This window comes from Nocardioides thalensis, assembly GCF_013410655.1.
In the GTDB taxonomy this organism is placed as follows: Bacteria; Actinomycetota; Actinomycetes; order Propionibacteriales; family Nocardioidaceae; genus Nocardioides; species Nocardioides thalensis.
This window is the reverse complement of sequence record NZ_JACCFP010000001.1, coordinates 3893933-3949428: the sequence shown is the minus strand read 5'-3', so window position 1 is coordinate 3949428 and position 55496 is coordinate 3893933. Positions and strand designations below refer to the sequence as shown.

Sequence of the window (55496 nt, the reverse complement as noted above, 5' to 3'; positions counted from 1 at the left end):
AGCCGGCGTACGAGCTCGTCGGTGAGCGAGGACTTGCCCGACCCGCCGGTGCCGGTGATGCCGAGCACGGGTACGCCGGAGGCGACCGCTGCGGCGCGCAGGCGCTCGAGCTGGTCGGCGGGGACCGAGCCCGACTCGGCGCCCGAGATCGCGCGGGCGAGCGCCGCGCGGTCGCCCGCGAGCACCTCGTCGGCGGTGACGGCCCGCTGCGCCCAGACGTCGACGTCGCACTCGGCGACGACCGTGTTGACCATGCCGGGCAGGCCGAGCCGCTGGCCGTCCTCGGGGGAGAAGATCTTCACGCCGGACCTGGCGAGCCGGTCGATCTCGTCGTGGACGATCACGCCGCCCCCACCGCCGACGACCTTGACGTGGCCGGCGCCGCGCTCGCGCAGTCGCTCGACGAGGTACTCGAAGTACTCGACGTGGCCGCCCTGGTAGGACGACACGGCGACGCCCTGGACGTCCTCCTCGATCGCGGCCTCGACGATCTCGGCGACCGAGCGGTTGTGCCCGAGGTGGACCACCTCGCAGCCCTGGCTCTGGAAGATCCGCCGCATGATGTTGATCGCGGCGTCGTGCCCGTCGAAGAGGCTCGACGCCGTGACGATGCGGACCGGGTGCTCCGGGCGGTGCAGGGCGGTCATGGTGCTCCCCTCTCGCGCGACGGCGCGATTAGTTGGACGTCCGAGGAAATACTAGGACATCCGATCAAATTCGCTGACATCCGCCCCGCCCGTCTCGACTCGCGCACCTAGACTCAGCGCCCATGACGAGCAGTGCTCCCTTGCCGTTCGACCCCATCGACAGGGCGGGCGAGCTGTGGGCCGAGCGCATCGGCGACGACTCCGCGATGCGCCTGGCCACCTCGATCATGCGCGTGCAGCAGCTGTTGCTCGCCGACTTCGACCGGGTGCTCAAGCCGTTCGGCATCACCTTCGCTCGGTACGAGGTGCTCGTGCTGCTGTCGTTCAGCAGCACCGGACAGCTGGCCCTGAGCAAGATCGGCGAGCGGCTGATGGTCCACCCGACCTCGGTGACCAACGCGATCGACCGGCTCGTCGACGCCGGGCTCGTGCAGCGCACGGTCGACGTGGCGGACCGCCGCCGGGTGCTCGCGTCGCTGACCGACGAGGGGGAGCGGGTGCTCAAGGAGGCCACCGCGGCGCTCAACGGCATCGACTTCGGCCTCGGCGCGCTCGACGAGGCCGAGCGCGAGCAGGCCTACGCGATCCTGCGGACGGTGCGCGCCCGCGACTTCACCGACTGACGGCCTCGGCCAGCCGGTCCACCAGTACGTCGGCGGTGCGCTCCACCATCGCCAGCACCTCCGCGAAGCCCTCGTCGCCGCCGTAGTAGGGATCGGGCACCTCGGCTCCCGGGGTCGCGGGGTCGAACTCGCCGTACAGCCGCACCCGCTCGGAATCAGCGCCCCCCGGGGCGAGCGCCCGCAGGTCGCTGAGGTTCTGCCCGTCCATCGCCAGCAGCACGTCGCAGTCGTCGAGCCAGGAGGCGACGACCTGTTGCGCGCGGTGGGCGCTGCCGTCGTAGCCCGCCGCGTGCAGCGTGGCGGCCGCGCGCCGGTCCATCGGTCCGCCGACGTGCCAGTCGCCGGTGCCGGAGCTGACCACCTCGACCCGGTCGTCGAGGCCGGCGGCGGCGACCCGGTCGGCGAGCACCACGTGGGCCATCGGCGATCGGCAGATGTTGCCCAGGCAGACGAGCGCGATCTTGTAGGAGCCGGGCTCCCGCGGGGGCGGCAGCTGCGGCGTGCCAGCGGTGGCCGCTTCGCGGCCTGCTCCCTCACTCGCGGCCAGCGCTTCGAGCTCGTTCCTCGCTGCCGCTTCGCGGCTTGCTCTCTCGCTCGCGCTCAACGCTTCGAGCTCGTTCCTCGCTCGGCGCCGGCGCTCGCTCGGTCGCCACGGCGCTGCCGCTCGCTCGGTCGCATCACTCGTCGTCTCCCACGCCCACGAGCGCGTCGAGGATCCAGGTCGTGATGCTGATGACCAGCGCGCCGCCGACCGCCGTCCAGAAGCCCTCGACGTGGAAGCCGAGGTCGAACAGGTCGGCCACCCACTCGGTGAAGAAGAGCAGCAGCGCGTTGAGCACCAGCAGGAAGAACCCCAGCGTCACCAGGATGAACGGGATCGACAAGACGGTGAGCACCGGCTTGACCCAGGCGGTGACGGCCCACGAGATCAGCGCGACCACCAACAGCGGGAGGATCTTCTCCTCGAGCTCGCGCTGGCCGCTGTCGGGCCCGTCGAACCAGATGCCGTCGAAGATCTGGGCGGCGAGCGCGACGGCCGCGGCGGTGATGAACAGGCGGGCGATGAGGGCGATCAGGGCAGGTCTCCTAGGTCAGCTCGAGCGCTTCGATGATCTCGTCCTCGGCGTCGTCGATGTGACGGCGGAGGAACTCGTAGGCGCCGTCGTCGCCGTCGATGCGGCCGGCCTCGAGCAGCCGGACCAGGCCCTCGTGGGAGTCGGCCTGGTCGTGGGCGTTGCGGCGGATCCGGTCGACCTGCGCGAGCGCGAGCCGCAGCTCGTCCATCAGCGTCTCGGCCATCTGCACCAGCCGCGGGCTGCCGGTGAGCTCGACGAGCGAGACGTGAAACGCCAGGTGCTTGTCGTTGAGCTCCTCGTAGGACCCGCCCTCACGCACCGCGGAGGTGTAGTCGACCAGCGTCGCCCGCACGCGGTCACGTCGTACGTCGTCCGCGTCCCCCCACGCGCGCACGCCGGCGCCCTCGAGCACCCAGCGTGCGCGGCACACGTCGCGCACCGAGTCGGCCTGGGGTGTGGCCACGCTGACCCCCCGGTGCGGCTCGCGGGTCGCCAGGCCCTCGGCGACGAGCACGGTCAGCGCCTCGCGGACCGTCGGCCGCGAGACGCCGAGCGACTCGGCCAGCGCGATCTCGCGCAGCGGCGTCCCGCTCTCGAGCTCGCCCTCGAAGACCGCCCGCCGCAGCTCGGCCGCCACCCGCTCGACGGTCGAGGCGTGCTCGACGCTGAGCCCGGTGAAGTCGGGCGTCGTCGTGGGGGTCATGGCCTTCATTGTGCCCCGTCTTGCTCAGGACAGACGCATGCCTCATACTCCGGTTTGTCAGATTGTCAGACAAGAACGATGGGGAGGGCCGATGGACGCGCGCACGCTCGAGTGGGGCCGGCACTACGCGATGGTCGAGCCCTCGCAATTCCGGATCGACTATGCGATCAACCCGTTCATGGACACCGCCGTGCAGCCCGACCCCGCCCGCGCCGCCGCGCAGTGGGAGGAGCTGGTCGCGACCCTGCGCGGGCTCGGCGCCGACGTCGACGTGATCCCGGCCCGGCCGGACTCGCCCGACATGGTCTACGCGATGAACCTCGGCTTCGCCGTGCGCCGCCCGGAGTGGTCGGTCGACCGCACCGTCGTGCTCTCGCACATGCGCTACCCGCAGCGCCGCCACGAGACGCTGTCCGCGCTCCAGTGGTTCGAGTCGCACGGGCACGGCGCGTCGTACATCGGGCGCGACGGCGTCGGGGCCCACTTCGAGGCGGGTGACGCGTTCCCGTGGCGCGGCGAGCTCGTCGTCGGCTACGGGCCGCGCACCGAGGAGCTCGCGCTCAAGCATCTCGCGACCGACCTCGGCGTCGTGGTGCGCGGGCTGCGGATCACCCACCCCGGGATGTATCACCTCGACCTGGCGTTCTGCCCGCTCGACGAGACCCGCGCCCTCGTGTGCCCGGCCGCCCTCGACCCGGCCTCGGCCGAGGAGCTGCTCGCGCTCGTGCCCGAGCCGATCGTCATCACCGAGGAGGAGGCGCTGTCGACGTTCTGCGCCAACTCCGTCGTCGTCGGCCGCACGATCGTGATGCCGGCGTGCCCCGACCGGGTGCGCGGCCTCCTGGAGGCCGCCGGCTTCACCGTCGTGCTGGTCGACGTCTCCGAGTTCCACCTCGGCGGCGGCTCCGTGCGCTGCCTGACCAACCCGCTCGACATCACGCTCGGCCGCGACCTCGAGCAGGTCCCCGGCGGTCGCGTCGTCCTCCCGCCCGTGGAGGACCCGGCGCCGGCTGCATAGGCTCCCACCATGGGTCCCCAGCCGTTGCCGCAGGTCGCGGCGCTGCCGCCGTACGTCCCCGGCAAGCCGCCGACGCCCCGACCGGGCCTGCGGACCTACAAGATCAGCTCCAACGAGAACCCCTACCCGCCGCTGCCCGGGGTGCTCGAGACCGCGCAGGCCGCGGCCGCGGAGATGAACCGCTACCCCGACATGGGGTGCTCGGAGCTGTACGGCGAGCTGTCGTCGCGACTCGGCGTCGCCGAGGACGAGCTCGCCGCGGGCGCCGGCTCGGTCGCGCTGATCTTCCACTTGCTGGCCGCATTCAGTGGCCCGGGCGACGAGGTCGTCCACGCCTGGCGGTCGTTCGAGGCCTACCCGATCGCCGTCGCGGCGGCCGGGGCGACCGGCATCGAGGTGCCGCTCGCGCCGGGCGCCCGGCACGACCTCGAGGCGATGGCGGCCGCGATTACCGAGCGCACCAAGGTCGTGCTGCTGTGCACGCCCAACAACCCCACCGGTGCGGCGCTCAGCCACGCCGAGGTCGCGGCGTTCGTCGAGCGGGTGCCCTCCGACGTGCTTCTCGTCGTCGACGAGGCCTACCGCGAGTTCGTGCGGATGGACGACCCCGTCGACGGCCTCGCCCTCCGCCGGGCGCACGACAACGTGGTGCTGCTGCGCACCTTCTCCAAGGCCTACGGCCTGGCCGGCCTCCGCGTCGGGTACGCCGTCGCCCACCCCGTCGTCGCGGCAGCGGTGCGCGCGATCGCGATCCCGTTCGGGGTCTCGACGATCGCCCAGGCCGCGGCCATCGCGTCGCTCCAGGCCGAGGACATGCTGCTGGAGCGGGTCGAGGGGATCGTCGCCGAGCGGGAGCGGCTGGTGCAAGGGGCCGCTGCCGCCGGCTGGACCATCCCCGACCCGCAGGGCAACTTCGTGTGGCTCGAGCCCGCCGACCTGCCGGGCTTCCTGGCCGCCGGCGAGGAGGAGGGCCTCTCGCTGCGCCCCTTCGCCGACGAGGGCATCCGGGTGACCGTCGCCGAGTCGGAGGCCACCAACCGGCTGCTCGCCCTGCTCGAGCGGATCCCGCCGCCCGCCTGACGGCGTCGTCGTGCCGCCGCTACCCTGCTCGCAGCCACATCGACGACGGCCACCCGATCGGAGACGCAGATGAGCTACCCGCCGCCTCCCCCGCCCAGCGGTCCGCCGCAGGGTCCCGGTCCCCAGGGCTGGCCGCAGCAGTCGCCGCCGCCGTACCAGCCGCAGCCCGAGCCGACGATCTCGTTCAACGCCCCGGGCGAGCCGCCCCCGCCGGGCGGCCCCTGGACGCCCGGTCCGGTGCCGCCGCCGTCGGGCGGTGGCGGGGGCAAGGGCCTGCTGATCGCGCTGGTCGTGGTCGGCGTCATCGCGCTGATCGCGATCGTCGCGGGCGGGGCGTTCCTCCTGATGGGCGACGACGACGAGGACGACGGCGGCAGCGACGACACCGCGTCGGAGACGACCGACGCGCCGACCGACGACGCCAGCGAGCCGACCGACGAGTCGACCGCGGGCGAACCGACCGACATGCCCTCGGTGCCGACGGACATGCCGACCGAGTTCTCGGACCTCCCGAGCGACCTCTTCTCCGACCTCCCCACCGAGTTCAGCGACTTCCCGACCGACCCGGAGGAGCTGGAGGAGTACTTCGAGACGTTCCTCGACGATCTCTCCGACCTGACCGAGGCGCCGTAGGGCGTTGTCGCAGCAGTCCACGCCCCGGGTGCCGCGGGCGGTCCTGATCGCGCTCGCGGTCGTCGGTGCGCTCGTCGTCGTCGTGCTCGGCGCGGTCGGCCTGACGATGCTGCGGTCCGACGAGCCGGGGCCGGACCGACCGATCACGGAGGTCACCCCCGACGTGCCCGACCCGGCGGACGCCGTCGACGACCTCCTCGACGCGGCGGCCGACGACGACTGCGGCGCGGCGAAGGACGTCGCCTCGCCCCTCCTCGTCGATGCCGGCGTCTGCACCTCGCGGCCGTGGCGGCTGGTCGCGAGGCAGGAGGCCACGCCGTACGTCGGCTCCGCCGTCCTCCGCGGCGGACAGGCCACCGTCGAGGCGGCGCTCGTCGTGGACGTGCCCGACTCGCCGCGCGAGCGCACGTCCCACCTGACCTTCCGGCTGTACCTGGACGAGGGGGAGTGGCTGATCGGGTCCTACCGTGACGGCGTCCTCGCGGCCGCCCCGCCGGCCGCGGTGCTCGACAGCTTCTTCCGCGCGGTCTTCGACGGTCAGTGCGACCTCGCGACGACCTACGCCACCGAGGCCTACCTCGACGCGCAGGGGGAGTGCATGGCCACCGCGTTCGACCCCGAGGACCTCGCGAAGGTCACCTACGAGTTCGGCGAGCCCCGGATCACCGGCGAAGGTCGCGAGCGGCGGGCCGTCGTACCGGTGACCCTCACCAACGGCGACGACGTCAGCGCGGGCGACTGGGAGCTCGCCGTGCGGCAGGGCGAGTGGCGGGTGGACCGGCTCCCCGGCTGAGCCTCGGTGCTGAGCCGTCGCCGGCCGTTGGGTCGCGCGTGCGATGATGCGCGCGCCCGGACAAGACACTGAGGAGCCCTCCATGAGCAACATCCCCGCCGGTTGGTACGACGACGGCCAGGGCGGCCAGCGCTGGTGGGACGGCACCCAGTGGACCGAGCACACCCAGCCCGGCCCGGCGGCGCCCGCCGCGCCCGAGTCGCCGGCTCGGCCGACGGCGCCGCAGTCGCCGGCCGCTGACATGCCGACGCAGATCGCGCCCAACCGCGCCGCCGACCTCGGCGGCGGATCGCCGCAGCAGTCGCCCTACGGCGGGACGCCGTCGCAGCCGGCGTACGGCGGAGGCGCGGCGCCCGCCCAGCCGGCACAGCTGGCGCAGTCGCCGTACGGCGCACCTGCGCAGCAGCCCCCGGCCCAGCAGCCCTACGGCGCCCCGGCAGGTGGCTACGGGCCTCCGGCCGGCGGCGGCTACGGCGCCCCGCAGTACGGCGCCCCGCCGTCCTCCGGCGGCGGCAACAAGAAGCTGCTGCTGCTGATCGGCGGCGGCCTCGCTGCGGTGGTGCTCGTCGTCATCTTCATCGCCGTGCTCCTCGCCGTCCTCGGCGGCGGCGGCCCGAAGGGTGTCGCGGAGGACTATCTCGAGGCCTCGGCCGACGGCGACATCCAGAAGGTCTGCGAGCTCTCGTCGGCGAGCAGCCAGAAGGCGATCTTCGACGAGAGCGGTGTCGACAGCTGCGGCGACGTCGAGGACGCCTTCAACGAGCAGGCCGCGGAGGGCCAGTCCATCGACGAGTTCTACGAGGACATCGAGGTGGACTACGAGGTGGGAGAGGCGAAGGAGGACGGCGACAAGGCGACCGTCGACTACACCTTCTCCATGGAGTACACCGGAGACGAGGAAGGCGCCGCCGAGTTCATCAACCAGGACGACGCCAAGGGCGAGCTGACCCTCGTCAAGGAGGACGGCGACTGGAAGGTCGACGAGGACACCGGCGGGATGATCAACTGACCGCAGGCCCCGCATGAGATCGGCGACCGCCGGACTGCTCGTCCTCGTTGCGACGCTGCTCACGCCCCTGGGCGTCACGGCGTGGTGGCTGGGGTCGACGGTGGACGACACCGACGCCTACGTCGACACGGTCGCACCGCTCGCCGACGACCCGGAGCTGCGCGACCGGCTCGCGGAGGCGGTCGGCGACGCCGTGTCCTCGTCGCTCGACGAGGACCTGCCGCTCGGGCTGCCCGCCGGCTTCGACGGCATGATCGACGAGGCAGCGCGGCAGGTGACGGCCAACGAGGAGTTCCCGAGGTTCTGGCGCGACGCCAACCGCGCCACCCACCGGGAGTTCCTCGCGATCGTCGAGGACGACGCGCCCGCCGACGGCTGGCTGCTGGTCGACCTCGGCCCGCTCATGCTGGCCGTCTACGCGGAGCTCGAGGCCGACGGCGTGCCGGTCGCGATGCTGCCCGACCCGCGCCTGGTGGTCCCGGTCGCGCCCGAGTCCGAGCTCGCCGAGCACCGCGACGCCTATCAGCTGCTCGACGCCGTCTCCGGCTGGCTCCCCGTCCTCTGGGCGGCGCTGGTCCTGCTGGCGGCCGCCGTCGCGCGCGGCCTCCGCGGACGGCTCGTCACCCTCGGCCTGGCGGCGCTCGGCCTCGCCCTCGGTGCGGTCCTCGTCCGGCTCGCCGCCGGCCCGGTCTCTGACGTGGCGCTCGAGAGCGTCGACCCCGGGCGGCGCGGGCTCGCCGACCTGATCGCCGAGGTCATGGTCGACCGGCTCGAGTCCACCTCGGTCCTGGTCGCCGCCGTGGCTGCAGTTGCCGGCCTGGTCCTCGTCATCGGTGCCGCGCTCGCCGGCCGCCGCCGCGCGGCGCCGTACCCCGCCGCCTACTGACTCCCTCATCCCTGCGGACGGTCTTGCGCCATTACGGGTTTGCGGGGGCCCGCGCGGGCCTAACCTCCCAGCCATGAGCAACCAGTTCCCGCCGCCGGGCCAGCCCGGAGAGCAGCCGCCGACGCAGATCGCAGGCGGCACCCCGCAGGCCCCGCAGCCGGGACAGCCGCAGCCGGGCTACCCGCAGCAGCCGCCGCAGCAGGGCTACCCCCAGCCGCCGGCGCAGCCGCCGTACCCCGGTCAGCCCGCCCAGCCCGGTCAGCCGTACGGCGCCGCGCCGGGCGGGGGCTACCCGCCGCCCCCGGGCGGGCCCGGTGGCTATCCCGCGCCGCCGACCGGCGGCGGTGGCGGCAAGAAGGGCCTGCTCATCGGCGGCATCATCGTCGTGGTGCTGCTGCTCGTCGGTGTCGGCGTCGGCGGGTTCTTCCTGCTGAGCGGCGACGACGAGGACGACACGAAGGCGACCGACGACACCTCGCAGAGCGCGGAGCCGACCGAGGACGAGAGCTCCGAGCCCACCGACGTCGAGACCACGCCGACGGAGACCACGCCGACCGAGACGACGCCGACCGAGCCGGAGACCTCGCCCACCGAGACCACACCGACCGCGCCGACCGAGGACCCGAAGATCACCGCGCAGGCCTACCTCGACTCACTCGTCACGGGCAACTGCCTGGCCGTGGAGGGCCTGTCGACGCCCGAGTGGTTCAAGAGCGAGTACCGCACCCAGCAGGGCTGCCAGAAGAAGGCCGGCGACGCCGAGATGTCCGGCGCTCAGTACAAGTGGGACCCGCCGACCGACAACGGCGACGGGTCGAAGACGATGCTCGCCGCGGTCACCGCGCCCGACGGCACGAAGTTCACCGCGAGCTGGAACCTGGTCGCCTCGCCCGACGGCACCACCTGGCTGGTCGACTTCTTCTTCCTGATCTGACGAGCGAGCGTCTGGTCCCGCGTCGCTAGTCTCGAAGGATGGCCGAGGCGACGCAGGACCAGACCCCGACGTACGTCGAGAAGGGCAAGGCCTTCGACCGGGACATGAACTACATCCCGGACCGGATCACCAAGGACGGGCGCACGCCCGAGCACGGGCCGACCGACGTGCAGCTCTGGCCGGTCGAGCCGGGCCGCTACCGGCTGGTCGCGGCGAAGGCCTGCCCGTGGGCCAACCGCTCGATCATCGTGCGCAACCTGCTCGGTCTCGAGGACGTGATCTCCCTCGGGATGCCGGGCCCGACCCACGACCGGCGCAGCTGGACGTTCGACCTCGACCCCGGCGGCCGCGACCCGGTGCTCGGCATCGAGCGGCTCCAGGAGGCCTACTTCAAGCGGTTCCCCGACTATCCCCGGGGCATCACGGTGCCCGCGATCGTCGAGGAGTCGACCGGTCAGGTCGTCACCAACGACTTCCCCTGGATCACCCACGACCTGTTCCACGAGTGGCGCGACTTCCACAAGGAGGGCGCGCCCGACCTCTGGCCCGCCCACTTGCGCGAGGAGATGGACGCGGTCAACAAGCGGGTCTTCACCGAGGTCAACAACGGCGTCTACCGCTGCGGGTTCGCCGGGTCGCAGGAGGCGTACGACGCGGCGTACGACCGGCTCTTCACCGCGCTGGACTGGCTGGAGGAGCGGCTCGCCGACCGGCGCTACCTGATGGGCGACGCGCTGACCGAGGCCGACGTACGCCTCTTCACGACACTGGCGCGCTTCGACGCGGTCTACCACGGCCACTTCAAGTGCAACCGCAACAAGCTCACCGAGATGCCGGTGCTGTGGGGCTACGCGCGCGACCTCTACCAGACGCCGGGCTTCGGCGAGACGATCGACTTCGACCGGATCAAGGCGCACTACTACGTGGTGCACACCGACATCAACCCGTCCGGGATCATCCCGAAGGGTCCCGAGCCGGAGGTCTGGCTGCAGCCGCACGGCCGCGGGTAGTACGGTTTCGACACCCGACGATGTGCGCTGGATCACGTCACACCACCCCCGTGGCGGGCCGGCTCCATCGACCACCTGAACCGGTGCCGGGCAACCCCCGACGTGCCGGCGACGCAAGGAAGTGGTGCCTCCATGAACGACCTCTTCGAGAGCTCGCTCCCGGCCGACGACCTCGAGCTCGTCCAGCTCCTGACTCCCGAGGGCGAGCGCATCCGGCATCCGGAGTTCGACGTCGACTTCTCGCCGGAGCAGCTGCGCGGCTTCTACCGCGACATGGTGCTGACCCGGCGCATCGACGTCGAGGCCACGGCCCTCCAGCGACACGGCGAGCTCGGCCTGTGGGCACAGCTGCTCGGGCAGGAGGCCGCGCAGGTCGGTGCGGCGCGGGCACTCCGGCCGCAGGACTACGTCTTCCCGACCTACCGCGAGCACGCGGTCGCGTGGTGCCGCGGGGTCGACCCCGTGCAGCTGCTCCGCCTCTTCCGCGGCGTCGACCAGGGCACCTGGGACCCCAACGAGCACAACTTCCACCTCTACACGATCGTGATCGGCGCGCAGACCCTGCACGCCACCGGCTACGCGATGGGTGTGCAGCGCGACGGCGCCGTCGGCACCGGTGATCCCGAGCGCGACACCGCGGTGGTCGCCCACTTCGGCGACGGCGCCTCGTCGCAGGGCGACGTCAACGAGGCGTTCGTGTTCGCGGCCTCCTACAACGCGCCCGTCGTGTTCTTCTGCCAGAACAACCAGTGGGCGATCTCCGAGCCGATCGAACGGCAGTCGCGGATCCCGCTCTACCGCCGGGCCTCCGGCTTCGGGTTCCCCGGCGTGCGGGTCGACGGCAACGACGTGCTGGCGACGTACGCCGTCACCCAGGCCGCCCTCCAGCGCGCCCGCGACGGGCAGGGCCCCACGCTCGTCGAGGCCTACACCTACCGGATGGGCGCCCACACCACGACCGACGACCCCACCCGCTACCGGCTGATCGAGGAGGTCGAGCACTGGAAGCTCAAGGACCCGATCGCGCGGGTCGAGGCCTACATCCGGCGCAACGGGCTCGCCGACGACGACTTCTTCGCGGGCGTCGCCCAGGAGGCCGAGGAGCTCGGTGAGCACCTGCGCGCGGCGTGCCACGCGCTCCCCGACCCCTCACCGCTGTCGATCTTCGACCAGGTCTACGCCGAGCAGACACCCGAGCTGGCCGCGCAGAAGGCGGGCTACGCCGCCTTCCTCGACTCCTTTGTGGAGGTCGAGGAGGCCGGCCACGGCCGTCACGAGACCCGGGAGGTGGCCCGATGAGCCAGCTGACCCTCGCGAAGGCGCTCAACGCCGGCCTCCGGCGCGCGATGGAGGACGACGACAAGGTCGTCGTGATGGGCGAGGACGTCGGGCGTCTCGGCGGCGTCTTCCGCATCACCGACGGCCTGCAGAAGGACTTCGGCGAGGACCGGGTCATCGACACCCCGCTCGCCGAGTCCGGCATCGTCGGCACGGCGGTCGGCCTGGCCCTGCGCGGCTACCGGCCGGTCGTCGAGATCCAGTTCGACGGCTTCGTCTACCCCGCCTACGACCAGATCGTCTGCCAGGTCGCCAAGATGCACTTCCGCAGCCAGGGCCGGATCCGGGTGCCGATCGTCATCCGCATCCCCTACGGCGGCGGCATCGGCGCGGTCGAGCACCACAGCGAGTCGCCGGAGGCGCAGTTCGCGCACACCCCCGGCCTGAAGGTCGTCACCTGCTCCAACCCCGTCGACGGCTACTGGATGATCCAGCAGGCCATCGCCAGCGACGACCCGGTGGTCTTCCTCGAGCCGAAGCGGCAGTACCACGCGACCAAGGCCGAGGTCGACACCACGCGCACGCCCGACCCACTGTTCCGGTCGCGCGTCGTACGGGCCGGCGGCGACCTCACGCTGGTCGGCTACGGCCCGACCGTCTCGACCTGCCTCGACGCCGCGTCGGTCGCCGCCGAGGAGGGTCGGTCGCTCGAGGTCATCGACCTGCGCACCCTCTCGCCGCTCGACATCGGCCCGGTGCTGGAGTCCGTACGGCGCACCGGCCGCGCCGTCGTCGTGCACGAGGCGCACGTCAACCTCGGCATGGGCGCGGAGGTGTCGGCGCGGGTGACCGAGGAGTGCTTCTACTCCCTCGAGGCCCCCGTGCTCCGGGTCGGCGGGTTCGACACGCCGTACCCGCCCGCGCGGGTGGAGGAGTCGTTCCTCCCCGACCTCGACCGGGTGCTGGACGCCGTCGACCGCTCGCTCGCGTACTGAGGAGGAACCAGGCTGATGCCCGAGTACAAGCTGCCCGACGTCGGCGAGGGCCTGACCGAGGCCGAGATCGTCTCCTGGAAGGTCGAGGTCGGCGACGTCGTCAAGGTCAACGACGTCGTGGTCGAGATCGAGACCGCCAAGTCCATCGTGGAGCTGCCGTCGCCGTACGCCGGCCCGGTCACCGCGATCCTCGTCGCCGAGGGCGAGACCGTCCCCGTCGGCACCCCCATCATCGCCATCGGTGAGCCGAGCCCGACGAACGGGCAGGGTTCGGGGGACGAACCGGCAGGGTTGGCGGACCGAACCGGCACGGTTGGTGACCCGATCGACACGAACATCCCGCCGGAGGGCCAGGCGACGCTCGTCGGCTACGGCCCCAAGGAGAGCGTGCTCAAGCGGCGACCTCGACGGTTCGCGACACCCGAGATCGCGACCCGGGCGCAGGCGCAGGCGTCGTTCATCCCGGGTGCGGCCTCGCCGCTCGCGGAGGCGGAGGACGTGCCCGCGCGCGACGTACGGGTGCTGGCCAAGCCGCCGGTGCGCAAGCTCGCCAAGGACCTCGGCGTCGACCTCGCGACCATCACCGGCAGTGGGCCGGAGGGCACGGTCACGCGGCAGGACGTGGAGGCCGCGGCACCCCGAACCTCGACGGCTCGAACCCCGAACCCTGCCAGTTCGACCCCCGAAGTGCGCCCGTTCGCGGGTTCGGGTGAGCGGGAGACGCGGGAGCCCATCAAGGGCGTCCGCAAGATGATGGCGGCCGCGATGGTCGAGTCCGCGTTCACCGCGCCCCACGTGACCGAGTGGGTGACGGTCGACGCGACCGCCACCGTCGAGCTCGTCGAGCGGCTGAAGAAGCGGCCCGAGCTCCGCGACGTGAAGGTGTCGCCGCTGCTCGTCGTCGCCCGCGCCTCGATCCTCGCGCTGCGCCGCTCGCCGCTGGTCAACTCCACGTGGGACGAGGCGGCCGGCGAGGTCGTCGTGAAGCACTACGTCAACCTCGGCATCGCCGCCGCGACCCCGCGCGGGCTCGTCGTACCCAACGTCAAGGACGCCCAGGCGCTCGACCTGGCCGGGCTCGCGAGCGAGCTCGAGCAGCTGACCGCGACCGCCAAGGCCGGCCGCACCCAGCCCGCCGACACCGCCGGCGGCACGTTCACGATCACCAACGTGGGCGTCTTCGGCGTCGACGGCGGCACCCCGATCATCAACCCGGGGGAGTCGGCGATCCTGTGCATGGGCGCGATCAAGCCGCAGCCGTGGGTGGTGGGCGACGCCGTCGTGCCGCGCCAGGTGATGACGCTGTCGCTGTCGTTCGACCACCGCCACATCGACGGCGCCACGGGGTCGCGGTTCCTGGCCGACGTCGCGGGCATGGTCCACGACCCCGCAACCTCGATGTTGTTCTGACCACCTAGCGGGGTAGACACTGCCTCGTGCCCCCGAACCCACCCTCCGGACCGGGACCCGCACCCGGTTCGCTGCGGCCGGGCGACCGGGTCGGTCCCTACCTGCTCGTCCGCCAGATCGGCAAGGGCGGGATGGGCATCGTGTTCGAGGCCGTCGACGGCGTGCTCGACCGGCGGGTGGCGCTGAAGATCATCTCGCCGCACCTGGCGGGAGACCCAGGCTTCCGCGCGCGGTTCACGCGCGAGGCGCAGGCCCAGGCGTCGCTGGACTCCCCGCACGTCGTCACCGTGTTCGCCCACGGCGAGGTCGCCGGTGCGCTCTACATCGCCAGCCAGCTGATCCCGGACGGCGACCTCGGCCAGATGGTCCGGCGGCAGGGTGCGCCGCCGCCCGGGATCGCGCTCGACCTGATCGCCCAGATCGCCGACGGGCTTGCCGACGCCCACGCGATGGGGCTGGTGCACCGCGACATCAAGCCCGCCAACGTGCTGCTCCGGATCCGCGGCGAGAAGGTGTCGGCCTACCTCGCCGACTTCGGGATCGCGCGCCGCGTCGACTCGACCGGGATGACCACCGACGGCACCGCCGTGGGCACGCCGAGTTACATGGCGCCCGAGCTGCACACCGGCGGCACCGCAGGACCCGCGAGCGACGTGTACTCGCTCGGCTGCCTGCTGTGGGCGGCGCTGTGCGGACAGGCTCCCTACGTCGGCACGTCGGACTACCAGATCGTCACGGCGCACGTGTCGCAGCCGGTCCCGCAGATCGTCGAGACCGGCACCTTCGAGCGCGAGGTCAACCGGATCCTGCGCACCGCGATGGCCAAGAGCCCGGGTGACCGCTACGCGTCGGCGGGCTCGCTGCGCGACGACCTGCGGTCGGTGCTGCGCACGTCCGCGCCATCGTCGGCGCGGGTGCTCCCGCAGTCCGGCTCCGGTACGGCGATGCGGCCCGCCGTCGACCAGTCGCCGGCCCCGCCCTCGAGCCCGGCGCCACCGACCGCCACCGGCTACTCCGCAGCGCACCAGCCCACCGCGGGCGCCCACCACTTCTTCACGCCATCGCCCGCCCCGCCCGCGCGGCGGCGTACCGGCCTGATCGTGGGCGCGGTCGCCGCCGTGGTCCTCGTCATCGGCGGCGGAGCCGCGGCCGCGCTGGTCCTCGACGACGACGGTGGCGAAGGAGGCGGGGGCGGCCGGACGACGGCGCCGGTCACCGAGTCGACCGACGCCGACGGCCTCACGCCCGACGAGCGGACCGCGGTGCAGAACATCGCCGAGGGACTCGCCGCGGAGGGCGACGTCGAGGCGGCCGAGGCCGAGTGCGTGGCCCGTGGCCTGGTCCGGGAGCACGGGCTCGACGGCCTGATCGACGCCGGGCTGATCAACGAGGACCTCGAGATCGTGGAGACCACCAGCACCGAGATCGACCCGGGCATCTGGACCGACATCATCTCGATCGGGGTGTCCTGCATCCTCGACCCGACCCCGACGGAGTAGGCGCCGGGTCAGTCGCGCGGTGGCGTCTTCGTGCCGAGGAGCCACGCGTCGAAGAACTCGGTGAGCTCCTCGCCGGTGCGCTCCTCGACCCAGGCCAGATACTCCTCGCGGTCGGCCGAGCCGTTCTCCTGGCTCTCCGGCCACGCCCGCACCACGTCGAAGAACGCCTCGTCGCCGATCCGCTCCCGGAGCTCGTGCCACATCAGCGCCGGCCCGTAGTAGATGTTGCCGCTGCCGAACCGTTCGGGATGGTAGTCGGCCGGCGGCCCGGCGTGGTCGCGCTCGAACACCTCGAACTCGGCCCACCGGTCCATCAGCTCGCCGACCTCGATGCCCTCCTCCTCGGCCTCCCACATCCCCTGGAGGTACATCGTCATGCCCTCGTTCATCCAGACGTCGCTCCAGTCCGACGGCGTCACCGTGTCGCCGTACCAGTGGTGCGCCAGCTCGTGGACGACGACCGCCTTCGACGTGGCGTACTCGCTGTCGCCGAGGGTGACCATCGTCTGGGTCTCCATGCCGCTCTCGCCGTCGACGACGACGATCCCGAAGGTGTCGAACGGGTAGGGACCGAGGATCTCCTCCAGCCACGTCATCGCCTCGGGCGCGTAGACGGTGTCGCCCATCGCCTGCGGGTCACCGGTCGGCCCCCAGAGCGTGATCGGGACTCCGCTGTCCGACTCGAGCTCGGTCACGGTGAAGTCGTCGAACGCGACGGTCGTCAGGTACGACGCCGCGGGCTCGGCGAGGTGCCACGTCGTCGTGCGCAGGCCGTCGGCGGTCGTGGTCGAGGTCAGCTCGCCGTTGGCCACGCCCGACCAGGGGGCGGGGACGGTGAGCGTGAAGTCGTAGAGCGCCTTGTCGGCCGGCTGGTCGTTCACGGCGTACCAGGTGAACGCGCCGTAGGGCTCCTGGAACGTGAACGCCTCACCCTCGTCGGTGGTGGTCCACCCGACCCCGCCGGCGAAGTCGGGCCGGTCGGTCGGCGCCGGCCACGGCTCCGGGCTCCCGGCGTAGGCGATCTCGACGACGTACGTCGACCCGGCGGTGACGGCGTGCTCGACGATCAGGTCCTTCGACTCCTGCGTGTGGGCCGCCTCGTCGCCGTCGACGCTGAGCGCGGAGACCTCGAGCGCATCCGCGAGGTCGAGCCGGAAGGAGTCCGCGTCGGCGGTGGCGCGGAACGTCAGCTTCTCCGATGCCTCGAGGCGTGCGGCGTCGGGGTCCCAGGCGAGGTCGAGGTCATAGTGGAGCGCGTCGACCAGCGGGTCGCCGACCTCGGGATAGACGGAGTCCTCGCGGGGCTCGCTGACCGCGATCGCCAGGTCCCGCGGCACGTCGCCGTCGGCACGTCCTGTGCTCTGGGGCGCGCTCGGCGCGGCGCTCGACGTGTCCGGCGCGGAGGGCCCTTCCCAGGGTCCTGCCTCGCCGCCGCCCCCGCTGCACGCGCTCAGCGAGAGCGCCGCGGTGACGGCGAGGACGGCCCGGGCCGGAAGTCGTTGCATGAATGGTTCCTATCCGACGTGACCCAGCGGCGTACATCTCGTTAGACCCGTCACATCACATGATCGGGACTTCCGTCCCTACCGAGCATCGTTGCCGGTAATATCCCGCTCGACCCAGTCTCGTGGCCCGCGTCTCTAGGGGGAGCTGCCGGGACGAGCGAAACAGATGTGTGCCTCCCTCCAAAGGAGTTCCCCGAAATGCGTAAGCTCGCTGCGCTGCTGGCCCTGGCCGTAGCGATGACCACCGTCCTCGTGACGGTGAGCGTCGCCCCGGCCTCCGCCGAGAAGCGTCCCACCAAGTACGGCATGTCCGCCTACGGCTTCGGTGCCCGCGTCAAGGGTGGCGACCTGCCGGTCGGCTCCGGGCCGATCGCCGAGTCCGTCATCGCCTGCAACAACATCGCCGGCATCACCCGCTCCAACGCGACCGCCTCGGTCGAGGTCCCCGGCCTCGGCACCATCGAGGGTGTCGAGACCACGACCTGGACCCGCAAGCGCGGCAAGGCCGTCCACTCCTACGCGCGTCACCGCATCGCCGACGTGCAGCTGCTCGAGGCCGGCGGGGCGATCATCGCGCTGACGGGCGTCGAGGCGTGGGCCCACACCTGGGCCGACGCGGCCGGCAAGTTCCACGCCGAGACCAAGCAGAAGGTCCTCGGCCTGAAGCTGACGCTCCCGGGCCAGGACCCGATCGAGCTCGACCTCCCCGAGGTCGGCGAGCCGATCAAGATCCCCGGTGTCGGCAGCGTGACCCTGGGTGCCGGCGTCACCCGCCAGAACGAGAAGGGTGCCAAGGCGAAGTCCACCGGCATCGCGGTGCACCTCGCGGCCACCAACAGCCGCGTGATCCTGGCTCGTGCCTCGACCAAGATCGGCAAGGCCGACCTGGGCGTCTTCGGCGGGATCGCGTACGGCGTCTCCGCCGACATCCTCGGCGACGTCGTCGGCGTCGGCCGCATCCCGCAGGTCTTCATGCCCTGCGACGGCACCGACGGCGAGGTCATCGAGAAGGACGTCCTCCAGGTCGACCTGCCGGCGCTCGCGTCGGTCGGCGCGGTCTCCGTGCGGCAGAAGGCCCAGGCCTTCAAGAACAAGGCCTCCGGCTACGAGATGGCCGAGGTCGCCGACATCTCCCTCCTCAACGGCATGATCGAGATCTCCGGCATCTCCGCCCGCGCCTACGTGCGGCGTGAGCGGGGCAAGAAGAAGGTCATCCGCGACTCGACGGGCACCAACGTGCTGACCCTGACGGTCGACGGCGAGCCGACCCCGATCCCGCTCGAGGGTCTGGAGATCCCCGGTCTGCTGAAGATCGAGGAGGGCATCGAGCGCAAGCTCAAGGGTGGCCTCGAGGTCACCGCCCTGCGGCTGACGCTGCTCGACGGCACCGGCGCCACGATCAACCTGGGCGTCGCCCGGATGCGCGTGGGCCAGCTGCCCCCGCTGCGCTGATCGCGCAGTAGCTCGACCAACGAGAGGGCCGTTCCCGTCCGGGGACGGTCCTCTCGGACTTTTTGCGGGTGGTCGGCTTCGCACAGGTGAGGCGAGCGTCACCCGCCACGGAAGTTACCAACGGGTAGTATTCGGCGAGCCGGCCTGTACGGCGCCCGCGGCCCGTGATCTAAGGCTTGCCTGATCGCGGCTCAACGGCGCCGGGACCCTAGGCTCGGCCAGAAGCAACAGGTCCCCGCGGGCGTGCTCGGAGCGCGCCCTCATCGATGAGGAGACACTGGAAATGGTGCAGACCGTCGCGATCGTGGTGTCGCTCGCCCTCACCGCCGTCACCCTGGTGGTGGTCGCGTGGGCCGTGAGGTCGATGCTCGGCGTCATCCGCAAGGGCCAGGCGGCCCCGGGCCGGACCGGCAACCCGGCCGGCCGGACCGTCACCATGCTCAAGGAGACGTTCGGTCACACCCGGATGCTCCAGTGGACCTGGGTCGGCGCCCTCCACTGGTTCGCCTTCGCGGCCTTCCTCTTCCTCTCGACGGCCGTCGGCGCGGCGTACTTCCAGCTCTTCGACGCGGAGTGGACGCTCCCCGTGGTCGGCGAGCTGTTCGTCTACGAGTGGCTGGCCGAGGTGCTCGGCCTCTTCGGTGCCCTCGGCATCATCCCGCTGATCGTCTACCGGCTCACCCACCTGCCGTCCCAGCAGGGCCGCGCGAGCCGGTTCTTCGGGTCGACGATGTGGCAGGCGTTCTTCGTCGAGGCGATGGTGCTCCTCGAGAGCGCGGCGATCCTCTTCATCCGAGGCGCGGAGTACAACTTGGCCAAGGCGCACGGCGGCGAGATCGCCGACCACGCCACCGGCTTCCACTTCCCGATCTCGCAGTTCTTCGGCGGTCTCTACCCGACCGGCCACGACTCGATCGGGACCCTCGAAAACATCATCTTCGTCATCGCCGCGATCAAGATCGTCTCCGCGATGGCCTGGCTGCTCGTCGTCGCCACCAACCTGACCATGGGCGTGGCGTGGCACCGGTTCACCGCGTGGTTCAACATCTGGTTCAAGCGCGAGGACGACGGCAGCACGGCGCTGGGCGCCGTCAAGCCGCTCACCTCGAACGGCAAGCCGATCACGCTCGACGACATCGACGACCTCGACGAGGACTCCGTCCTCGGCGCCGGGTCCATCTGGGACTTCTCCTGGAAGGACATCCTCGACTTCACCACCTGCACCGAGTGCGGTCGCTGCCAGTCGCAGTGCCCCGCTTGGCACACCGACAAGCCGCTCTCGCCGAAGCTGATGATGATGGCGATGCGCGAGCAGGCGTACGTCGCCGCGAACGGCGATGGCGCCGCCGACCGCGCGCTCGTGGGCGCGGTGGAGCGCAACGACGACGGCGAGCCGGTCGAGTGGTTCTACATGCCCGAGGGCGGCGAGTTCGTCGTCGACGAGGACGCCCTGTGGGCGTGCACCAACTGCGGCGCCTGCGTGCAGCAGTGCCCGGTCGACATCGAGCACGTCGACCACTTCGTCGACATGCGCCGCTACCAGGTGCTGGTCGAGTCCAACTTCCCCTCCGAGCTCAACGGCCTCTTCAAGGGGCTCGAGAACAAGGGCAACCCCTGGAACATGTCGCCCACCGCGCGCATGGACTGGGCGAAGGACCTGCCGTTCGACGTCAAGGTCGTCGGTGACGACATCGAGGACCTCGACTCGGTCGACTGGCTGTTCTGGGTCGGCTGCGCCGGCGCCTACGAGGACCGCGCGAAGAAGACCACGCGCGCCGTGGCCGAGTTGCTCGACATCGCCGGCGTCTCCTTCGGCGTGCTCGGCAACGGCGAGACCTGCACGGGCGACTCCGCCCGCCGGGCCGGCAACGAGTTCGTCTTCCAGGGCCTGGCCCAGCAGAACGTGGAGACGTTCAAGGAGTACAAGGTCAAGAAGGTCGTCTCGACCTGCGCCCACTGCTTCAACACCCTCAAGAACGAGTACAAGGAGTTCGGTATCGAGCTGGAGGTGGTCCACCACACCCAGCTGCTGAACCGCCTCGTGCGCGAGGGCAAGCTGACGACGGTCAAGTCCGGCGCCGGCGCGCACAAGCGCTCGATCACCTACCACGACCCGTGCTTCCTGGGCCGCCACAACAAGGTCTACACCCCGCCGCGCGAGCTCCTCGAGATCCTCCCCGGCGCGCAGTACAAGGAGATGGAGCGCAGCAACGAGCGCTCGTTCTGCTGCGGCGCAGGCGGTGCCCGGATGTGGATGGAGGAGACCATCGGTGAGCGGATCAACATCAACCGCACCACCGAGGCCGTCGGCACCGGCGCCGACCAGATCGCCGTCGGCTGCCCCTTCTGCCGGGTCATGCTGGCCGACGGCCTGACCAAGCTGCAGGCCGACGGTGTTGCCCGCGAGGAGGTCGAGGTCCTCGACGTCGCCCAGATGCTGCTCGCGTCCGTGAAGGGCGAGCAGGCCACCAAGATGGCGCCCGGCGAGGGTGCGCCGGCTACGGCCGAGCCCGCTGGTGACCCTCTCAAGAAGTCGTTCGTCGACCCGAAGGCCGCGATCGAGGCCCGCGCAGCGGGTACGGCGGTCGAGGTCCTCGAGAAGCCCGTCGCGGAGCCGAAGGCGAAGAAGAACGGCAAGGCCAAGAAGAGCGCGAAGTCCGACGGCGACGTGGGCATCTCGATCTTCTCGGACTCCGACCACGACGCCCCTGCTGCGAAGGCATCCGCGCCGTCGCCGTCGCCGGCCCCGGCCGCGACCGGGGAGACGGCGGCCGCCGAGGGCGGCAGCTCGCTGTTCGGGGACGCGCCGGCTGCGGACGCCCCGGCGGAGTCGACGTCGGGCGGGTCGCTGTTCGGCGACGCCCCGGCCGCGGACGCGCCGGCGGAGTCGAAGTCGGGTGGGTCGCTGTTCGATGACGCCCCGGCAGCGGATACGCCGGCCGAGTCGAAGTCCGGCGGGTCGCTGTTCGACACCCCGGCGCCTGCCGAGGAGAAGCCTGCTGAGGAGAGCAAGCCCGCCTCGGGTGGCTCGCTCTTCGACGTCGGTGGCGACAGCGGCGGATCGCTGTTCGACACTCCCGCCCCCGCGGCGGAGGAGAAGCCGGCCGAGGCCAAGGCGGAGCCTGCGAAGGCAGAGCCGACGAAGGCGGAGCCTGCGAAGGCAGAGCCCGCGAAGGCCGCGCCCGCACCTGCGAGCGAAGTCCCGTCGGGCGGGTCGCTGTTCGACATCGCCGCGTCCGAGAGCGCGCCGGAGAGCGCGGCGGCGGCTCCCGCGCCGGCCGAGTCCGACGCCCGCGCCGAGGAGGCCGCGGCGGTCGACGAGTCCCCCGAGGCTGCGGCTCCGGCCGCACCCCCTGCGTCGCCGGCCGCGGCGCCGGCTGCCGAGATCCCGTCGGGCGGCTCGCTGTTCGACATCGCCGCGCCGGACGAGCCGACCACCGCCAACGAGGCGACGCCGGAGTCCGCTCCGGCCTCCGAGTCGGCAGCCGCGCACAGCGTGGAGCCGACCATGGAGGCAGCAGAGGCCGCGGCGGAGCCCGCAGAGGCGACCGCTGCTGAGGAGGCGGCCACCGAGGACGAGCCGGCCGAGCCTGAGCAGGCTGCAGCGGATGAGTCGACGGCCGAGGCTGCGACGCCGGCCTCGTCGGACGGCGAGACCAACGAGCCGCGCACCGACGTGGACATCAACAAGTCGGGCTCGCTCTTCGATCTCTGACAGGCTCTTCGGACACAACGCGGAGGATCCGTTCAACCAGGTTGAACGGATCCTCCGCGTTGTTCACGCGCTCGACAACCGCCGCCGTCCGCAGCGCGTGCAACCCCCATGAGGCGCATCGCCGTGGCAGCAGCGGGGCTCGGGCTGCTGCTGCTCGGCGGGTGTGCTTCGGAGCGCGCTATCCCGGCCGCGGTGCCGCCTCCGCGCCCCGAGGGTGGGCGGTCATCGGCGCCAGGAGCGCCCGTCGCGGTGCCGGACGTGATCGGGCTGCGTGGGCGTGACGCGCGGGACGCGATCCGGGAGAGCGGGCTGACGCCCGTACGCCACCCGAGCCTGATGTCGGCGTGCACGCCGCGTGGTGTCTATGCCCAGCGCCCCGACGCGGGAGAGACCGTGGGGGCGGGCGAGCGGGTCGTCGTCGAGGTCAACACCGGCAGTCATGGCGAGTGCGGCTTGCGGCTGTCCCCGACCGAGCCGCACCTGACGGCGGTTGCCGAGCAGTTCGTGGCGTTCGCCCGCGGGCTCGGGAGCCCGCCTCTGGCCAGCCGCGTGGAGCTCTACCTCGGGAACAGGATCGTCGAGACCCGCGACGCCGAAGACCTGGCCGACCACCGTCACTGGCGCGTGTGCCGGCCGTTCTATGCCGCACGGACCTGTCCGTTCTCGGCAGCCGACACCGTCGGCGCCTGGCCGGGACGCCTCGCGTTCACAGGTGCGCCGGCGCAGCACCCATGCGCGCACCCAGGAGCCCCGCCGCGTGCATGGGCAGGCCTCCAGCGAGTGACGATCACCCCGACGAGGGACTCTCGTGTGTCGACTACTGGGCCGTCGAGCTCTACGTCGACGCCGACGATCGCATCGCCGCTGCCAACCTCGGCTGGGCCGAACCCTGAAACAGCCGGCAAACCCCTCGCCCCGCCCACCACCCGCGGGATAGAACTGACCGCGTGACCGACGACCTCGCGCAGCTCGCCGACGACTACCAGCGCTTCCGCTACCGCCAGAACCCCCTGTGGGCGCACATGTCGGGGGAGTACTCGGTGGCGGGCGCCTACACCGACGTCAGTCGTGCCGCCGAGGATGCGGCGATCGCGGAGGCGCGCGACTTCGCCGAGCGTGCCGAGGCGATCGACGAGAGCGGCCTCGACGAGCAGGAGCGGCTGTCGCGCGCGATGCTCTCCTGGGACGCGCGCTCGACGGCGGAGGTGGCCGAGCTCCACAGCGCCGACTACGGCGCCAACCCGATCTTCGGGGCCCAGACGTCGCTCGGGATGTACGTCCCGAAGCTGTCGCTGCCCACGCCCGAGGTCGCCGAAGCGATGGTCGACAAGCTGGCAGGCATCGCGACGTACTTCACCGACCTCGCCGAGCGCCACCGCGACGGCGTCGCGAGTGGTCGTACGCCGGCCGCGTTCGCGGTCGCCGACACCATCAAGCAGCTCGACGACTGGCTGGCCGAGCCGCTCGCCGACGACCGGCTGCTGGCGATCGGCTCCACGCCGGACGGCATCGACCGCGACGCGCTCGTCGGCCGGATGCGCGACGTCGTCGAGGAGCAGGTCAGGCCGGCGCTCGCGACGTACCGCCACGTCCTCAGCGACGAGGTCATGCACCACGCCCGCGAGGACGAGAACGTCGGCCTGGTGCACCTTCCGGGCGGCGAGGAGGCCTACCGGACGCTCGCGCGGTTCTACACGACCACCGAGATGAGCCCGCAGGAGATCCACGAGATCGGGCTCGACCAGGTCGCCTCGCTGGCGGAGGAGTACGCCGAGCTCGGGCCCGACGTCGTGGGCAGCGCCGACGTGGCGACGATCCTCGCGGCGCTCCGCGACGACCCCGCGCTCCACCACACCGATCCCGACGAGATCGTTGCGGACTCCAAGGCCGCGATGGACAAGGCCAAGGCGGTCATGGGCGACTGGTTCGGCCGGCTGCCGAAGTCCGACTGCGACGTCGAGGCGACGACCAGCGGCGCGGTGGCCTATTACTTCCGGCCGGCGATGGACGGCAGCCGCGGCGGCGTCTTCTTCATGAACGTGAGCGACCCCGAGGGCTGGGGGCGCTACCAGATCGAGGCGACCGCCTACCACGAGGGGATCCCCGGCCACCACCTCCAGATCGCCATCGCGCAGGAGCTCGAGGACCTGCCCGACTTCCGCAAGACCGCGTTCTGCGTCGCCTACAGCGAAGGCTGGGGCCTCTACACCGAGCGGCTCGCCGACGAGATGGGCCTCTACACGACGCCGATGGACCGGATCGGCATGCTCGCCGCGGACTCGATGCGCGCATGCCGCCTGGTCGTCGACACCGGCATGCACGCGATGGGCTGGAGCCGTCAGCAGGCGGTCGACTACCTGGTCGCCAACTCGCCGCTTCCGCTCTCGCACGCGATCGCCGAGATCGACCGCTACGCCGTCACGCCCGGTCAGGCGCTGTCCTACATGATCGGCCGGCTCGAGATCCTGCGGATCCGCGAGGCGGCCCAGCAGCGCCAGGGCGACCGGTTCGACATCAAGGCGTTCCACGACGCGGTCCTCGACTCGGGCGCGCTCCCACTCGGTCTGCTCGCCAGCCACGTGGAGTCGCGGCTCCCCTGACCTTCCGGAGTCGTAGGAGTGAGAGTGACCTATAGACCACGCTGACTCCTACGACCTCGCGGCCGGAACCGATCCGGCCTCCAGGCGGTCTGGAGGGTGATGGACTTCAGCACGTACGTCGCCCAGCGCCGCACCGGCTTGGTGCGGACCGCGGTGCTGCTCGGCTGCCCGCGTGTCGACGCGGAGGACGTCGTGCAGGCGGCGCTGCTGAAGTGCTACCGCTCGTGGCGGAAGGTCAGCCGGGCCGACCACCCGGACGCCTACGTGCACCGGGTGCTCGTCAACACGCTGCACGACGCCCGCCGTCGCCGCTGGAACGGCGAGCTGCCGACCGACGCGCTGCCGGAGGAAGGTGCCGCCCTGGACGAGGCATGGGCGAGCGGCATCGCCGTACGGCGTGCGCTCGCGCTGATGAAGACCGAACAGCGAGAAGTGCTGGTCCTGCGCTTAGCGCCCGACTTCGCCGACCGGGTGCGCCACTTCGCGCCGGGGTTCAGCCTCCCGTGGAACGACGAGCCCGAGCGACGCGACGGATGGAGCGGGTGCTCCGGACTCGGCTTTCCCAGCTGCGCGATCGACCCCGTCGCCACCATCGCCCGCTATCGGGGGCGCGTTGTCCCGTCCGTGGGCCCGGTCCACGTGCCCCGCGGGGGAGGACGTCGCCTCCGAGTTTCCGGACGCGGACGTCGTGCGCCTTACCGAGCCGGAGCCCGCGACCTGTCGCGACGCATGGGCGGTCGAGCTTTGGATCGACGGGAACGGCGAGATCTACGCCGTCCGACAGATCGGCGTAGCAATCTGACATCACAACGCCATTGACATGACGTCATCATGACGTCATAGTGATGCACATGGACATCACGCCCTACGTCGACAGCATCCGCCGCGACCTGCTCGCAGCGGCGGAGGGTGCCGGCCCGGAGGCCCGCGAGGCCGCCGAGCGACTCGGCTACGCGCTCGACCCGTCCGTCCGGCTCGCGCTGATGGAGGCGATCAGCCAGGCGGCCGCCGAGATCACCGCGTCCATGCCGAGCGGCGGCGTCGACGTACGTCTGTCGGGGCGCGACCTGGACTTCGTCGTCGATGCCGGTACGCCGGCCGCGGCCTCCGGTCCGGTCCCGCCCGTGCCGCCGGCCCCGCCGGCGCCTCCCGCCGCGCCGGCGGCGCCGGGCGAGGAGGAGGGCCTGGCCCGGATCACGCTCCGGATGCCCGAGTCGGTGAAGGCCAAGGCGGAGGAGGCCGCGGGCCGCGTCGGTCAGTCCCTCAACACCTGGCTCGTCAACCTGGTCCGCGGCGCGACCAACGACGACGCGATCCACATCGACGTCGACCTGTCGAGCATCCCGTTCGGCGGCGACTTTCCCTTCGGCAACAAGCGCGGCAACCGCCGCATGACCGGCTGGCTCTGAGCCGCCCGACACAGGAGACCCCATGTCCGAGTACGCCTTCAGCACCCCCGAGCCGATCGAGCTCTTCGTCGAGAACAGCTCCGGGTCGATCGCCATCACCGCCGCCGACGTCACCGAGAGCAAGGTCCTCGTCGCCGGCAAGCGCGCCGACGAGGTCACGGTGACGCAGGACGGTCACCAGATCTCCGTCATCGCGCCGAAGTGGCGCGCGTCCGGCATCTTCAGCGGCGACCAGTCGCTCGTCATGACCATCACGGTGCCGACCCGCAGCCGGGTCGACGTCAAGAGCGGCAGTGCCGACGTCGTCGCCACCGGACTCGTCGGCGGCGCCCGGGTCAAGTGCGGCTCCGGCGACGTCCGGTTCGAGCGGCTGGCGGAGGTCGGCGTGATCGACACCGGCTCGGGCGACGTCGACATCGCCGACGCCGCCGAGGAGCTGCGCGTGCGCAGCGGCTCCGGCGACGTCCACCTCGGCGAGGTGCGCGCGACCGCCGCCGTGTCCACGGGCTCGGGTGACGTGGTCATCGAGCACAGCCTCGGCTCGGTGGTCGTCAAGACCGGCTCGGGCGACCTCGAGATCGCCGACGCCGAGGGCGACGTCGCGATGAAGACCGGGTCGGGCGACACCGTCATCCGCGCCGCCCGCCGTGGTCGCATCACCAGCAAGGGTGCCTCCGGCAGCGTCCGGATCGGCATCCCCGCCGGCACCCCGGTCTGGACCGACGTCACCACGGTCACCGGCCGGCTGACCTCCTCGATCGAGGGTGTCGGGCAGCCGGAGCCGGGCGCCGACCACGTCGAGCTGCGGGCGTCGACGGTGTCTGGAGACGTGGTGCTCGCGGCCATCTGACCGGCCGCCGACAGCCGCCGACAGCCCGGGCCGATGTCGGTGCTCGGTGCTTGAGTAAGAGCACAAGCCAACAGGTCCACGAAGACGCAGCAGGCACCCTCGGGAGGAGGAAATCACGATGATCGAGCCGACGACCGAGCTCCGGGTCCGTCAGGAGATCGCCGAGCGCATCGACCGTGCCAGCCGCCAGCGGGTCGCGTCGCGGGCCAAGTCCGCGCGAAGGGCGCGCCGCGACAGCTGGCCCAGCAGCTGAGCGGCACCCGCCGCCCGGCGTGACCGCGGTTAGGGTCCCCTCGTTGAGAACACGTTCCAGCGAGGAGTTCCCACGATGAGCCACCTGCTCCGGCGCGCCCTCGGCGCAACCGCGATCACCGCCGCACTCGCGGCCGGCTCGGCGGGTCTCCCCGTCCCGACCTCCGCCGCGGGCGCCGTACCCCCAGCGGCTCCGGCGCGCACCGCGCCCGCGGCCGGCGACTGGGAGCCGCGACCCGAGCAGTACCCCGGGACCGTGACCCGCAGGGACCTGCCGATCGTCATGGACGACGGCGTCACCCTGCGCGGCGACCTGGTGCTCCCGGCCGACGCCGACGGTGTGGCCATCGACCGGAAGTTCCCGGTGATCGTCACGATCACCGCCTACAACAAGGCCGTCCTCGCGGGCGGCGGCGAGGCGGTGCTCGGCGGCGGGGCCGACTACCTGGTCAAGCGGGGCTACGCCCAGCTCACCGTCGACGCCCGCGGCACGGGCAGCTCCAACGGGGTGTGGGAGGCGTTCAGCGCGCGGGAGAACAAGGACGCCGGCGCCATCGTGCAGTGGGCCCACGAGCAGCCGTGGAGCAACGGCAAGGTCGGCATGACGGGCGCGTCCTACAAGGGCATCAGCCAGCTCTTTGCGGCCGGCCACCACCCGGACGGCCTCAAGGCGATCTTCCCGCAGGTGCCGTCGGCCGACGTCTACCGCGACGTCGTCGCCTCCGGTGGCCAGATCGACGTCGGCTTCATCCCGCTCTGGATGGGCCTGGTCACCGCGACCGGCGTGATCCCACCGGCGTACGCCGGCAGCGATCCTGACAACGCCTTCCAGATGCTGTTCGACCGGCTCACGACCGGCACGACGTTCACGCTGCCGCTGATGCTCCAGGCGATCCTCGGCGGTGAGCCGGCGTACGACGGGCCGTTCTACCGCGAGCGCTCGCCGATCGAGTACCTCGACGACGTGACCGTGCCGACGTTCCTCGTCGGCGGGCAGTACGACCTCTTCCAGCGCGGGACGCCCTTGGTGTTCGAGCGCCTCCAGCGCAACGGTGCGCCGGTCAAGATGATCGTCGGCCCCTGGGACCACCTCGAGGGCTCGTCGGGCGCCGACGTCGGCGACGCCGGCTACGGCTCCCTTCAGGAGCTGCAGCTGCGGTGGTTCGACAAGTGGATCAAGGGTCGCGACACCGACCTCGACGAGATCCCACCGGTCAGCTACTACGAGCAGGGCTCGGACCGCTGGGTGCGCACCAAGCGATGGATCGCGGGCGACCTGTCCGCGCGGTCCTACGCACTCTCCGGCAAGGCCGGCATGGGTGGAGCGGCGGGCGTGCTGCGTCGCACCGACCCGAAGGCGGGGGAGTCGCTGCTGGTGCCGCTGCCGGTCTCCGGCCTGTGCACGCGCTCGGCCAACCAGTGGACCGCCGGGGTGATGAACGGCTTCCTCGGCTCCAACCCGTGCTTCGAGAACAACGCGCTCAACGACCTCTCCGGCCTGACCTTCGAGACCGCGCCGGTCAAGCGGGCCGTCCGGTTCCAGGGACCGCTCAACGCGCGGCTCTACGTCTCCACGGCCGGTGGCGACGGCATGCTCTCCGTGGCGATCGAGGACGTCGCGCCGGACGGAACCGTCCACCGGATCACCGGCGGCTGGCAGACGATCGCGCACCGCAAGCTGATCCGGTCGAAGTCGCGCTACCTCGACGGCGAGCTGATCCAGGCGTTCCACCCGTTCACCCGCGAGGCCAAGGCCAGGCTCGCCGCCGGCCAGGTCGCGCCGGTCGACGTCGAGATCTTCCCGACCGGCGCGGTGATCCGTCCCGGTCACCGGCTGCGGATCGCGATCCAGGGCTACGACGTGCCGCACCTGCTCCCGCCGCTGCCCGACCTGGTCGGGCAGGCGCTCCCGATCACCCTCCACACCGGTCCGAAGCACCCCTCCCGGATCACCCTCCCCGTGCGCTGACCCGTCGAACGGGCCCGGTTGGCGGGTCGAACGGGCACGGTTGGCGGGTCGAACCGGCACGGTTGGCGAACTCGACAACTAGAACGCGTTCTAGTTGGATGTCCGGCATGGGAACGTACGTCGTCAGCGGCGCCGCCTCGGGGATCGGGGCGGCCGTCGTCCGCCGGCTGACGTCCGACGGGCACGAGGTCATCGGCATCGACCTGCGCGGGAGCGACATCGACGCCGACCTGTCGACGCCCGGCGGGCGCGCGGCCGCCGTACAGGCTGTGAACGAGCGCGCCGCCACTGGCCTGGCCGGAGTCGTGCCGTGCGCGGGGCTCGGGCCGGTGACCGGCCTCGACCCGGCGGTGATGGTCTCGGTCAACTACTTCGGCGCGGTCGACCTGGTCGACGGGCTGCGGCCGCTCATGTCGGACGGCTCCGCGGTCGTCTTCCTCTCGTCCAACTCCGTCACCGCCCAGCCCGGCTGGGCCGCCGACGTCGCCAGCGCCTGCCTCAGGGGCGACGAGGCCGCCGCCCGCACGTCGGCCGAGGCGAGCGAGCCCGTCCACGTCTACCCGGCGACCAAGGCGGCCGTGGCCTACTGGGCGCGTCGCGAGGGCGTGAAGGCCGAGTGGGGCGGCGCAGGCATCCGCCTCAACGCCGTCGCGCCCGGGCTCATCGAGACGCCGATGTCGGACCAGATGAAGGCCGACCCCAAGCTCGGCGCGTTCGTGAAGGCCTACCCGTCGGCGATCGGCCGCGGTGGCCGCGCCGACGAGGTCGCCGAGCTGATCGCGTTCCTGCTGTCGCCGGCCGCGAGCCTGCTCGTCGGATCGGTGGTGTACGCCGACGGCGGCACGGACGCGATGCTGAAGCCGATCGCGCCGGTCGGCACCGACGTACCGAAGATCGCTGTCGCGCTCATGGACAAGGTCTCCAGCGGCGTCGCAGTGGTGAAGGGCCTCCGCCGGCGGAGCTGACGGCTCGCGCCGCCAACCGTGCCGGTTCGGCCAACCAACCGTGCCCGTTCGTCACGCCAACCCTGCCCGTTCGGCGCGCCAACCGTGCCGGTTCGGCGGGCTCAGGAGCGCATGGCGACGCCCTCGCGCCAGTAGCCCATGAAGGCGACCTGCTTGCGGTCGATGCCGAGCTCGTTGACCAGCTGGCGGCGCAGGCCGGTGACGACCTTGGACTCGCCGGCGATCCACGCGTAGAGGCCGGCGTACGGCGTGCCGGAGTCGGGGATCACGGTCGACTCGGCGACCTCCTCGCCGGAGGAGGAGTGGACCGGCGTCTCCCACAGGTCGGGGTCGATGTCCTCGTCGCTGACGGCGGGCGGCGCCGCCGCGGCGCCGGTCAGGTAGGCGATCGCGGCGGCGTGAAGGCTGGCGCCGCGGGGCGAGCCCTCACGCGGCAGCCAGGTGAGCTCGACGCCCTCGGGCTTGGTCACGTCGCGCTGGATGTCGTCTGAGGTCGGCACCTCGAGGAAGGCCGCGCCCTCCGCGTCGGCCGGCAGGTCGCGCAGCACGCCGCGGATCGCGGGCACGGCGGTCTCGTCGCCGACGATGAGCAGACGGCTCGCCGTACCGGGCGCCCACTCGATGCCGCCGTACTCGTGCCCGCGCCGCGGTGCCAGCAGCACCAGCCGGTCGCCCGCCTGCGCGCGCTGCGCCCAGGCGTTGCCCTTGCCCGCGTCGTCGGCGTGCTCGGCCTCGTGGACTACGATGTCGACGACGAGCCGCGTGTCCTCGCCCTCGCCGAGCACGTCGCGCACCGTGTAGGTGCGCATCGAGCCGCGTTCGTCCTCGGGGATCTGCAGCCACGTGGCCCACCAGGAGTCGTCCATGCCCTCGAACGACGGCAGGTTGCCCGCCGCGTTGGGGAAGACCAGCTTGATCCGCTGGTCGTAGATCTTGCCGGGGACGCCGAACTCCGCGAGGCAGTCGCCGCCCAGCTCGATCCGGACGTACGACGGCGAGACGCGCTCGACCGACCGGACCTCGACCTGGTCGAGGATCATGGGCAGGCTGGCGACGTACTCGTTCTGCGTGGCGGTCATGCCGGTAAGGCTAACCTAACTTCGCAGGGCGCGCCCGCCCGGCCGTCAGATCTCGGTGCGGTGGAAGTTCAGGTAGGAGCGCGACGGGGTCGGGCCGCGCTGGCCCTGGTAGCGCGAGCCGTACTTCTCCGCGCCGTACGGGTGCTCGCTCGGCGAGGTCAGGCGGAAGAAGCAGAACTGGCCGATCTTCATGCCCGGGTAGAGCTTGATCGGCAGCGTCGCGACGTTGGCGAGCTCGAGCGTCACGTGCCCGGAGAACCCGGGGTCCACGAATCCGGCGGTCGCGTGCGTCAGCAGCCCGAGCCGGCCGAGCGACGACTTGCCCTCGACGCGCGCGGCGATGTCGTCGGGCAGCGAGACGACCTCGTACGTCGAGCCGAGCACGAACTCGCCGGGGTGCAGGATGAACGGCTCGTCGCCGTCGGGCTCGACCATCCGGGTGAGGTCGGACTGGTCGGCGGCCGGGTCGATGTGCGGGTACTTGTGGTTCTCGAAGACCCGGAAGAACCGGTCGAGACGCACGTCGATCGAGGACGGCTGCAGCATCGCGGGGTCCCACGGCTCCATCTGGATCCGGCCGTGGTCGATCTCGGTGAGGATGTCGCGGTCGCTCAGCAGCACGCACGCACCCTACCGATTCGGGATCGGGTGGGCGGGTCCGTCCGGTGTGGGGCTGCGGCGCACAATGTCTGTCGTGACTTTCCAGAGGTACGTCGCGCTCGGCGACTCGTTCACCGAGGGCATCGGTGACCACGACCCGTCGCGCCCCAACGGCTGCCGCGGCTGGGCCGACCGGTTCGCCGAGGTGCTGGCCGCCAGTGACCCGGCGTTCGGCTACGCCAACCTCGCGATCCGCGGCCGCAAGCTGCCGGAGATCATCGCCGAGCAGCTCGAGCCCGCCCTCGCGCTGCGGCCGGACCTGGTGACGATCCACGGCGGCGGCAACGACGTGCTGCGGCCGAAGGTCGACATCGATGCGCTCGCGGCGTCGTACGACGAGGCGGTCGGCCGGCTCGCCGCCTCGGGCGCGAAGGTCGTGATGTTCACGATCGCCGACCCCGGGCTCAACCCGGTGATCAAGATGATCCGCGGCCGCACCGCCATCTTCAACGAGTGGGTGCGCGAGATCGCCGACCGGCACGGTGCGACCGTCGTCGACATGTGGCGGATGCGCGGCTGGAAGGTCTCCGAGGTCATGGACGACGACCGCCTCCACCTCAACGCCGTCGGCCACCAGGCGATCGCGATCGCGGTGCTCGACGCGCTCGGCATCGAGCACCCGCTGGAGGAGCTCGAGCCGGCCGCCACGCCGGTGCTCACCCGGCGGGAGCAGCGCCACGCCGACCTCAGCTGGGCCCGCACCCACCTGGTGCCGTGGGTCCACCGCCGGGTCACCGGCCGGTCGTCGGGCGACGGGGTGGAGCCGAAGCGGCCCACCCTCAGCCCCATCGGGTAGCATCCTCCACGCCTCGCCCAGCGGGGCCTGCGGGCGTAGCTCAGTTGGTAGAGCGCGACCTTCCCAAGGTCGATGTCGCGAGTTCGAGTCTCGTCGCCCGCTCACTGGATCGGCCGAGCGTGTCGTCATCGACCGCGCGCCCGGGGACTCCGCAAGCTCCGCCCCGGGCTTCACGATCGATGCGGCTTCGCCGCCGACGACACGCTGCCGGCCCGCAGTCGAGGCAGTCTCGGTGCCGGCCTCGCTGGCGGCAAGACGCTTCGCCGGCGCCTGTTCGGACTCGCCTGCTCGGATCCTGCTCGCGTCAGGCACCTGTCGCATGAACCGTCTGGTACACCGACGAGAGGAACTGCGATGAAGTACGAGGTGGAGGGCACGACCGCGGCAGCGCCGGACGCGCTGTGGGCGGTGCTCAGCGACGTCGAGCGGTGGCCCGAGTGGATCGAGGTCTACGAAGAGGTACGGCGCACCGACGACGGCCCGCTGCGGGTCGGGAGCCGGGCGCGGGTCAAGCAGCGGGGCCTGGCCGCCGGCGAGTGGGTCGTCACCGCGCTGGTCGAGGGCGAGTCGTTCGTGTGGGAGAACCGCCAGCCGGGCGTGCGGACGATCGGTCGACACGCGGTCAGCGCCGCGGACGGAGGCGGGCCCGCCTCGCCCTGGGTGTCGAGCAGTCCGGCCTCCTCGCGGGCCTGCTCGGCGTGCTCCTCGGCGGCCGGATCCGGAGCTACGTCGACATGGAGTGCCGCGACCTCACCGCAGCGGCGGCCGCGAGCCGGTGACCGAGCGAGCGGCGACCGGCCGCGACGCCCTGCTGGCGCAGGCGATCGACCACTTCGCCCGCAACGGCGTCGTCGACACCAGCCTGCGCGCGCTGGCACAGGCGATCGGCACCAGCCACCGGATGCTGATCTACCACTTCGGCTCGCGGGAAGGCCTGCTGGCGGCGGTCGTCGAGACCGTCGAGGAGCGGCTCCGTACGGCGCTGGCCGCGATGGCGGACGCTGGTCACGCCGGGGACCCGGTCACGACGGGCATGCGGTTCTGGCGGTTGGCCGCGGACGACGCCACCGTCTACGGGCCGCTCTTCTTCGAGCTCTCCAGCCACGCGATGCTCGGGCTCCCGCACGCGGAGGATCTTCGTGAGCGGCTCGTCACGACCTGGGTGGACGCGCTGGCCGAGATGTGGGTCGCTCGCGGCGCGCCGCGGCGCGAGGCGCGCCTCCAGGCGCGCCTCGACCTCGCGGTCGCGCGGGGCCTGCTGCACGACCTGCTGCTGACCGGCGACCGCCGTGCGGTCGACGCCGCGATGCGACGCCACGCGAAGTCGGCGGTCGCCGGCCTGGGACTTGATCGGCCGGCTCGGCCGGCTCGGCCGGCTCAGCCGTAGAAGCCCGACTCCGCGTCCGGCCCGTCGCCGCGGGTGTCCTCGTCCGGTCCCTGCGCGTTGGGCTCGTCGCCGCCCAGCCCGTCGTCGTCCTCGTCGTTGTTGACGGGTTCGCCCTGGGCGCGCTGCTGGCTGTCGGGCGTCACGGCGGTCGCGGAGTCGCCGTACTCCTTCTGCTGCTGGATCTTCTCCCTCTCGGGTTCGCTCGATGTCATGGCGGGGCAGTACCCACGAGCGCACGCGGACACCCGCCGTACCCTCCCTCTGTGGAGTTCACCGGTTTCCCCGTCGCCGCGCTCGACTTCTACGACGACCTCGAGGTCGACAACACCAAGTCGTTCTGGGACGCGCACAAGGCGGTGTACGACGAGGCCGTGCGCGCGCCGATGGTGGCGCTGACCGACGCGCTGGCTCAGGAGTTCGGCGAGGCCAAGGTGTTCCGTCCCTACCGCGACGTCCGGTTCGCCAAGGACAAGACGCCCTACAAGACCCACCAGGGCGCGTTCGTCGGCGTCGCGCCCGCGACCGGCTGGTACGTCGAGGTCTCGGCGCCCGGTGTGCGGGTCGGCGCCGGCATCTACGAGGCGTCCGGCGCGCGGCTGGCGGCGATCCGCGAGGCGATGGCCGACCAGAAGGCGGGCGCACGGCTGAAGCGGATCCTCGGCGACCTCGAGCGGGGCGGGTTCGAGATCGCCGGCGAGCGGCTCAAGTCGGCGCCCCGGGGCTACGACAAGGACCACCCGCGCATCGAGCTGCTGCGGATGAAGACGGTGCTCGGCATGAAGCGCTACGGCTTCGAGCCGTTCGTGCACTCCGCCGAGCTGCTCGACAGGGTGCGCGACGACTGGCGCCGGCTGCGGCCGCTCGTCACCTGGCTCGAGGAGTGCTGAGACGCTTGCGCGTCAGTCGGCCTTCGTGAAGCTCGCCATCGTCCGCTCCGGCTCCCAGAACGCCTTCATCGACTTCACCCGCCCGTCGTCGTCGACGACGTAGACCATGATCAGCTCGGTGGTCGTGAAGGAGCCGTCCGGGAACGACGTCTTGATCCGCCCGATGTTGGCGCAGGTGTTGCTCTCCGGGTTGGCGAACGAGTCGTTGATCTCGAACTCGAACTTCGCGATCGGCGCGATCGCCTTCTCCCAGAACCCCGAGATGCCGGCGTGCCCGTGGTGCCCGAGCCCCTCCGGGTCGAACATCGAGCGACCGACGGGGTCCTCGAGCACGCAGTCCTCGGCGTACACGGTCAGCCACTCGGCCAGGTCGCCCTTGGCGACCGCGGAGTAGGACCGCTGCGACGCGGCGCGCGCCGGGTGGGGGTCGTTGGGAGCGTTCCAGACGATGGCGTCCGAGGTGATCATGGTCGGCATCGTACGGCGGAACTGGAACACGTTCTAGTAGGCGGACGTGACTGCACCGTCGTCCTCCGGTGGGGTGGACGTTCCGGGGAGTTCACCGCTCGGACGGATGCGCGAGGCACCATGCGGCCATGGCCAAGAAGCGCAAGGCATTCGTGCACGTCGGCCTCGCGGGGATCGGCGACATCATCGAGCCGGCACTGGTGCAGCACCGCGACGCCCTCGTCGAGCTCGGCGTCACCGTGCTTCCGAAGACCACCGACGAGTCCTTCCGGGCGGCGGTCGAGATCCTGCGCGACCACAAGGGTTGGGGCTTCAAGCGCAAGGAGGTCGAGGGCCAGTGGGCCGACCTCTGCCGCCGCGCCCACAAGGGCAGGACCGCCGTCGTCTTCAGCCAGCCGCTCCTCGCCCGGGCCGAGCCCGAGCAGATCGACCTCCTCCTCGACGGCCTCGCCGGCTTCGAGATCCACGTCGTCGTGACGACCTGCCCCCAGGAGCCCGACGCCGACCTCGCCGCGGTCACGAAGCGCTGGGGCGCCGCCGTCCGCAAGCCGGAGCGGCTGCACGTCGTCGAGCTCGACGAGGCCGACGGCTGCGCGGCCTGGAAGGCGTTCGGCAGGACGGTCGGCTTCGGTACGGCGTCGCTGCAGCTCGACGACGTGCCCCGGCCGGTCGGCGCGCGCCCCCTGTCGTCCCTCGACGAGGCGCGCCGCGAGATCGAGCGGCTGACCCGGCGCAACGAGTCGCTCGAGCACCGCCTCGAGGAGACCGACAGGAAGCGCCGCAAGCTCAAGAAGAAGCTGTCGAAGGTCGCCTGAGCCGCCTCACCCCACGCTGATCGTCACCGGAGAGGCCGCGGAGCCGGCGTACCCCGCCACCGGCAGCACCCTCAGCGTCCAGGTGCCCGTCGACCGCGGATAGACCTTGGCGGTGAACGCGCCACCGGTCCTGGTGGTGGTGCTCGTGACCAGGGTCGGGCTCGGCGCCCCGGACGCCTGGAAGTAGACGGACACCTTCACGCCCACGGCGGGCTGCGCCGGGCCGCCGTACGCCCTGGTGACGGCGCCGGTGAACGTGACCGCGGTGCCGGCCGGCACCGATGTCGTCGACGCCGCGGCCGTCACCTCCGTCGCCCACGTCCCCGCGACGACCGTCGTGACCGCGGCGCTCGCGGCGGGCTGGCCGCTGAGGCCGGCGAACGACACCGACAGTGTGCCCGAGACCCGGAGCGCCGGCGCGACAGAGAACGTGCCGCTCGCCGTCGTCGTCGCCTGGCCGATCTTCACCGGGCTGCCGCCGGTCGGGGTGACGAAGACGCCGACCGACTTGCCGCCGAGCGGGGTGGCGACCCCCTCGACGACGCGTTCCAGCGTGCCAGTCACCTGTACGGCGCTGCCGTAGCCCACGTCGGACGGCGCCACCGCCCCGGTGATCTGCGTGTCGGGGAGGGAGACGGTCACCGCGCCGGCGGTGGCAGATGCGGCCTCGTAGCCGGTGGTCCCGGCGAGCGCCACGGTGATCGTGCCGGACGTGGTGGGCTTGACCACGACGGAGTAGCTGCCGTCCGCCCTCGTCTTGGTCGTGCCGAGCGCGAGCACCCTGCCGTCGGCAGTGGTCAGCTTGACCGCCAGCGAGACGCCGGCCGCGGCGACCGGCGTACCTCCCGATGCCGCGGTGAGCGCTCCCGAGACCGTCACCGGGTCGGCGTAGTAGATGGCGGACCTGTCGGCGGTCGCGGTGAGCGACGTGGTGCAGCGGGCCGGGGTGGCCACCAGCGACGCGACGTTGCTCGCGGCGTACACCGTCCCGAGCGCGGTGCGACCGCGGTACGTCGCCGCGAGCGCGATCGTCTGGCTGCTCGTCGCGGCGCCGTCCACCGACGACGTCGCCGAACCGGCCGCCGCGGGAGCCGTCATCGTCGCGGTCTGCTTCGTGAACGCGGCCGTCAGGCCCTTGACCGGCTGGCCGCTCGCCGTGTCGACGACGGTCGCCACCAGCGGGAACGCCGCGCTGGTGCACACGCGCACGCCGCCACCGTCCGCGGGCACCTGGCCGGCGGCGCCGAGGCGGACCGCGACCGGTCGGGCGGTGCCGGTGGCGAACGTCAGCGGGCTCCTGATCACCTTGGTCGCGCCGCTGGAGTCGACGAGGGTCGCCGTCACCGTGGTCGGGGCGGCCGCGGTCGCACCGCACGTGACGTCGGTCTGCACCTCGGTCGGCGCGCTGAAGACGCAGTCGGCGCGCGCGGAGGTCCACGCCACCGACGTCAGCGTGCGGCCGGCCGGCAGCGCCGGCGTCACGGAGGCCTGGGTGGAGAGGCCGGGGACCGCGGGGTTGTTCACCGCGATCGTCGCGCCGAGCACGGTCGGCGTGCCCGCGTCACCGCCCCCGGCGCCGTCGCCACCGCCGATGAGGAACCGCGAGTCTGCTGCGTTCCAGTGGCCGTCGAGATAGCTGCCCGGATCGGGGTACGTCGAGAAGTAGTCGTCGTTGCCGCAGTCGAAGAAGTACTCCATCTCGGCCGCGCAGACCTGACGCATCGCGAAGCCGCCGCCGTCGGAGTAGCACATGGTGTCGGACTCGTCCCAGCAGTGACCCCTGCGCGTGGAGTGGGGCGAGGTGTTCTGCACGCCGCCGATCGTGTGCAGCAGCTCGTGCGCCTCGACCGAGTGGGCGCGGGCCCCGTCGCCGAACCCCCAGCAGCCCGAGTCGATCCGCGCGTACTGCGGGTAGGAGCCGTTGTTGGGGTTGCCCTGGCTCTCGGCGTCGTTCGGATACATCGACGCGATCCCGCACAGGACGGAGGCGTCGGTCCACATGAGGTACTTCTTCGTGGGGTCGGTGTAGCCGAGCGCCTGCACGGCGGAGATGGTCGCGTTGAACGACGAGGCTGCGCCGGCGGGGACGGTCACGTTGAGCACCTTGGCGACGCAGCCGCCGCCCCCCGCCTCGGTCACGTAGCGCACGTTGCGCACGCCGCCGGTGAGCGCGGCGGACCGGTTCACGACGTCGTCGACCCCCGCGGCCCAGAGCTGGATGCTCGACTCGAGCGCGGCGTACCTGTTCGTCCGGCCCGCCTCGACGACGTACATCGCCTGCACCCGGTAGCCGCCCGTGCCGTCGCCCTCGCAGGTGACGTCGGGGCTGGTGGCGGCGACCGACGTCGGGGCGGCGACGCCGAGCTCCTCGGCCGCCTCGTACGCGCGCTCCCCGGCGCCTTCGCGGGCCCGCAGCTCCCTGGTGGAGACCGGCTCCGTGGGGTCCACGCCCGGCGGCGCCTCGTCCTCGTGTGCGCAGGCGCCCGGCAGCAGCAGGCGGAGGTCGCCCGCTCCGACGCACCGCGGCGGGTACGAACGGGTCTCCGGGAGCGCGACCAGCGCTCCGAGGACGAGCAGGATCCCGAGCAACGACGGTACGGCGAGCCGGCGGACAGCCACGGTGGGCACCTTCCCTGGTGACGGCCTTCCGGCTGCATCCGTGCGCCGGGTGCGTCACTGGGGACGCGCGGCCGAGATGCCGCGCCGATCGGCAGGCGCGCGGCCCACCTGAGGATTCGGCGGAGATGCTGCGGAGATGCGCAGAAAGACAGCCCTCAGTGAGGCTGCCAGGCGTCCTCGTCGGCGGTGCGGGCGGTGACCGTCTCAGGCAGCTCGCCGTCGGCGAGGCCCTGGATCGTCACCTGCTCGAAGACCTCGCGCAGCGAGCGGCGGGCCGCGATCCAGACGTGCTGGAGCACCTCGGCGGAGTCGTTGTAGCTGACGGCCTCGGGGCGCAGGCCGTAGACCGAGACCAGCGGACCGTCGACCGCGCGGATGACGTCGGCAACCGAGACGTCCGTGGCCGCCCGGCCCATCCGCCAGCCGCCGGACTGGCCGCGCTGCGACATCACGATCCCCGCGCGGCGCAGGTCGGCGAGGATCGCCTGGAGGAACCCGTGCGGGATCTCCTGCAAGCGGCCGAGCTCCTCGGCGCTGACGGCCTTGCCGTCCGCGCGTCCCGCCATCTCGATCAACGCCCGCAGTGCGTAGTCGGACTTGGCGGAAACTCGCATGGGTCCAGTGTGTCAGATTGCTCGATCGGTTCACTGCACATCTGCGCGCGCGTGGGGTGTGCACCACCTCTGCTTGCCCCAGCTAGCACCCCCCTCTATCATTAAGTTACCCGCGAGTAGCACCTCGCGATGTCACCTGACGGGCAGCGGACGACCCGCGCCCCACAACGAGTGAGAAACGGTGGAACAAGTGAGCCACTACAAGAGCAACCTGCGCGACATCGAGTTCAACCTCTTCGAGCTCCTCGGTCGCCAGGAAGTCCTCGGCCAGGGCCTCTTCGAGGAGATGGACGTCGACACCGCCAAGGAGATCCTCAGCGAGGTCGAGCGCATCTCGCGCGAGGACCTCGCGGCGTCGTTCGAGGACAGCGACCGCAACCCGCCGGTGTTCGACCCGAAGACCAACACCGCGCCGGTGCCGGCGTCGTTCAAGAAGAGCTACGACACCTGGATGGAGTCGGGCTTCTGGAGCCTGTCGACGCCCGAGGCCATCGGCGGCACCACCGCCCCGCCGTCGCTCGTCTGGAGCACCGCGGAGATGATCCTCGGCGCCAACACCCCGATCTGGATGTACGCCGCGGGCCCCTTCTTCGCCAAGGTCGTCTACGAGAACGGCAACGACCGCGACAAGCGGATCGCCGAGATCATGGTCGAGCGCCTGTGGGGCGCCACCATGGTGCTCACCGAGCCCGACGCGGGCTCCGACGTGGGCGCGGGCAAGACGTTCGCCGAGCCCAACGACGACGGCTCCTGGAACATCACCGGCGTGAAGCGCTTCATCACCAGCGCCGAGTCGGACCTTCAGGAGAACATCATGCACCTCGTGCTCGCGCGTCCGCGCGGCGTCGAGGGCGTCGGCGGCCCGGGCACCAAGGGCCTCTCGCTCTTCCTCGTGCCGAAGCACCACTTCGACCACGAGACCGGCGAGCTGACCGGCGAGCGCAACGGCGCCTACGTCACCAACGTCGAGCACAAGATGGGCATCAAGGTGTCCAACACCTGCGAGGTCACGTTCGGCGACCCGCAGATCGGCGGCGGCGAGCCGGCCAAGGGCTGGCTGCTCGGCGAGGTCCACGACGGCATCCGCCAGATGTTCGACGTCATCGAGAACGCCCGGATGATGGTCGGCACCAAGGCCATCTCCACGCTGTCGACCGGCTACCTCAACGCGCTCGAGTTCGCCAAGGAGCGCGTCCAGGGCCCCGACCTGACCCAGGCGGCCGACAAGACCGCCCCGCGCGTCACGATCACCCACCACCCCGACGTACGCCGGTCGCTGATGACCCAGAAGGCGTACGCCGAGGGCATGCGCTCCCTGGTGATGTACACCGCGTCCATCCAGGACCAGGTGATGATCGCGAAGGCCAAGGGTGAGGACGACAAGCTTGCCGAGGCGCTCAACGACCTGCTGCTCCCGATCGTGAAGGGCTACGGCTCGGAGCGCTCGTGGACCCTGCTCGGCACCGAGTCGCTGCAGACCCTGGGTGGCTCGGGCTTCCTCCAGGAGTACCCGATCGAGCAGTACGTCCGGGACGCCAAGATCGACACGCTCTACGAGGGCACCACGGCGATCCAGGGCCAGGACTTCTTCTTCCGCAAGATCGTCAAGGACGGCGGCACCGCGCTCGGCCACCTCGCCAACGAGATCAAGGCGTTCGCGGAGTCCGAGGCCGGCAACGGCCGTTTGAAGGTGGAGCGCGGCCTCCTCCTCAAGGCGCTCGACGACGCGCAGGCCCTGGTCACGCTGATGATCAACGACCTGATGTCGGCGCAGGAAGAGATCCGCAACATCTACAAGGTCGGCCTCAACACCAGCCGCCTGCTGCTCACCCTCGGCGACGTCGTCGTCGCGTGGCTGCTGCTCCGCGGTGCCGAGATCGCCCTCGACAAGCTCGCGGGCGACGTCGGTGGCGACAAGGCGTTCTACGAGGGCAAGGTCGCCGCGGCGCAGTTCTTCGCCAACCAGGTGCTGCCGAAGATCAGCGCCGAGGTCGCCATCGCCCAGGCCACCGACCTGGACCTGATGGATCTCGACGAGGCCGCCTTCTGAGATAGCCCGAGTCGGTAGAAGTTCGCCGACGCAGCACGCCGAGTCGGCAGAAGTTTGCAAAGAACTTCTGCCGACTCGGCGCATTTTTCGCGCGACCTTCTGCCGACTCGGGCCGGTCTCGACGACAACTTCTGCCGACTCGGGGCTAGCGGCGCAGGTGGGCGCGGGCGGCGGTGCGCACGGTGTCCGTGAGGCGGTCGAGGGTGGGTGAGTCGAGCCGCCACCGCTGCCAGAAGAGGGGTACGTCGACGTGGTCGCGGCCGTGGAGCAGCACCAGCCGCCCGTCCTCGACGTCGGACCCCAGCTGCGGCAGCGGGAGCAGGCTCCAGCCCAGGCCGAGCCGCACCGCCTCGTGGAACTCCGTCGACGACGGCACGTGGTGCACGACGGCAGGGGAGTCGACACCGCGCCGTCGCAGCAGGTCGTGCTGGAGGCTGTCGCGGTCGTTGAAGACGAGCACCGGCATCCGCGCCCAGTCGGGTCGACCGCCGCGGCGCCACCGCTCCGCGAACCCGGGAGCGGCGACGGGCAGGTAGCGCAGCACGCCCAGCGGCTCGACCGAGCAGCCCTGGACGGCGGTCGGGTCGCTGGTCACCGCTGCGAGCGCGTCGCCCCGGCGCAGCAGGTCGGCGGAGTAGGCCTGGTCCTCGACGTGGAGGCGCAGGGCGACCCGGTCCCATTCCGAGGCGGCAGCCAGCACGTCGAGGAACCACGAGGCGAGCGAGTCGGCGTTGACCGCGACCGGCAGCGCGATCGCACCACCGTCCGGCGTCAGGGCGGCGCGCGCCTCGTCGTACAACAGCCGGGTCTGGCGGGCCAACCGGACCAGCGCCTCGCCGGCGGCCGTCGGCCGGCACGGCGTCGTACGGCGGACCAGCACCTGGCCCGCCGCGGACTCGAGCGCGCGGATCCGCTGGCTGACCGCGCTCGGCGTCACGTGCAGCGCGCGGGCGGCCGCGTCGAAGGTGCCGTGGTCGAGGATGGCGACGAGGGCCTCGAGCTGGGCGGGTTGCGGCGACATGAAGCGATGCTAATGGAACCTCAATAACATTCGCTGGCCTGAAGCGGGTGCAGGGACCTAGCGTCGACGCCGTGATCGCGTCCACCGCTGCCGGCCTCGGCGCCGGCCTGTCCCTGATCGTCGCCATCGGCGCGCAGAACGTCTTCGTGCTGCGCCAGGGTCTCGCGCGACGACACGTGGCCGTGGTGGTGGCGATCTGCGCGATCTCCGACCTGGTGCTCATCGTGGCGGGCGTTGCCGGCCTGGCCCTGGTGATCGAGAGCGCCCCGTGGAGCGTCGAGGTCGCCCGCTGGCTCGGCGCGGTCTTCCTCGCCGTCTACGGTGCACTCGCGTTCCGCCGAGCGGCACGCGGAGGCCAGTCGCTCGAGGCCGCGCAGGCCGGCGGAGCGCGGGTCGGAGCCGTCGCGCTGACCGCGCTGGCACTCACCTGGCTCAACCCGCACGTCTACCTCGACACGGTCGTGCTGCTCGCGTCGATCGCCAACAGCCACGGCGACGGGCGCTGGTGGTTCGTAGGGGGCGCCTGCGCCGCCAGCCTGCTCTGGTTCTCGTGCCTCGGGTACGGCGCCCGGCTCGCCCATCGGCTGCTCGCCACCGAGCGGGCGTGGCGCGTGCTCGACGTGCTGATCGGCGTGACGATGCTGGCCATCGCGGTCGGACTGGTCTCCGGTTGAGCCGCGGGACGCCCTAAGGTCGCTCCATGAGCGACGAGCAGACGCTGGCGGCGTACATCGAGACCTGGCGGCTGGCGGTCCGCGACTTCCTGGCCGTCGCCACCGAGCTGGCCGATGACGAGTGGGCGCTGCCGACCGACCTCCCGGGCTGGGACGTCAAGGCGGTCGTCTCCCACGTCGCCCACCTGGAGAGCATCCTCGCCGGCGGCCCGGAGGAGACGGCCGACATCGGCGAGCCCGCGCACGTGACCGGTCCGATGGGCCAGTTCACCGAGATCGGCGTCGTCACCCGCCGCGACCGGTCGCCCGCATCGATCATCGAGGAGATCAGGTCCGCGACCGAGACCCGCAGCAAGCAGCTCCAGGCCGACCCGCCCACCGACGCGTCCGCGCCGGCGCCCGGCATCTTCGGGCTGATCGGATGGACCCAGCGCACGCTCCTGCGCAACCGTCCGTTGGACGTGTGGATGCACGAGCAGGACGTACGCCGCGCCGTCGGCCGGCCGGGCGGGATGGACAGCGCGGCGGCGCAGCACGTCGCCGACTACCTGTCGGAGGCGTTCCCCTTCATCGTCGGCAAGAAGGTGAAGCCCCCAGTGGGCACGACCGCCGTCCTGGCCGTCGAGGGCAGTCCGGAGGTCGCCGTCGTCATCGGCGAGGACGGCCGCGGGCAGCGGCTGCTGGAGGTCCCCGCGGATCCCGACGTGCGGGTCGCGCTCGACCGCGCGACGTTCACCGCCGCGGCCGGCGGGCGCCGTACGCCGGGAGACGGCAGCGTCGCGGTCACCGGCGACGCAGGTCTCGGGCAGCGGATCGTCGACCACCTCGCGACCACTCCCTGACACGCTGGGCCCCATGACCGCTCACTGGACCGTCTCGGACATCCCGGACCAGACCGGCAGGACCATCGTCGTCACCGGCCCCACCATCGGCGGCCTCGGCCACCACACAGCGCTCGAGCTGGCGCGCAAGGGTGCGCGCGTGGTGCTCGCCGGTCGCAACCCCGCGAAGGCAGAGGCAGCGACCGAGGCGATCCGGGACGAGGTGCCGAAGGCCGAGCTCGAGCTGCTCACCGTCGACCTGGCCGACCTCGACTCGGTGCGCCACGGGGCGGCGGCCGCGGCGCGTTACGGCCCGATCGACGTACTCGTCAACAACGCGGGCGTGATGGGCACGTCCTACCAGCGGACGAGCGACGGCCTCGAGCTCCAGATGGCCACCAACCACTTCGGCCCGTTCCTGCTGACCGGTCTGCTGCTGCCGCAGCTCGCGGCGAGCGGTGACGGCCGCGTGGTCGCCGTGTCCTCGCCGATGCACCGCACCGCCCGGTCGGCGCCGCTCGGCGACCCGACCCGGCAGGAGGGGCGGTACTGGAAGTGGCACGTCTACGGCCAGTCCAAGCTCGCCAACCTGCTGTTCACCGGCGAGCTCGACCGCCGGCTGCGCGCCGCGGGCTACCCGGTCAAGGCGCTCGCCGCGCACCCCGGGTTCTCGGGCACCCACCTCGCCGCCAACGGCCAGTACGGCCGCGCCCAGGGCGGCATCGCCTCGATCCTCGACGCCGCCGTGAAGGCGGTCTCACAGTCCGCCGCCGCCGGCGCGTGGCCGACCCTGATGGCCGCGACCGCCGACCTGCCCGGCGACAGCTACTGCGGCCCCAGCGGCCGCGGCGAGATGGCGGGACCGCCCCACCTGGTCGGCCGCACTCGCCTGGCCCGTGACCGCGACGCCGCCCGCCGTCTCTGGGAGATCAGCGAGCGGACGACGGGGATCAGCTACCCCTGAGCCTCAGCGGCTGCGCGGGCCGTAGACCGGCTCCGCCTTCTTGAAGGCGGCCTCGCGGGCGGCCTTGGTGTTGCGGGCGGCGAGCAGGTAAGCCTGCTCGATGCGCTCGCGGGAGAAGACCTTGCGCGGCGACGCCGTCCAGGTGTCGTTGAACAGCCGCTTGGCCGCACCGAGCGCGTCGGGGGAGCGCGCCGCGAGCTGCTCGGCCATCCGGTGTGCCTCGGCGAGCGGGTCGTTGGAGAGCCGGGTGACGAGGCCGATCTGGGCGGCGCGGGACCCGTCGATCACCTCGGCGCTCATCGTCAGCCACTTGGCCTGGTCCATGCCGATCTGCTCCGACAGGCTGCGGATCCCGGACATGTCGGGGATCAGGCCCCACTTGCCCTCGAGCACCGACCAGCGCGAGTCGGGCGTGGCGACGCGGAAGTCCGCGCCCAGGGCGATCTGGATGCCGCCGCCGAGGCAGTGCCCGTGCACCGCGGCGATCACCGGGACGGGGATCCGCCGGAACGCCCAGGGCGCCTCCTGGAACGTGTTGGTCATCCCGCTCCGCCACGGGCGCGGAGCGAACGCCTTCGCGATGCCGGCCGGGTTCTTCATCACCGTCGCGAAGTCGAGGCCCGCGCAGAACGCGTCGCCCTCGCCGGCCACGATCACCGCGCGCAGGCTCTTGTCCCTGCGCAGCCGGTGGGCGGTCGCGATCAGGTCGTCGAGGAGCGGCAGGGTCAGCGCGTTCAGCTTGTCGGGGCGGTTGAGGGTCACGGTCGCGATCCCGCCGACCACCTCGCACTTCACGTTGCTCATGCCGATGATCGTACGGCGGCAGGCGGACGTGCAGTAACTCAGTGTTACGTTCGCTCGGTGGGTGCTGTGACCACGATTTCGCGGTCACAGCACCGAGGGAGCGGACGTAACACTGAGTTACCCCACCGCCCCGCGTGGCGGCCGCGGGCCCCGGGGCGCCCGCCCATCGATCAGGCGGCGGTCGCGAGCTCCTGCTGCTCGGCGGCCTTCCGCTCCAGGAGCCGCAGCATGACCCGCCGCTTGCGCTTGTCGGCGGTGGCGATCTTGTAGAGGGCGGCCAGCTGCTGCGGGAGGTTCTTGGCGTTGGTGGTCTCGAGCCAGCCGTTGGGGAACGACAGCCGGACGACCTTGTGCCAGGCGCTGGCGACCTGCTGTGGCAGCGGCCGCGAGAGGTAGGTCAGCCCGTACTCGTCGAAGACCGCCCGCACCTTCGGGGCGACCTCGGCGTACCGGTTGCTCGGCAGGTCGGGGAACAGGTGGTGCTCGATCTGGTGCGACAGGTTGCCGGTCATGATGTGCATCAGCTTCGAGCCGGAGATGTTGGCCGAGCCGAGCATCTGCCGGAGGTACCAGGCGCCGCGGCTCTCCTTCTCCGGGATCGACGCGAGCTCGAACGTCTCGACGCCCTCGGGGAAGTGGCCGCACATGATGACCGAGTGCGACCACAGGTTGCGCACCACGTTGGCGACGAAGTTGGCGGCGAGCGTGGGCAGCAGCGAGCCGGTCGGCGCCGACAGCAGCGGGTGCACGACGTAGTCCTTGGTCGCCTGCTTGCGGATCTTTGCCAGCGTGGCCTTGACGCCCCGCTTGAACGACTCGGGGCGCTTGTCCTTCGGACGGGACAGGTTCCGCCCGAGGTCGAGGTCGTAGGCCGCGATGCCGTACTCGAAGAAGCAGGCGTTGACGAAGTTCCACAGCGGCTGCGCGAGGTACATCGGGTACCACTTCTGCTCCTCGTCGACGCGCATGATGCCGTAGCCGAGGTCGTTGTCCTTGCCGATGATGTTCGTGTAGGTGTGGTGTACCTGGTTGTGCGAGTGCTTCCAGTTCTCGGCCGGGGTCGCGTTGTCCCACTCCCAGGTCGTCGAGTGGATCTTCGAGTCGCGCATCCAGTCCCACTGGCCGTGGAGCACGTTGTGCCCGATCTCCATGTTCTCGAGGATCTTCGCGACGCTCAGGCCGGCGGTGCCGATCAGCCACGCCGGGGGCAGCACCGAGAACAGGAGTACGGCGCGGCTGCCGAGCTCGAGCTTGCGCTGGAAGTCGATCATCCCCCGGATGTAGTTCGCGTCGTCGTCGCCGCGGGAGTCGATGACCTCCTGGCGGATCGCGTCGAGCTTCTCGCCGATCTCGGCGATGTCCTGCTCGGACAGGTGGGCGATCGGGTTGTCGGCCTTGTTGGTGACGGTGGTCATGGGTTCCCTCCGGTCAGTGGTCGATGCGGCAGGCGCCGGCCGGCGCGCTGATGCAGGTCTGGATCGGTACGCCGTCCGCGTGGGTCTCGCCCGGGACGGCCACCGTGAGCTCGCCGGTGCGCAGGTCGCGCACGGCGCCCTCCTTCATCGGAAGCACGCAGCCCATGCAGATGCCCATCCGGCAACCGCTGGGCATGAGGACGCCGGCCGCCTCGGCGGCGTCGAGGATCGGGGTGGCGCCGTCGGCCTCCACCTCGGTCCCGGCCTTGGTGAACGTGACCGAGCCGCCTTCGCCCTCGGTGGCGAGGGCGACCGGGCGGAAGCGCTCGGTGGTCAGCTCGAGGCCGCGCTCGGCGTGGTGCTGCTCGAGCGCGTCGAGGAGCCCCGCTGGGCCGCACGCGTAGGCCAGCCGCTCCGCGTAGTCGGGCACCAGCGCGTCGATCGTGTCGACGTCGAGCAGTCCGTCGCGGTCGTCGAACCGCTCGATCAGGGTGATGTGGCCCTTCGCGGCGTGCTCGCGGAGCTCGTCGCGGAAGATCGCGGTGGACTCGCTCTGGTTGACCGAGACGAGGACGATGTCGGCGTCGACCGGGGTGGCGCGCAGGAACAGGTTGCGCAGCATCCCGATGACCGGCGTGATCCCCGAGCCGGCGGTGACGAGGAGCAGCTTGCCCGGCAGTGGCGTGGGCAGCGTGAACTCGCCCTCGGCCGGTGCCAGGTGGATCAGCTGGCCGGCCCGGGCGCGGTGCACCAGGTGGCCCGACACGACCCCGTCGGGGATCGCCTTGACGGTGATGCTGATGTTGCGGTCGGGGCGCGGGCCGTGGGTCAGCGAGTAGGTGCGCCACAGGCGGACGCCGTCGACGTCGACGCCGACGCGCACGTACTGGCCGGGCACGTGGCCGGTCCAGCCCTTGCCCGGCTTGATGAGGATCGTCGCCGACTCGGCGGTCTCGGGGGTGACGGACACGATCCGGCCGCGCAGCTCGGTGTCGCGGCGCAGCGGGTGGAAGTGGTCGAGGACGTCGTCGAGGGTCAGCGGGTGGACTGCGGCGTCGGCAACCGCGCGCAGCCGCTTCCGGAGCGCCAACCCGGCGCCGGGCGCGCCGAGGGTGCTGCGCCGTAGGCTGATGGCTTCGCTCATACATCCAGCGTGCCCGTCCGTGGCGCTAAGATCATGACCAGCACCGGTGAATCGGGCTGCCGATTTTGTTCGCGGCGCACAATCTTTCCAGGAGGCTGGCATGGCGGTGCGAGGGCGACGCGCGGTGGCGTCGGACGGCGTCGTGCTGCCGCCGACGGTCGAGGGCGACCTGCGACCGCGGCTGCCGCAGCTGGCCGAGGACGTCGTCGCGGCGATCGTCGACGAGGTGCCGAGCTATGAGAACGCCCTCAACGAGGAGATGGGCGTCGTCATCCGCAACGCCGTGCGGGCCGCGATCGGGGCGTTCCTCGCGATGGTGAGCGGCCAGCCCGGCCGCGACCCCGACAAGCTCCTGGCCCAGGCGCTCGACGGCGCCTACCAGCTCGGTCGCGGGGAGGCGAGCAGCGGTCGCACGATCGACGCGCTGCTGTCGGCCTACCGCATCGGCGCCCGGATCTCCTGGCGTGAGCTGTCCCGCACCGCGGTCGATCACGGCTCCGACCCGAAGACCGTCGCCGCGTTCGCCGAGCAGGTCTTCGCCTACATCGACCAGCTCTCCGCAGCCAGCGCGCAGGGCCACACCGACGAGTCGGCGACGGCCGGCCGGGTGCGGCAGCGGCTGCTGGAGCGGATCGCCACGCACGTCGTCGACCAGGCGCCGGAGGCGACGATCCTGCGCCTGGCCGAGCGCGCGGAGTGGAAGGTGCCGGCGACGCTGACCGCGGTGCTGGTGCCGGAGGGCGAGGCGGGCAGGCTGCTCCAGGCGCTGCCGGGTCAGACCCTCCAGGCGACCGACCTCCCCGAGCTCGACGGCACCGTGTTGCTGCTCGTGCCCAACGTGCACGGCCGGCCGCGCGGCCGAGTGGTGCGCGAGACCACGCGCAGTGGCGGGACCGTCGGTCCGCCGCGGCCCTGGCGTGAGGCGCGGTCGTCGTACCTCCGGGCGCTGCGGGCGCACGAGGCGGGCCTCGGCGCCGACACCGAGAGCCACCTGCCCGAGCTCGTGCTCACCGCCGACGCCGAGGCGCTCGCCGACCTGCGCGAGCAGGCGCTCGCGCCCCTGGCCGGGCTGCGGGCGAGCACCCGCGCCAAGCTGGTCGAGACCCTGCGCGCCTGGCTGCTCCACCAGGGCCGCCGGGAGGAGGTCGCGGAAGCGTTGTTCGTGCACCCGCAGACCGTGCGCTACCGCGTCGGCCAGCTGCGCGAGGCGTACGGCGACGCCCTCGACGACCCGCGGACGGTCCTCACCCTGACGATCGCTCTCGGCGTCGAGGCGTAGGTCGGTTCCTCAGCGAACGCCCAGGAAGCCCCGGCAGGATGGGCGCATGCGTTCGACGGTGGTGCTCCCCGGTCTGCTCGTGACCGCTGCGCTGCTCGCCGGCTGCAAGGGCGAGAAGGCGGACGAGCCGCCGCTGCGGGCAGAGGAGCCGGTGCGCGCCGGCGACCGGTACGTCGCGATGGGCGACTCCTACACCGCGGCGCCCAGGATCGGGCCGACCGACGACGAGTCGACCGGCTGCACCCAGTCGACGAACAACTACCCGCACCTGCTCGCCGCCGAGCTCGACCTCGAGCTCGAGGACGTCTCGTGCGGTGGGGCGATCACCGCATCGATCGAGCAGGGGCAGGTCACCTACAAGAACGCCCAGCTCGACCCGCAGATCGACGCGCTGACCGAGGCGACCGACCTGGTGACGATCTCGATCGGCGCCAACGACGAGCGGATCTACGGCGACCTGATCCGCTTCTGCGTGCAACGAGCGACCGATCCCGAGGGTGCGCCGTGCACGGAGGCCGATGCCGCCGGCGGGGAACTGAGCGTCGAGGCGCGGATCGACCGGATGGAGGAGCGGATCGTGGACGTGCTCGCCGGGATCACCGCGGAGGCGCCGGAGGCGCGGGTCGTCTTCGTCGGCTATCCCCAGTTCGCCCCGGACGAGCGGTGCGCGCAGTTCCCGATCGGGGCGGGGGACGTGGAGTTCGCCCAGCGCGTCAACGAGCTGCTGGTGCTCGCCCAGGAGCGCGCGGCCGCCGAGGCGGGGGTCGAGTTCCTCGACCTCTACGAGCTGACCGAGGGCCACCACTTCTGCGCCGACGACCCCTGGGTGGCCGGCCTGCACCCGACCGCTCCGGCGATCACCTATCACCCCTACCTCAAGGAGCAGCAGGTCGCTGCCGAGGCGCTGGCCGAGCTGGTGTCGTAGCCCCTGCCTTCGTCGGTGCTTCCTCAGCGAACGGCAAGGATGTCCCGGCAGGATGGGCGCATGCGTTCGTCGGTGCTCCCCGGCCTGCTCGCGGCTGTCGCGCTCCTGGCGGCGTGCGAGGACGCACCCGACCCCGAGCCGCTCCCGGACCACCTGCCGGTCAGCCCCGGGGACCGGTACGTCGCGATGGGCGACTCGTACACGGCTGCGGCCTTTGCGCCCTACGAAAGCGAGACCAACGGCTGCCTGCAGTCCATCGGCAACTACCCGCATCTGCTGGAGAAGGAGCTCGGACTGGAGCTGACAGACGTCTCGTGCGGCGGCGCGAAGACGGAATCGATCCATCTCAAGCAGCAGACGACGACGCTACGCGAGCGGATGGATCCTCAAATCGACGCGCTGACCGAGCACACCGCGCTGGTCACGATCAGCATCGGGGCCAACGACGAGGAGATCTTCCCGAGCCTCGTCGTGAGTTGCGCGCAAGAGCTCACACCGAAGGAGCGCGACGGTGCGCCGTGCACGGACCGAGACGCGGGGGACGGTGACGACAGCTTCGCGGCTCGCATCGACCGCATGGAGGAGCGGATCATCGACGTCCTCGCCGCGATCACCGAGGAGGCGCCGCAGGCGCGCGTCGTCTTCGTCGGCTATCCCCAGTTCGCCTCCGACGAGAGTTGCCGTCAGTTCCCGATCGCGGAGGGTGACACCGAGTTGGCCGAGCGCGTCAACATCCTCCTGGTGGAGGCACAGGAGCGCGCCGCCGCCGAGGCGGGGGTGGAGTTCCTCGACCTCTACGAGCTGACCGAGGGACACCACTTCTGTGCCGACGACCCGTGGGTCGCGGGCATGCATCCCGCCGGAGACGCGGCCCAGTGGCACCCCTATCCCAAGGAGCAGCAGGTCGCCGCCGAGGCGCTCGCCGAGCTGGTCGCGTAACCCGTCTCTCACTGGCGCGTGCGGCCGCGGAGATCGGGTACCGGGACGAACAACGACCGGTCGGCACGCCCGCTCGGTCCGATCCGATTCTCTCTCGCAGTGAGGACAACACTCGTGGCTCGCAAGAACCCGCTGGGCAAGGTCAAGGACGTCGCCGTCGAGACGCTGAAGGCTCCGGCCACCGTCGCCGGGTCGGCGGTGGGGATCGCGCGCGATGCCGTCACCTCGCTGGTCGGGGGGAAGTCGGACCCCGTGCCGGACGAGAAGACTGACCCCGGGACCCCTGACGAAGCGCCCGCGAAGAAGACGCCTGCTAAGAAGGCCCCGGCGAAGAAGCCGGCCGCGAAGAAGGCCCCGGCCAAGAAGGAGGCCACCAAGAAGGCGACCGCGAAGAAGCCGGCCGCCAAGAAGGCCCCCGCGAGGAAGGCATCGACCGAACCCGTCAACGTGACCGAGGAGCTCGGCCTCGACCCGGCCCCCGTGGCGAAGAAGAAGGACGCCGCGAAGGACGCGACGAAGCCCGTGACCGACATCGACGCGGCCGCCGACCCGAGCACTGTCGACGTGACTCCCGCCGACGTGGCCAAGCAGGTCGGCAACGACGGCTGACCGCCCGAGGCGGTCAGCGGGCGTCGTGCACGACCCCGCCGGCCACCACGGTCAGCGCGACGCCCGGCCGGATCGTGGTCAGCGGGTCGTCGTCCAGCAGCACCAGGTCTCCCCGCGCCCCGGGCACGAGGCGCTGCCCGTCGACCGACGCCGCGAGCGCCTCCTGCCGCGTGAGCGCCTGCTCGGGGTGCCAGGCGGGCCGGTCGTCGCCGGTGCGGCGCACGGCCGCGTCGACGGCGAGCCACGGGTCCAGCGGTGAGACCGGGGCGTCCGACCCGAGCGTGAGTGGGACACCTGCGTCGAGCAGCCAGCGGAACGCGAAGGCGCGCTCGGCGTGGCCCGGCCAGACCGTCTCGGTGAGGTCGCGGTCGTCGACGAGGTGGTGGGGCTGGACGCTCGCGCGCAGCCCGAGCCGGGCCATCGTCGCCACGTCGTCGCGGGCTACGAGCTGGACGTGCTCGACGGAGCCGCGCGCGCCCGTCTCGACGTACGCCGCCAGCGCCCTGCCGACCGCGGCGTCGCCGATCGCGTGCGTCGCGACCTCGATCCCGAGGTCGTGAGCGCGGGCGAGGTGGGCGCGCAGCTCGGCCTCGTCGAGGTTGGGCGCGCCCCGCGGGTGGTGCGGGTCGGCGCCGGTGGCGTAGGGGTGGTGGCACCAGGCAGTGCGGGTGTTGAGCGACCCGTCGCTGATGATCTTGAGCGGCCCCATGGTGAGCCGGTCCTCGCCCGGCAGGAGCGCGTCGCCGGTGCGGAACGCCGGCTCCTCGATGTCGGCGAAGCCCTCGGGATAGATCGCGGCGCGGATCCGGAGCAGGTCGCAGCCCTGCGCCCACCGCTCCTGCCAGGCAGGCACCCCGCCGGTGAACTCCAGGTCGACGAGCCCGACCACGCCGAGAGCGGCAGCATCCTCCAGCGCACCGCGGTAGGCCTGCGGCCCCGCACCGTCGCCGTCGAGCCTCGCGAGCCGGTCGTAGGCCGCGAACCACTCCTCCTCGCGCACGACGTCGTCACGGACCGCAAGATCGAGCGCGGCCTGGGCGGCGCTGTTGAGCCAGGCGTGGTGAGCGTCGCCGGCGACCAGCACCACCGGCGTGACGCCGGAGACCGCGTCGAGGTCGGCCACGCTGCCGTGGCTGCTCCAGCCGCCGGGGCGGTGACCCCAGCCGACGACCGGGTCGCCCGGCCGCGCCGACACCTGCTCGGCGACCAGGGCGACCAGGTCCTCGGACGAGCGCACCCCGCTGGTGTCGAGCCGCTGGCGCGACAACGTCCACTGGCCCAGGTGCACGTGGGCGTCCCACAGGCCCGGCATCACCCAGCGGCCCGCGGCGTCGTACTCCTCCGTGCCGGCGGGTCGCTCGATGCCCGCGCCGACCTCCACGATCCGGCCGTCCCGGACCAACACGTCGACCGGCGCGTCCGGCGCCTCGGCCCCCGGGCCCAGCGCCACCACGCGGGCGCCGCGGATCAGCAGGTCGGTCATGGGAGCGACCGTACGGGGGCGGCCCGAGCCGGCAGAAACCGGCGCGTCAAATGCCCCGAGTCGGCCCGTCTTCACGCCTGAGGAGTGCCGAGTCGGCGCGTCTTCACGCCTGAGGAGTGTCGAGTCGGCCCGTGATCACGAGCCGACTCGGCACCCTGGTCACTGGTCGCGGGACCGCGATGTCCTGCCGAGCACGGTGGGGGCACCGTCGCCGGGGCGGTTGGTCACGGGCGGCAGCGAAGCGAGGGGGAACTCGGGGAACGCCGCGTCGGAGCCGGCGTCCTCGCTCTCGCAGGTGCCGCGCCGGAGCCGGGTCTCAGCCAAGGGGAAGACGTTGTAGACCGCTGTGCGGCCGTTGAACGCCGGGCAGCCGACCACGCGGCCCTCGCCGCGACCGCGGGCGTTCGAGCCCGGTCCGGCGGCCAGCAGGTCGCCGTCCTGGTCGACGAGCTGTACGCCGGGCAGCGGCCTGCCCTGGAGGTCGTAGGCGAACACGTTGCGGACCGGATCGCCGTCGAGCCGAAGGCCCTTGTTCTCCCGCTGGGCGTCGTTGTATCCCGCCCCGTAGTCGTCGTAGTAGTCGAAGCCGTAGCCGACGTACGCCGGGTAGGGCAGGCTCCACGTCATCGGCGCCAGCACGGCCACGGCGTTGACGAGGAGCAGGGAGATCCGGGAGGCCGTGCTCCGCTCGGGGCCGGAGCCTGGCCAGAGCCGGCCCAGCCCGACCAGCGTGCTCATGACGACGGCCGCGACCAGCACCACCTCGCCGACTCCGGGCACGCCGAGGGACGGGACGACGCTGATCTCCTCCCAGCCCCCGGTGGCGATGTCGAGCGCAGTCACGGCGATCCAGGCCCGCGCCACCCACCACGCCGGCCGGAGTGCGACGACCACGTCCCAGGCGGGACGTAGGCCGGGTCGCCCCACGAGCCCGAGGAACCAGGCACGGGCCGCGTCGAGGATCCCGCCGACCGTGCGGGGCAGGTCGCCGGTGACCGATCGCCGGCGCGCAGGCAGTCCGGCCGCCGCACGCAGCTCGGCGGCGTACGCCGCTGGGTCTCCGAGCGGCGTGCCGTCGGCCAGCTGGTCGGAGAGGTCGGCCTCGAGCCCGCCGAGCAGCTCGTCGCGGTCGTCGGCGTCGAGGTCCGCTAGCCGCGCCCGGACCTCCTCGACGAACGTCGCGACCTCGGGGCGGACGAGGACCTGCGTGTCGTTGGGCTCGGTGGTCATGCGCGTGCTCCTGACGTGTGGGGAAGGAGGCCGGAGACGGCGGCGCTGAACGCCGCCCAGTCCTTGGCCTGGGACTCGAGCTGGTCACGCCCTGCCGGCGTGATGCCGTAGTACTTGCGGTGGGGGCCTTCCTCGGAGGGCACGACGTACGACGTGAGCGCGCCGGCGGCGTAGAGCCGGCGCAGCGTGCCGTAGACCGACGCGTCGCCGACCTCGGCCAGGCCGCCGTTGCGGAGCCGGCGGAGCACGTCGTAGCCGTAGCCGTCCTCCCGCTCGACGACGGCGAGGACCGCGAGGTCGAGCACCCCGCGGAGCAGCTGGGTGGTGTCCATGCGCCGCACACTACTACGCTTCACGCAATAGTGTGCGGCAAAGAGGGCCGCACCGGTGTGTCGGTGCGGCCTCTCTCTACGAGCAGTCAGTCCTCGAGCTTCGAGATCGCCTCCGCGATGGAGAGCGTGCGCTCCGCGGACTCGACGTGCAGGTTCTCGACCATCCGGCC

At 71.8% G+C, this 55496-nt stretch carries 55 protein-coding genes, 1 tRNA gene and 1 pseudogene (2 of these 57 running past the window's edge); 38 read left to right on the top strand and 19 right to left on the bottom strand.

Annotated features, from left to right (window positions below; all coding sequences use genetic code 11):
* Positions 1-647: the beginning of a fused isobutyryl-CoA mutase/GTPase IcmF gene (gene icmF / locus HNR19_RS19245; RefSeq protein WP_179669411.1), read on the bottom strand. The gene continues 2551 nt to the left of window position 1, outside the view; the window shows 647 of its 3198 coding nt (coding positions 1-647); it begins with the start codon at positions 645-647; the stop codon falls past the left edge of the window.
* Positions 648-769: 122 nt separating this feature from the next.
* On the opposite strand from icmF, the gene HNR19_RS19240 reads away from it, so the two are divergent.
* Entirely contained in the window at positions 770-1270 is a 501-nt protein-coding gene (locus HNR19_RS19240; protein ID WP_179669410.1) for a MarR family winged helix-turn-helix transcriptional regulator, read from the top strand.
* Here HNR19_RS19240 and HNR19_RS19235 read toward each other — a convergent pair.
* From HNR19_RS19235 to HNR19_RS19225, 3 genes are all read right to left on the bottom strand, one after another.
* Complete coding sequence (locus HNR19_RS19235; protein WP_246303550.1) at positions 1260-1874, bottom strand: low molecular weight protein-tyrosine-phosphatase; 615 nt, start codon at positions 1872-1874, stop codon at positions 1260-1262. The two genes, HNR19_RS19240 and HNR19_RS19235, sit on opposite strands and share 11 nt — an antisense overlap.
* 73 nt (positions 1875-1947) lie before the next feature.
* Entirely contained in the window at positions 1948-2334 is a 387-nt protein-coding gene (locus HNR19_RS19230) for a phage holin family protein (RefSeq protein ID WP_343047347.1), read from the bottom strand.
* Between the two features lie 22 nt (positions 2335-2356).
* Positions 2357-3049, bottom strand: coding sequence for a GntR family transcriptional regulator (locus tag HNR19_RS19225; protein WP_179669409.1), 693 nt, complete (start codon positions 3047-3049; stop codon positions 2357-2359).
* A 91-nt stretch (positions 3050-3140) separates the two neighbouring features.
* Here HNR19_RS19225 and HNR19_RS19220 point away from each other — a divergent pair, with 91 nt between their 5' ends.
* The 12 genes from HNR19_RS19220 to HNR19_RS19165 all read left to right on the top strand — a co-directional run bounded on the left by HNR19_RS19220 (position 3141) and on the right by HNR19_RS19165 (position 15594).
* A complete protein-coding gene (locus tag HNR19_RS19220; protein WP_179669408.1) occupies positions 3141-4067 on the top strand; it encodes a dimethylarginine dimethylaminohydrolase family protein in 927 nt (308 codons plus the stop codon).
* A 9-nt stretch (positions 4068-4076) separates the two neighbouring features.
* A complete protein-coding gene (locus tag HNR19_RS19215) occupies positions 4077-5147 on the top strand; it encodes a histidinol-phosphate transaminase (RefSeq protein ID WP_179669407.1) in 1071 nt (356 codons plus the stop codon).
* A 69-nt stretch (positions 5148-5216) separates the two neighbouring features.
* Positions 5217-5780: a hypothetical protein gene (locus HNR19_RS19210; protein WP_179669406.1), complete on the top strand. Its 564-nt coding sequence runs from the start codon at positions 5217-5219 to the stop codon at positions 5778-5780.
* A gap of 4 nt (positions 5781-5784) precedes the next feature.
* Positions 5785-6573, top strand: a complete 789-nt coding sequence (locus HNR19_RS19205; RefSeq protein WP_179669405.1) for a hypothetical protein — start codon at positions 5785-5787, stop codon at positions 6571-6573.
* 82 nt (positions 6574-6655) lie between these two features.
* Entirely contained in the window at positions 6656-7582 is a 927-nt protein-coding gene (locus HNR19_RS19200; protein ID WP_218910838.1) for an Rv0361 family membrane protein, read from the top strand.
* A gap of 13 nt (positions 7583-7595) precedes the next feature.
* Positions 7596-8468, top strand: coding sequence for a hypothetical protein (locus HNR19_RS19195; RefSeq protein ID WP_179669403.1), 873 nt, complete (start codon positions 7596-7598; stop codon positions 8466-8468).
* Between the two features lie 73 nt (positions 8469-8541).
* Positions 8542-9402 carry a hypothetical protein gene (locus HNR19_RS19190; RefSeq protein WP_179669402.1) on the top strand — a complete coding sequence of 287 codons (861 nt, stop codon included), beginning with the start codon at positions 8542-8544 and terminating at the stop codon, positions 9400-9402.
* A gap of 38 nt (positions 9403-9440) precedes the next feature.
* Positions 9441-10412: a glutathione S-transferase family protein gene (locus HNR19_RS19185; protein WP_179669401.1), complete on the top strand. Its 972-nt coding sequence runs from the start codon at positions 9441-9443 to the stop codon at positions 10410-10412.
* Between the two features lie 132 nt (positions 10413-10544).
* The gene (pdhA, locus tag HNR19_RS19180) at positions 10545-11711 is read left to right on the top strand and encodes a pyruvate dehydrogenase (acetyl-transferring) E1 component subunit alpha (RefSeq protein ID WP_179669400.1); all 1167 of its coding nucleotides are present in this window, start codon (positions 10545-10547) and stop codon (positions 11709-11711) included.
* The gene (locus tag HNR19_RS19175; protein ID WP_179669399.1) at positions 11708-12685 is read left to right on the top strand and encodes an alpha-ketoacid dehydrogenase subunit beta; all 978 of its coding nucleotides are present in this window, start codon (positions 11708-11710) and stop codon (positions 12683-12685) included. The genes pdhA and HNR19_RS19175 overlap by 4 nt, the downstream gene beginning before the upstream one ends.
* Positions 12686-12700: 15 nt before the next feature.
* Entirely contained in the window at positions 12701-14095 is a 1395-nt protein-coding gene (locus tag HNR19_RS19170) for a dihydrolipoamide acetyltransferase family protein (protein ID WP_179669398.1), read from the top strand.
* A 26-nt stretch (positions 14096-14121) separates the two neighbouring features.
* Positions 14122-15594, top strand: coding sequence for a protein kinase domain-containing protein (locus tag HNR19_RS19165; protein ID WP_179669397.1), 1473 nt, complete (start codon positions 14122-14124; stop codon positions 15592-15594).
* A gap of 8 nt (positions 15595-15602) precedes the next feature.
* Here HNR19_RS19165 and HNR19_RS19160 read toward each other — a convergent pair whose 3' ends face one another.
* Positions 15603-17099: a M1 family metallopeptidase gene (locus tag HNR19_RS19160; protein ID WP_179669396.1), complete on the bottom strand. Its 1497-nt coding sequence runs from the start codon at positions 17097-17099 to the stop codon at positions 15603-15605.
* 198 nt (positions 17100-17297) lie between these two features.
* Between HNR19_RS19160 and HNR19_RS19155 the strand changes: the two genes are divergently transcribed.
* From HNR19_RS19155 to HNR19_RS19115, 10 genes are all read left to right on the top strand, one after another.
* Complete coding sequence (locus HNR19_RS19155; protein WP_179669395.1) at positions 17298-18551, top strand: choice-of-anchor P family protein; 1254 nt, start codon at positions 17298-17300, stop codon at positions 18549-18551.
* Positions 18552-18834: 283 nt separating this feature from the next.
* Positions 18835-22266, top strand: a complete 3432-nt coding sequence (locus tag HNR19_RS19150) for a heterodisulfide reductase-related iron-sulfur binding cluster (protein WP_179669394.1) — start codon at positions 18835-18837, stop codon at positions 22264-22266.
* Between the two features lie 249 nt (positions 22267-22515).
* Complete coding sequence (locus tag HNR19_RS19145) at positions 22516-23217, top strand: PASTA domain-containing protein (protein ID WP_179669393.1); 702 nt, start codon at positions 22516-22518, stop codon at positions 23215-23217.
* Positions 23214-24866 carry a DUF885 family protein gene (locus HNR19_RS19140; protein ID WP_179669392.1) on the top strand — a complete coding sequence of 551 codons (1653 nt, stop codon included), beginning with the start codon at positions 23214-23216 and terminating at the stop codon, positions 24864-24866. The genes HNR19_RS19145 and HNR19_RS19140 overlap by 4 nt, the downstream gene beginning before the upstream one ends.
* Before the next feature lie 99 nt (positions 24867-24965).
* Positions 24966-25685 carry a sigma factor gene (locus HNR19_RS19135; RefSeq protein ID WP_179669391.1) on the top strand — a complete coding sequence of 240 codons (720 nt, stop codon included), beginning with the start codon at positions 24966-24968 and terminating at the stop codon, positions 25683-25685.
* A 32-nt stretch (positions 25686-25717) separates the two neighbouring features.
* Positions 25718-26275: a pilus assembly protein HicB gene (locus HNR19_RS19130; RefSeq protein WP_179669390.1), complete on the top strand. Its 558-nt coding sequence runs from the start codon at positions 25718-25720 to the stop codon at positions 26273-26275.
* 22 nt (positions 26276-26297) lie between these two features.
* Positions 26298-27125 carry a DUF4097 family beta strand repeat-containing protein gene (locus HNR19_RS19125; RefSeq protein ID WP_179669389.1) on the top strand — a complete coding sequence of 276 codons (828 nt, stop codon included), beginning with the start codon at positions 26298-26300 and terminating at the stop codon, positions 27123-27125.
* Between the two features lie 118 nt (positions 27126-27243).
* Positions 27244-27378, top strand: coding sequence for a hypothetical protein (locus HNR19_RS23280; RefSeq protein ID WP_281366483.1), 135 nt, complete (start codon positions 27244-27246; stop codon positions 27376-27378).
* Positions 27379-27453: 75 nt separating this feature from the next.
* On the top strand, positions 27454-29346 hold the full coding sequence (locus HNR19_RS19120; RefSeq protein ID WP_179669388.1) for a CocE/NonD family hydrolase: 1893 nt from the start codon (positions 27454-27456) through the stop codon (positions 29344-29346).
* 107 nt (positions 29347-29453) lie between these two features.
* Positions 29454-30311: an SDR family oxidoreductase gene (locus tag HNR19_RS19115; protein ID WP_179669387.1), complete on the top strand. Its 858-nt coding sequence runs from the start codon at positions 29454-29456 to the stop codon at positions 30309-30311.
* A 101-nt stretch (positions 30312-30412) separates the two neighbouring features.
* Here the strand turns inward: HNR19_RS19115 and HNR19_RS19110 are convergent, their stop codons facing one another.
* Positions 30413-31390: a siderophore-interacting protein gene (locus HNR19_RS19110; protein WP_246303548.1), complete on the bottom strand. Its 978-nt coding sequence runs from the start codon at positions 31388-31390 to the stop codon at positions 30413-30415.
* Positions 31391-31435: 45 nt separating this feature from the next.
* Positions 31436-32011 (bottom strand): dCTP deaminase, encoded by a 576-nt coding sequence (dcd, locus tag HNR19_RS19105; RefSeq protein ID WP_179669386.1) that lies wholly within the window; start codon positions 32009-32011, stop codon positions 31436-31438.
* 73 nt (positions 32012-32084) lie between these two features.
* Between dcd and HNR19_RS19100 the strand changes: the two genes are divergently transcribed.
* The 5 genes and pseudogenes from HNR19_RS19100 to HNR19_RS19080 all read left to right on the top strand — a co-directional run bounded on the left by HNR19_RS19100 (position 32085) and on the right by HNR19_RS19080 (position 34233).
* On the top strand, positions 32085-32846 hold the full coding sequence (locus HNR19_RS19100; protein ID WP_179669385.1) for an SGNH/GDSL hydrolase family protein: 762 nt from the start codon (positions 32085-32087) through the stop codon (positions 32844-32846).
* 29 nt (positions 32847-32875) lie between these two features.
* A tRNA-Gly gene (locus HNR19_RS19095) sits at positions 32876-32948 on the top strand.
* A pseudogene (locus HNR19_RS23730) lies at positions 32919-33428 on the top strand (SRPBCC family protein); the annotation flags it as partial. The gene HNR19_RS19095 and the pseudogene HNR19_RS23730, both read left to right, overlap by 30 nt.
* Positions 33422-33625 (top strand): hypothetical protein, encoded by a 204-nt coding sequence (locus HNR19_RS19085; RefSeq protein ID WP_179669384.1) that lies wholly within the window; start codon positions 33422-33424, stop codon positions 33623-33625. The pseudogene HNR19_RS23730 and the gene HNR19_RS19085, both read left to right, overlap by 7 nt.
* On the top strand, positions 33622-34233 hold the full coding sequence (locus HNR19_RS19080) for a TetR family transcriptional regulator (protein WP_179669383.1): 612 nt from the start codon (positions 33622-33624) through the stop codon (positions 34231-34233). The genes HNR19_RS19085 and HNR19_RS19080 overlap by 4 nt, the downstream gene beginning before the upstream one ends.
* Here HNR19_RS19080 and HNR19_RS19075 read toward each other — a convergent pair.
* The gene (locus HNR19_RS19075; RefSeq protein ID WP_179669382.1) at positions 34224-34445 is read right to left on the bottom strand and encodes a hypothetical protein; all 222 of its coding nucleotides are present in this window, start codon (positions 34443-34445) and stop codon (positions 34224-34226) included. The two genes, HNR19_RS19080 and HNR19_RS19075, sit on opposite strands and share 10 nt — an antisense overlap.
* A gap of 51 nt (positions 34446-34496) precedes the next feature.
* On the opposite strand from HNR19_RS19075, the gene HNR19_RS19070 reads away from it, so the two are divergent.
* A complete protein-coding gene (locus HNR19_RS19070; RefSeq protein WP_179669381.1) occupies positions 34497-35120 on the top strand; it encodes a TIGR02453 family protein in 624 nt (207 codons plus the stop codon).
* A 12-nt stretch (positions 35121-35132) separates the two neighbouring features.
* Here HNR19_RS19070 and HNR19_RS19065 read toward each other — a convergent pair whose 3' ends face one another.
* Positions 35133-35588, bottom strand: coding sequence for a nuclear transport factor 2 family protein (locus tag HNR19_RS19065; RefSeq protein WP_179669380.1), 456 nt, complete (start codon positions 35586-35588; stop codon positions 35133-35135).
* A 128-nt stretch (positions 35589-35716) separates the two neighbouring features.
* Here HNR19_RS19065 and HNR19_RS19060 point away from each other — a divergent pair, with 128 nt between their 5' ends.
* Positions 35717-36403, top strand: coding sequence for a hypothetical protein (locus tag HNR19_RS19060; protein ID WP_179669379.1), 687 nt, complete (start codon positions 35717-35719; stop codon positions 36401-36403).
* A gap of 6 nt (positions 36404-36409) precedes the next feature.
* Here the strand turns inward: HNR19_RS19060 and HNR19_RS19055 are convergent, their stop codons facing one another.
* Positions 36410-39022, bottom strand: a complete 2613-nt coding sequence (locus HNR19_RS19055) for a hypothetical protein (protein ID WP_179669378.1) — start codon at positions 39020-39022, stop codon at positions 36410-36412.
* Positions 39023-39177: 155 nt separating this feature from the next.
* Entirely contained in the window at positions 39178-39636 is a 459-nt protein-coding gene (locus HNR19_RS19050; protein ID WP_179669377.1) for an RrF2 family transcriptional regulator, read from the bottom strand.
* Between the two features lie 190 nt (positions 39637-39826).
* Between HNR19_RS19050 and HNR19_RS19045 the strand changes: the two genes are divergently transcribed.
* Positions 39827-41686: an acyl-CoA dehydrogenase C-terminal domain-containing protein gene (locus HNR19_RS19045; RefSeq protein ID WP_179669376.1), complete on the top strand. Its 1860-nt coding sequence runs from the start codon at positions 39827-39829 to the stop codon at positions 41684-41686.
* Between the two features lie 145 nt (positions 41687-41831).
* Here the strand turns inward: HNR19_RS19045 and HNR19_RS19040 are convergent, their stop codons facing one another.
* The gene (locus HNR19_RS19040; protein WP_179669375.1) at positions 41832-42707 is read right to left on the bottom strand and encodes a LysR family transcriptional regulator ArgP; all 876 of its coding nucleotides are present in this window, start codon (positions 42705-42707) and stop codon (positions 41832-41834) included.
* Between the two features lie 71 nt (positions 42708-42778).
* Between HNR19_RS19040 and HNR19_RS19035 the strand changes: the two genes are divergently transcribed.
* The 3 genes from HNR19_RS19035 to HNR19_RS19025 are packed head-to-tail and all read left to right on the top strand — an operon-like array spanning position 42779 to position 45166.
* The gene (locus HNR19_RS19035) at positions 42779-43381 is read left to right on the top strand and encodes a LysE/ArgO family amino acid transporter (RefSeq protein ID WP_343047279.1); all 603 of its coding nucleotides are present in this window, start codon (positions 42779-42781) and stop codon (positions 43379-43381) included.
* Between the two features lie 26 nt (positions 43382-43407).
* Positions 43408-44223, top strand: a complete 816-nt coding sequence (locus HNR19_RS19030) for a maleylpyruvate isomerase family mycothiol-dependent enzyme (RefSeq protein WP_179669374.1) — start codon at positions 43408-43410, stop codon at positions 44221-44223.
* A gap of 13 nt (positions 44224-44236) precedes the next feature.
* On the top strand, positions 44237-45166 hold the full coding sequence (locus tag HNR19_RS19025) for an oxidoreductase (RefSeq protein WP_179669373.1): 930 nt from the start codon (positions 44237-44239) through the stop codon (positions 45164-45166).
* A 3-nt stretch (positions 45167-45169) separates the two neighbouring features.
* Here HNR19_RS19025 and HNR19_RS19020 read toward each other — a convergent pair whose 3' ends face one another.
* The 3 genes from HNR19_RS19020 to HNR19_RS19010 all read right to left on the bottom strand — a co-directional run bounded on the left by HNR19_RS19020 (position 45170) and on the right by HNR19_RS19010 (position 48529).
* Entirely contained in the window at positions 45170-45970 is an 801-nt protein-coding gene (locus tag HNR19_RS19020) for a crotonase/enoyl-CoA hydratase family protein (protein WP_179669372.1), read from the bottom strand.
* 170 nt (positions 45971-46140) lie between these two features.
* Complete coding sequence (locus HNR19_RS19015) at positions 46141-47385, bottom strand: fatty acid desaturase family protein (RefSeq protein ID WP_179669371.1); 1245 nt, start codon at positions 47383-47385, stop codon at positions 46141-46143.
* Positions 47386-47398: 13 nt separating this feature from the next.
* A complete protein-coding gene (locus HNR19_RS19010; RefSeq protein WP_179669370.1) occupies positions 47399-48529 on the bottom strand; it encodes a ferredoxin reductase in 1131 nt (376 codons plus the stop codon).
* Between the two features lie 100 nt (positions 48530-48629).
* Here HNR19_RS19010 and HNR19_RS19005 point away from each other — a divergent pair, with 100 nt between their 5' ends.
* The 4 genes from HNR19_RS19005 (at position 48630) to HNR19_RS18990 (ending at position 52281) form a co-directional block, all read left to right on the top strand.
* Positions 48630-49808, top strand: coding sequence for a PucR-like N-terminal domain-containing protein (locus tag HNR19_RS19005; RefSeq protein ID WP_179669369.1), 1179 nt, complete (start codon positions 48630-48632; stop codon positions 49806-49808).
* 46 nt (positions 49809-49854) lie between these two features.
* Positions 49855-50733, top strand: a complete 879-nt coding sequence (locus tag HNR19_RS19000; RefSeq protein ID WP_179669368.1) for an SGNH/GDSL hydrolase family protein — start codon at positions 49855-49857, stop codon at positions 50731-50733.
* Positions 50734-50793: 60 nt separating this feature from the next.
* Entirely contained in the window at positions 50794-51672 is an 879-nt protein-coding gene (locus HNR19_RS18995) for an SGNH/GDSL hydrolase family protein (RefSeq protein WP_179669367.1), read from the top strand.
* Positions 51673-51786: 114 nt separating this feature from the next.
* Positions 51787-52281, top strand: coding sequence for a hypothetical protein (locus HNR19_RS18990; protein ID WP_179669366.1), 495 nt, complete (start codon positions 51787-51789; stop codon positions 52279-52281).
* 13 nt (positions 52282-52294) lie between these two features.
* Here the strand turns inward: HNR19_RS18990 and HNR19_RS18985 are convergent, their stop codons facing one another.
* From HNR19_RS18985 to HNR19_RS18970, 4 genes are all read right to left on the bottom strand, one after another.
* Entirely contained in the window at positions 52295-53764 is a 1470-nt protein-coding gene (locus tag HNR19_RS18985; RefSeq protein WP_179669365.1) for an amidohydrolase, read from the bottom strand.
* 159 nt (positions 53765-53923) lie between these two features.
* On the bottom strand, positions 53924-54994 hold the full coding sequence (locus HNR19_RS18980; RefSeq protein WP_179669364.1) for a hypothetical protein: 1071 nt from the start codon (positions 54992-54994) through the stop codon (positions 53924-53926).
* On the bottom strand, positions 54991-55326 hold the full coding sequence (locus HNR19_RS18975; protein ID WP_179669363.1) for a PadR family transcriptional regulator: 336 nt from the start codon (positions 55324-55326) through the stop codon (positions 54991-54993). The genes HNR19_RS18980 and HNR19_RS18975 overlap by 4 nt, the downstream gene beginning before the upstream one ends.
* A gap of 86 nt (positions 55327-55412) precedes the next feature.
* Positions 55413-55496, bottom strand: partial view of an HpcH/HpaI aldolase/citrate lyase family protein gene (locus HNR19_RS18970; protein WP_179669362.1) — the end only. The gene runs 789 nt beyond the window's last position; the window shows 84 of its 873 coding nt (coding positions 790-873); its start codon lies beyond the right edge, outside the window — the gene reads right to left on this strand; its stop codon occupies positions 55413-55415.

What these genes read in the sequence shown, in the direction of transcription:
- HNR19_RS19240 (WP_179669410.1), top strand. Translation starts at nt 770, where the DNA reads ATGACGAGCAGTGCTCCCTTGCCGTTCGACCCCATCGACAGGGCGGGC.
- HNR19_RS19225 (WP_179669409.1), bottom strand. Translation starts at nt 3,049, where the DNA reads ATGACCCCCACGACGACGCCCGACTTCACCGGGCTCAGCGTCGAGCAC.
- HNR19_RS19220 (WP_179669408.1), top strand. Translation starts at nt 3,141, where the DNA reads ATGGACGCGCGCACGCTCGAGTGGGGCCGGCACTACGCGATGGTCGAG.
- HNR19_RS19215 (WP_179669407.1), top strand. Translation starts at nt 4,077, where the DNA reads ATGGGTCCCCAGCCGTTGCCGCAGGTCGCGGCGCTGCCGCCGTACGTC.
- HNR19_RS19210 (WP_179669406.1), top strand. Translation starts at nt 5,217, where the DNA reads ATGAGCTACCCGCCGCCTCCCCCGCCCAGCGGTCCGCCGCAGGGTCCC.
- HNR19_RS19200 (WP_218910838.1), top strand. Translation starts at nt 6,656, where the DNA reads ATGAGCAACATCCCCGCCGGTTGGTACGACGACGGCCAGGGCGGCCAG.
- HNR19_RS19195 (WP_179669403.1), top strand. Translation starts at nt 7,596, where the DNA reads ATGAGATCGGCGACCGCCGGACTGCTCGTCCTCGTTGCGACGCTGCTC.
- HNR19_RS19190 (WP_179669402.1), top strand. Translation starts at nt 8,542, where the DNA reads ATGAGCAACCAGTTCCCGCCGCCGGGCCAGCCCGGAGAGCAGCCGCCG.
- HNR19_RS19185 (WP_179669401.1), top strand. Translation starts at nt 9,441, where the DNA reads ATGGCCGAGGCGACGCAGGACCAGACCCCGACGTACGTCGAGAAGGGC.
- pdhA (WP_179669400.1), top strand. Translation starts at nt 10,545, where the DNA reads ATGAACGACCTCTTCGAGAGCTCGCTCCCGGCCGACGACCTCGAGCTC.
- HNR19_RS19175 (WP_179669399.1), top strand. Translation starts at nt 11,708, where the DNA reads ATGAGCCAGCTGACCCTCGCGAAGGCGCTCAACGCCGGCCTCCGGCGC.
- HNR19_RS19170 (WP_179669398.1), top strand. Translation starts at nt 12,701, where the DNA reads ATGCCCGAGTACAAGCTGCCCGACGTCGGCGAGGGCCTGACCGAGGCC.
- HNR19_RS19160 (WP_179669396.1), bottom strand. Translation starts at nt 17,099, where the DNA reads ATGCAACGACTTCCGGCCCGGGCCGTCCTCGCCGTCACCGCGGCGCTC.
- HNR19_RS19155 (WP_179669395.1), top strand. Translation starts at nt 17,298, where the DNA reads ATGCGTAAGCTCGCTGCGCTGCTGGCCCTGGCCGTAGCGATGACCACC.
- HNR19_RS19150 (WP_179669394.1), top strand. Translation starts at nt 18,835, where the DNA reads ATGGTGCAGACCGTCGCGATCGTGGTGTCGCTCGCCCTCACCGCCGTC.
- HNR19_RS19135 (WP_179669391.1), top strand. Translation starts at nt 24,966, where the DNA reads ATGGACTTCAGCACGTACGTCGCCCAGCGCCGCACCGGCTTGGTGCGG.
- HNR19_RS19130 (WP_179669390.1), top strand. Translation starts at nt 25,718, where the DNA reads ATGGACATCACGCCCTACGTCGACAGCATCCGCCGCGACCTGCTCGCA.
- HNR19_RS19125 (WP_179669389.1), top strand. Translation starts at nt 26,298, where the DNA reads ATGTCCGAGTACGCCTTCAGCACCCCCGAGCCGATCGAGCTCTTCGTC.
- HNR19_RS23280 (WP_281366483.1), top strand. Translation starts at nt 27,244, where the DNA reads ATGATCGAGCCGACGACCGAGCTCCGGGTCCGTCAGGAGATCGCCGAG.
- HNR19_RS19120 (WP_179669388.1), top strand. Translation starts at nt 27,454, where the DNA reads ATGAGCCACCTGCTCCGGCGCGCCCTCGGCGCAACCGCGATCACCGCC.
- HNR19_RS19115 (WP_179669387.1), top strand. Translation starts at nt 29,454, where the DNA reads ATGGGAACGTACGTCGTCAGCGGCGCCGCCTCGGGGATCGGGGCGGCC.
- HNR19_RS19110 (WP_246303548.1), bottom strand. Translation starts at nt 31,390, where the DNA reads ATGACCGCCACGCAGAACGAGTACGTCGCCAGCCTGCCCATGATCCTC.
- HNR19_RS19075 (WP_179669382.1), bottom strand. Translation starts at nt 34,445, where the DNA reads ATGACATCGAGCGAACCCGAGAGGGAGAAGATCCAGCAGCAGAAGGAG.
- HNR19_RS19065 (WP_179669380.1), bottom strand. Translation starts at nt 35,588, where the DNA reads ATGATCACCTCGGACGCCATCGTCTGGAACGCTCCCAACGACCCCCAC.
- HNR19_RS19060 (WP_179669379.1), top strand. Translation starts at nt 35,717, where the DNA reads ATGGCCAAGAAGCGCAAGGCATTCGTGCACGTCGGCCTCGCGGGGATC.
- HNR19_RS19050 (WP_179669377.1), bottom strand. Translation starts at nt 39,636, where the DNA reads ATGCGAGTTTCCGCCAAGTCCGACTACGCACTGCGGGCGTTGATCGAG.
- HNR19_RS19040 (WP_179669375.1), bottom strand. Translation starts at nt 42,707, where the DNA reads ATGTCGCCGCAACCCGCCCAGCTCGAGGCCCTCGTCGCCATCCTCGAC.
- HNR19_RS19030 (WP_179669374.1), top strand. Translation starts at nt 43,408, where the DNA reads ATGAGCGACGAGCAGACGCTGGCGGCGTACATCGAGACCTGGCGGCTG.
- HNR19_RS19025 (WP_179669373.1), top strand. Translation starts at nt 44,237, where the DNA reads ATGACCGCTCACTGGACCGTCTCGGACATCCCGGACCAGACCGGCAGG.
- HNR19_RS19020 (WP_179669372.1), bottom strand. Translation starts at nt 45,970, where the DNA reads ATGAGCAACGTGAAGTGCGAGGTGGTCGGCGGGATCGCGACCGTGACC.
- HNR19_RS19015 (WP_179669371.1), bottom strand. Translation starts at nt 47,385, where the DNA reads ATGACCACCGTCACCAACAAGGCCGACAACCCGATCGCCCACCTGTCC.
- HNR19_RS19010 (WP_179669370.1), bottom strand. Translation starts at nt 48,529, where the DNA reads ATGAGCGAAGCCATCAGCCTACGGCGCAGCACCCTCGGCGCGCCCGGC.
- HNR19_RS19005 (WP_179669369.1), top strand. Translation starts at nt 48,630, where the DNA reads ATGGCGGTGCGAGGGCGACGCGCGGTGGCGTCGGACGGCGTCGTGCTG.
- HNR19_RS19000 (WP_179669368.1), top strand. Translation starts at nt 49,855, where the DNA reads ATGCGTTCGACGGTGGTGCTCCCCGGTCTGCTCGTGACCGCTGCGCTG.
- HNR19_RS18995 (WP_179669367.1), top strand. Translation starts at nt 50,794, where the DNA reads ATGCGTTCGTCGGTGCTCCCCGGCCTGCTCGCGGCTGTCGCGCTCCTG.
- HNR19_RS18985 (WP_179669365.1), bottom strand. Translation starts at nt 53,764, where the DNA reads ATGACCGACCTGCTGATCCGCGGCGCCCGCGTGGTGGCGCTGGGCCCG.
- HNR19_RS18980 (WP_179669364.1), bottom strand. Translation starts at nt 54,994, where the DNA reads ATGACCACCGAGCCCAACGACACGCAGGTCCTCGTCCGCCCCGAGGTC.
- HNR19_RS18975 (WP_179669363.1), bottom strand. Translation starts at nt 55,326, where the DNA reads ATGGACACCACCCAGCTGCTCCGCGGGGTGCTCGACCTCGCGGTCCTC.